53 protein-coding genes and 4 pseudogenes (1 of these 57 cut by a window edge) are annotated in these 56,296 nt (G+C 61.6%); 34 read left to right on the forward strand and 23 right to left on the reverse strand.

Annotated features, from left to right (window positions below; genetic code table 11):
* Positions 1 to 451 precede the first annotated feature (451 nt).
* Both ACRY_RS18640 and ACRY_RS18645 read right to left on the reverse strand, forming a co-directional pair.
* Positions 452 to 877 (reverse strand): c-type cytochrome, encoded by a 426-nt coding sequence (locus ACRY_RS18640; RefSeq protein ID WP_043508963.1) that lies wholly within the window; start codon positions 875 to 877, stop codon positions 452 to 454.
* 503 nt (positions 878 to 1,380) lie between these two features.
* Positions 1,381 to 2,748: a hypothetical protein gene (locus tag ACRY_RS18645; RefSeq protein WP_081432845.1), complete on the reverse strand. Its 1,368-nt coding sequence runs from the start codon at positions 2,746 to 2,748 to the stop codon at positions 1,381 to 1,383.
* A gap of 119 nt (positions 2,749 to 2,867) precedes the next feature.
* On the opposite strand from ACRY_RS18645, the gene ACRY_RS01705 reads away from it, so the two are divergent.
* From ACRY_RS01705 to pdxT, 7 genes are all read left to right on the forward strand, one after another.
* The gene (locus ACRY_RS01705; protein ID WP_231295225.1) at positions 2,868 to 3,359 is read left to right on the forward strand and encodes a transposase; all 492 of its coding nucleotides are present in this window, start codon (positions 2,868 to 2,870) and stop codon (positions 3,357 to 3,359) included.
* 131 nt (positions 3,360 to 3,490) lie between these two features.
* Positions 3,491 to 4,162, forward strand: coding sequence for a ubiquinone anaerobic biosynthesis accessory factor UbiT (gene ubiT / locus ACRY_RS01710; protein WP_011930751.1), 672 nt, complete (start codon positions 3,491 to 3,493; stop codon positions 4,160 to 4,162).
* A complete protein-coding gene (gene ubiU / locus ACRY_RS01715) occupies positions 4,159 to 5,154 on the forward strand; it encodes a ubiquinone anaerobic biosynthesis protein UbiU (RefSeq protein ID WP_011930752.1) in 996 nt (331 codons plus the stop codon). Before ubiT ends, ubiU begins: the two co-directional genes overlap by 4 nt.
* Positions 5,151 to 6,050 (forward strand): ubiquinone anaerobic biosynthesis protein UbiV, encoded by a 900-nt coding sequence (gene ubiV, locus ACRY_RS01720; RefSeq protein WP_011930753.1) that lies wholly within the window; start codon positions 5,151 to 5,153, stop codon positions 6,048 to 6,050. The genes ubiU and ubiV overlap by 4 nt, the downstream gene beginning before the upstream one ends.
* A gap of 111 nt (positions 6,051 to 6,161) precedes the next feature.
* On the forward strand, positions 6,162 to 7,280 hold the full coding sequence (locus ACRY_RS01725) for a Rid family hydrolase (protein ID WP_231295226.1): 1,119 nt from the start codon (positions 6,162 to 6,164) through the stop codon (positions 7,278 to 7,280).
* A 216-nt stretch (positions 7,281 to 7,496) separates the two neighbouring features.
* Positions 7,497 to 8,426, forward strand: a complete 930-nt coding sequence (pdxS, locus tag ACRY_RS01730) for a pyridoxal 5'-phosphate synthase lyase subunit PdxS (RefSeq protein ID WP_011930755.1) — start codon at positions 7,497 to 7,499, stop codon at positions 8,424 to 8,426.
* 26 nt (positions 8,427 to 8,452) lie between these two features.
* Positions 8,453 to 9,040, forward strand: coding sequence for a pyridoxal 5'-phosphate synthase glutaminase subunit PdxT (gene pdxT, locus ACRY_RS01735; RefSeq protein WP_011930756.1), 588 nt, complete (start codon positions 8,453 to 8,455; stop codon positions 9,038 to 9,040).
* Between the two features lie 167 nt (positions 9,041 to 9,207).
* Here the strand turns inward: pdxT and ACRY_RS19485 are convergent.
* Positions 9,208 to 9,390, reverse strand: a pseudogene (locus ACRY_RS19485) (IS1380 family transposase); the annotation flags it as partial.
* Between the two features lie 260 nt (positions 9,391 to 9,650).
* Here ACRY_RS19485 and ACRY_RS01740 point away from each other — a divergent pair.
* The 3 genes from ACRY_RS01740 to ACRY_RS01745 all read left to right on the forward strand — a co-directional run bounded on the left by ACRY_RS01740 (position 9,651) and on the right by ACRY_RS01745 (position 13,633).
* Positions 9,651 to 11,534 carry a ribonucleoside triphosphate reductase gene (locus ACRY_RS01740; protein WP_011930757.1) on the forward strand — a complete coding sequence of 628 codons (1,884 nt, stop codon included), beginning with the start codon at positions 9,651 to 9,653 and terminating at the stop codon, positions 11,532 to 11,534.
* A complete protein-coding gene (locus ACRY_RS18650; RefSeq protein WP_011930758.1) occupies positions 11,521 to 12,228 on the forward strand; it encodes an anaerobic ribonucleoside-triphosphate reductase activating protein in 708 nt (235 codons plus the stop codon). Before ACRY_RS01740 ends, ACRY_RS18650 begins: the two co-directional genes overlap by 14 nt.
* 412 nt (positions 12,229 to 12,640) lie before the next feature.
* A complete protein-coding gene (locus ACRY_RS01745) occupies positions 12,641 to 13,633 on the forward strand; it encodes an ISAs1 family transposase (RefSeq protein WP_231295227.1) in 993 nt (330 codons plus the stop codon).
* Here ACRY_RS01745 and ACRY_RS01750 read toward each other — a convergent pair.
* From ACRY_RS01750 to istA (ACRY_RS01760), 3 genes are all read right to left on the reverse strand, one after another.
* Entirely contained in the window at positions 13,617 to 14,444 is an 828-nt protein-coding gene (locus ACRY_RS01750; RefSeq protein WP_011930760.1) for an IS5 family transposase, read from the reverse strand. The two genes, ACRY_RS01745 and ACRY_RS01750, sit on opposite strands and share 17 nt — an antisense overlap.
* A gap of 221 nt (positions 14,445 to 14,665) precedes the next feature.
* On the reverse strand, positions 14,666 to 15,412 hold the full coding sequence (gene istB / locus ACRY_RS01755) for an IS21-like element helper ATPase IstB (RefSeq protein WP_011930761.1): 747 nt from the start codon (positions 15,410 to 15,412) through the stop codon (positions 14,666 to 14,668).
* A gap of 17 nt (positions 15,413 to 15,429) precedes the next feature.
* A complete protein-coding gene (gene istA, locus ACRY_RS01760; protein WP_081432832.1) occupies positions 15,430 to 16,956 on the reverse strand; it encodes an IS21 family transposase in 1,527 nt (508 codons plus the stop codon).
* Between the two features lie 480 nt (positions 16,957 to 17,436).
* On the opposite strand from istA (ACRY_RS01760), the gene ACRY_RS01765 reads away from it, so the two are divergent.
* The 9 genes from ACRY_RS01765 to ACRY_RS01795 all read left to right on the forward strand — a co-directional run bounded on the left by ACRY_RS01765 (position 17,437) and on the right by ACRY_RS01795 (position 29,381).
* On the forward strand, positions 17,437 to 18,690 hold the full coding sequence (locus ACRY_RS01765; RefSeq protein WP_011930454.1) for an ISL3 family transposase: 1,254 nt from the start codon (positions 17,437 to 17,439) through the stop codon (positions 18,688 to 18,690).
* 655 nt (positions 18,691 to 19,345) lie between these two features.
* Entirely contained in the window at positions 19,346 to 19,432 is an 87-nt protein-coding gene (locus ACRY_RS20545) for a potassium-transporting ATPase subunit F (RefSeq protein WP_225487703.1), read from the forward strand.
* A gap of 5 nt (positions 19,433 to 19,437) precedes the next feature.
* The gene (locus ACRY_RS19490; RefSeq protein ID WP_155856319.1) at positions 19,438 to 19,578 is read left to right on the forward strand and encodes a hypothetical protein; all 141 of its coding nucleotides are present in this window, start codon (positions 19,438 to 19,440) and stop codon (positions 19,576 to 19,578) included.
* 21 nt (positions 19,579 to 19,599) lie between these two features.
* Positions 19,600 to 21,297, forward strand: a complete 1,698-nt coding sequence (kdpA, locus tag ACRY_RS01770) for a potassium-transporting ATPase subunit KdpA (RefSeq protein WP_011930762.1) — start codon at positions 19,600 to 19,602, stop codon at positions 21,295 to 21,297.
* 11 nt (positions 21,298 to 21,308) lie between these two features.
* The gene (gene kdpB, locus ACRY_RS01775; protein WP_011930763.1) at positions 21,309 to 23,345 is read left to right on the forward strand and encodes a potassium-transporting ATPase subunit KdpB; all 2,037 of its coding nucleotides are present in this window, start codon (positions 21,309 to 21,311) and stop codon (positions 23,343 to 23,345) included.
* 15 nt (positions 23,346 to 23,360) lie between these two features.
* Complete coding sequence (gene kdpC, locus ACRY_RS01780) at positions 23,361 to 23,960, forward strand: potassium-transporting ATPase subunit KdpC (RefSeq protein WP_007425088.1); 600 nt, start codon at positions 23,361 to 23,363, stop codon at positions 23,958 to 23,960.
* A 624-nt stretch (positions 23,961 to 24,584) separates the two neighbouring features.
* A complete protein-coding gene (locus ACRY_RS01785) occupies positions 24,585 to 25,796 on the forward strand; it encodes an outer membrane beta-barrel protein (protein WP_011930764.1) in 1,212 nt (403 codons plus the stop codon).
* Positions 25,797 to 26,085: 289 nt separating this feature from the next.
* The gene (locus ACRY_RS01790) at positions 26,086 to 28,689 is read left to right on the forward strand and encodes a sensor histidine kinase (protein ID WP_011930765.1); all 2,604 of its coding nucleotides are present in this window, start codon (positions 26,086 to 26,088) and stop codon (positions 28,687 to 28,689) included.
* A complete protein-coding gene (locus ACRY_RS01795) occupies positions 28,686 to 29,381 on the forward strand; it encodes a response regulator (protein WP_011930766.1) in 696 nt (231 codons plus the stop codon). Before ACRY_RS01790 ends, ACRY_RS01795 begins: the two co-directional genes overlap by 4 nt.
* Positions 29,382 to 29,419: 38 nt before the next feature.
* On the opposite strand, the pseudogene ACRY_RS01800 reads toward ACRY_RS01795, so the two are convergent.
* The 3 genes and pseudogenes from ACRY_RS01800 to ACRY_RS01810 form a co-directional block, all read right to left on the reverse strand.
* Positions 29,420 to 29,746, reverse strand: a pseudogene (locus ACRY_RS01800) (transposase); the annotation flags it as partial.
* A 71-nt stretch (positions 29,747 to 29,817) separates the two neighbouring features.
* Positions 29,818 to 32,808, reverse strand: a complete 2,991-nt coding sequence (locus tag ACRY_RS01805) for a Tn3 family transposase (protein WP_011930768.1) — start codon at positions 32,806 to 32,808, stop codon at positions 29,818 to 29,820.
* Positions 32,747 to 33,406: a recombinase family protein gene (locus ACRY_RS01810; RefSeq protein ID WP_011930769.1), complete on the reverse strand. Its 660-nt coding sequence runs from the start codon at positions 33,404 to 33,406 to the stop codon at positions 32,747 to 32,749. The genes ACRY_RS01805 and ACRY_RS01810 overlap by 62 nt, the downstream gene beginning before the upstream one ends.
* 540 nt (positions 33,407 to 33,946) lie before the next feature.
* Between ACRY_RS01810 and ACRY_RS18670 the strand changes: the two are divergent.
* Positions 33,947 to 34,258, forward strand: a pseudogene (locus tag ACRY_RS18670) (ISKra4 family transposase); the annotation flags it as partial.
* 27 nt (positions 34,259 to 34,285) lie between these two features.
* Here ACRY_RS18670 and ACRY_RS01815 read toward each other — a convergent pair.
* Positions 34,286 to 34,534 (reverse strand): annotated as a pseudogene (locus ACRY_RS01815) (hypothetical protein); the annotation flags it as partial.
* Between the two features lie 422 nt (positions 34,535 to 34,956).
* On the opposite strand from ACRY_RS01815, the gene ACRY_RS01820 reads away from it, so the two are divergent.
* The 3 genes from ACRY_RS01820 to ACRY_RS01830 all read left to right on the forward strand — a co-directional run bounded on the left by ACRY_RS01820 (position 34,957) and on the right by ACRY_RS01830 (position 37,969).
* Positions 34,957 to 35,931, forward strand: coding sequence for a recombinase family protein (locus ACRY_RS01820; RefSeq protein ID WP_011930771.1), 975 nt, complete (start codon positions 34,957 to 34,959; stop codon positions 35,929 to 35,931).
* 338 nt (positions 35,932 to 36,269) lie between these two features.
* Positions 36,270 to 37,616 (forward strand): IS1380-like element ISAcr4 family transposase, encoded by a 1,347-nt coding sequence (locus ACRY_RS01825; RefSeq protein WP_007424223.1) that lies wholly within the window; start codon positions 36,270 to 36,272, stop codon positions 37,614 to 37,616.
* Positions 37,617 to 37,777: 161 nt separating this feature from the next.
* Positions 37,778 to 37,969, forward strand: a complete 192-nt coding sequence (locus ACRY_RS01830; RefSeq protein ID WP_225487692.1) for a WGR domain-containing protein — start codon at positions 37,778 to 37,780, stop codon at positions 37,967 to 37,969.
* 104 nt (positions 37,970 to 38,073) lie between these two features.
* On the opposite strand, the gene ACRY_RS01835 is transcribed toward ACRY_RS01830, so the two are convergent.
* The 7 genes from ACRY_RS01835 to ACRY_RS20315 form a co-directional block, all read right to left on the reverse strand.
* Positions 38,074 to 38,616 (reverse strand): zincin-like metallopeptidase domain-containing protein, encoded by a 543-nt coding sequence (locus ACRY_RS01835; protein WP_011930772.1) that lies wholly within the window; start codon positions 38,614 to 38,616, stop codon positions 38,074 to 38,076.
* 2 nt (positions 38,617 to 38,618) lie between these two features.
* A complete protein-coding gene (locus tag ACRY_RS01840) occupies positions 38,619 to 39,611 on the reverse strand; it encodes a tyrosine-type recombinase/integrase (protein ID WP_011930773.1) in 993 nt (330 codons plus the stop codon).
* Entirely contained in the window at positions 39,608 to 40,549 is a 942-nt protein-coding gene (locus tag ACRY_RS01845; protein WP_011930774.1) for a tyrosine-type recombinase/integrase, read from the reverse strand. The genes ACRY_RS01840 and ACRY_RS01845 overlap by 4 nt, the downstream gene beginning before the upstream one ends.
* Positions 40,546 to 41,757 carry a tyrosine-type recombinase/integrase gene (locus ACRY_RS01850; protein WP_011930775.1) on the reverse strand — a complete coding sequence of 404 codons (1,212 nt, stop codon included), beginning with the start codon at positions 41,755 to 41,757 and terminating at the stop codon, positions 40,546 to 40,548. Before ACRY_RS01850 ends, ACRY_RS01845 begins: the two co-directional genes overlap by 4 nt.
* Before the next feature lie 59 nt (positions 41,758 to 41,816).
* Positions 41,817 to 42,509 carry an ArdC family protein gene (locus tag ACRY_RS01855; protein WP_043508965.1) on the reverse strand — a complete coding sequence of 231 codons (693 nt, stop codon included), beginning with the start codon at positions 42,507 to 42,509 and terminating at the stop codon, positions 41,817 to 41,819.
* Positions 42,499 to 42,687 (reverse strand): hypothetical protein, encoded by a 189-nt coding sequence (locus ACRY_RS01860; protein ID WP_043508966.1) that lies wholly within the window; start codon positions 42,685 to 42,687, stop codon positions 42,499 to 42,501. Before ACRY_RS01860 ends, ACRY_RS01855 begins: the two co-directional genes overlap by 11 nt.
* Before the next feature lie 214 nt (positions 42,688 to 42,901).
* A complete protein-coding gene (locus ACRY_RS20315; RefSeq protein ID WP_196796261.1) occupies positions 42,902 to 43,036 on the reverse strand; it encodes a hypothetical protein in 135 nt (44 codons plus the stop codon).
* A gap of 173 nt (positions 43,037 to 43,209) precedes the next feature.
* Between ACRY_RS20315 and istA (ACRY_RS01865) the strand changes: the two genes are divergently transcribed.
* Positions 43,210 to 44,712, forward strand: coding sequence for an IS21 family transposase (gene istA, locus ACRY_RS01865; RefSeq protein WP_155856320.1), 1,503 nt, complete (start codon positions 43,210 to 43,212; stop codon positions 44,710 to 44,712).
* Positions 44,709 to 45,584 (forward strand): IS21-like element helper ATPase IstB, encoded by an 876-nt coding sequence (gene istB, locus ACRY_RS01870; RefSeq protein ID WP_011930778.1) that lies wholly within the window; start codon positions 44,709 to 44,711, stop codon positions 45,582 to 45,584. The genes istA (ACRY_RS01865) and istB (ACRY_RS01870) overlap by 4 nt, the downstream gene beginning before the upstream one ends.
* A gap of 220 nt (positions 45,585 to 45,804) precedes the next feature.
* Here the strand turns inward: istB (ACRY_RS01870) and ACRY_RS01875 are convergent, their stop codons facing one another.
* From ACRY_RS01875 to ACRY_RS01890, 5 genes are all read right to left on the reverse strand, one after another.
* Complete coding sequence (locus ACRY_RS01875; RefSeq protein WP_011930441.1) at positions 45,805 to 46,215, reverse strand: type II toxin-antitoxin system VapC family toxin; 411 nt, start codon at positions 46,213 to 46,215, stop codon at positions 45,805 to 45,807.
* Positions 46,212 to 46,454 carry a type II toxin-antitoxin system VapB family antitoxin gene (locus tag ACRY_RS01880; RefSeq protein ID WP_011930779.1) on the reverse strand — a complete coding sequence of 81 codons (243 nt, stop codon included), beginning with the start codon at positions 46,452 to 46,454 and terminating at the stop codon, positions 46,212 to 46,214. The genes ACRY_RS01875 and ACRY_RS01880 overlap by 4 nt, the downstream gene beginning before the upstream one ends.
* 66 nt (positions 46,455 to 46,520) lie before the next feature.
* Positions 46,521 to 47,234, reverse strand: coding sequence for a nuclease-related domain-containing protein (locus ACRY_RS01885; protein ID WP_155856321.1), 714 nt, complete (start codon positions 47,232 to 47,234; stop codon positions 46,521 to 46,523).
* Between the two features lie 39 nt (positions 47,235 to 47,273).
* A complete protein-coding gene (locus ACRY_RS20060) occupies positions 47,274 to 47,615 on the reverse strand; it encodes a chromosome partitioning protein ParB (protein ID WP_011930781.1) in 342 nt (113 codons plus the stop codon).
* Positions 47,612 to 48,271, reverse strand: a complete 660-nt coding sequence (locus ACRY_RS01890) for an AAA family ATPase (RefSeq protein ID WP_011930782.1) — start codon at positions 48,269 to 48,271, stop codon at positions 47,612 to 47,614. Before ACRY_RS01890 ends, ACRY_RS20060 begins: the two co-directional genes overlap by 4 nt.
* A 219-nt stretch (positions 48,272 to 48,490) precedes the next feature.
* Here ACRY_RS01890 and ACRY_RS18680 point away from each other — a divergent pair, with 219 nt between their 5' ends.
* Together ACRY_RS18680 and ACRY_RS01895 are read left to right on the forward strand one after the other, a co-directional pair.
* Positions 48,491 to 48,832, forward strand: a complete 342-nt coding sequence (locus ACRY_RS18680) for a type II toxin-antitoxin system RelE/ParE family toxin (RefSeq protein WP_011930783.1) — start codon at positions 48,491 to 48,493, stop codon at positions 48,830 to 48,832.
* Positions 48,829 to 49,110 carry a helix-turn-helix domain-containing protein gene (locus tag ACRY_RS01895; RefSeq protein WP_007425099.1) on the forward strand — a complete coding sequence of 94 codons (282 nt, stop codon included), beginning with the start codon at positions 48,829 to 48,831 and terminating at the stop codon, positions 49,108 to 49,110. Before ACRY_RS18680 ends, ACRY_RS01895 begins: the two co-directional genes overlap by 4 nt.
* Before the next feature lie 87 nt (positions 49,111 to 49,197).
* Here the strand turns inward: ACRY_RS01895 and repC are convergent, their stop codons facing one another.
* Positions 49,198 to 50,505 (reverse strand): plasmid replication protein RepC, encoded by a 1,308-nt coding sequence (gene repC / locus ACRY_RS18685; protein WP_155856322.1) that lies wholly within the window; start codon positions 50,503 to 50,505, stop codon positions 49,198 to 49,200.
* Between the two features lie 487 nt (positions 50,506 to 50,992).
* Between repC and ACRY_RS18690 the strand changes: the two genes are divergently transcribed.
* The 7 genes from ACRY_RS18690 to ACRY_RS01925 form a co-directional block, all read left to right on the forward strand.
* Positions 50,993 to 51,397 (forward strand): helix-turn-helix domain-containing protein, encoded by a 405-nt coding sequence (locus ACRY_RS18690; protein ID WP_081432846.1) that lies wholly within the window; start codon positions 50,993 to 50,995, stop codon positions 51,395 to 51,397.
* A complete protein-coding gene (locus ACRY_RS19500; RefSeq protein ID WP_155856323.1) occupies positions 51,394 to 51,900 on the forward strand; it encodes a hypothetical protein in 507 nt (168 codons plus the stop codon). The genes ACRY_RS18690 and ACRY_RS19500 overlap by 4 nt, the downstream gene beginning before the upstream one ends.
* Positions 51,901 to 51,979: 79 nt before the next feature.
* Positions 51,980 to 52,666, forward strand: coding sequence for a lytic transglycosylase domain-containing protein (locus tag ACRY_RS01905; RefSeq protein WP_011930786.1), 687 nt, complete (start codon positions 51,980 to 51,982; stop codon positions 52,664 to 52,666).
* Entirely contained in the window at positions 52,647 to 53,012 is a 366-nt protein-coding gene (locus ACRY_RS01910) for a TrbC/VirB2 family protein (protein WP_011930787.1), read from the forward strand. Before ACRY_RS01905 ends, ACRY_RS01910 begins: the two co-directional genes overlap by 20 nt.
* 3 nt (positions 53,013 to 53,015) lie before the next feature.
* Positions 53,016 to 53,348 carry a type IV secretion system protein VirB3 gene (locus ACRY_RS01915; RefSeq protein ID WP_011930788.1) on the forward strand — a complete coding sequence of 111 codons (333 nt, stop codon included), beginning with the start codon at positions 53,016 to 53,018 and terminating at the stop codon, positions 53,346 to 53,348.
* A complete protein-coding gene (locus ACRY_RS01920; RefSeq protein ID WP_011930789.1) occupies positions 53,338 to 55,731 on the forward strand; it encodes a VirB4 family type IV secretion/conjugal transfer ATPase in 2,394 nt (797 codons plus the stop codon). Before ACRY_RS01915 ends, ACRY_RS01920 begins: the two co-directional genes overlap by 11 nt.
* Before the next feature lie 9 nt (positions 55,732 to 55,740).
* Positions 55,741 to 56,296, forward strand: partial view of a type IV secretion system protein gene (locus tag ACRY_RS01925; protein ID WP_011930790.1) — the 5' portion only. It continues 203 nt past the right edge of the window; 556 of the gene's 759 nt are visible here — the first part of the coding sequence; the start codon lies at positions 55,741 to 55,743; its stop codon lies off the right edge, out of view.

The following is a 56,296-nucleotide window of genomic DNA, read 5'->3' on the forward strand; positions in this document are numbered from 1 at the left end:
TGGGCCGCACGAAATCGGCGCCGCCAACCATGAGAATCTTACCTAAACTGGGCGCTTCTGAATGATACAAACGCCCAGTTCTTTATCGGTAGAAGCGGTCGTTTCTTGCGCTCGGTCGAGTTAGGATGAGCGCGAGGATATCGGGATACAAGGGGAACTGCACGGGTTGTTGCCTTGCGGTCACTGCGACGATTTGTTCTGGGCGACGGCCAAGTGGGTCAAGAAGCGCTTAACCAGGGCTGTAGTAGAGTGTTCGACTAACGGTTAGGCCGATCTGCTTCGGCTGTCGCCAAGCGGCATGGACTCGCCGTCGAGGTACCGAGTGGTGTGACACGCGCGCGATCAATACCCATGATCGGGCGGCGGTACTCCAGGCATTTGGGATCACGCTATTCTTCCTGTCGAATTGGTCAGGCGTGTCCCACACGGTCAGTTGCCGCCCACACGTTAATTAATTTTGGTCCTTCAAGGTTGCCAGATAGGCGATCACATTCGCGCGCTTCTGTGCATTCGGCATGCCCATGTAAGGCATCTTGGTGCCCGGCACGGCGGCTTGCGGGTTGGTCAAGAATTTGTCCAGTGCGGCCGCGGTCCAAACGATGTGGGCGGATTTCAACGCGGGCGAGAACGGGAATCCGGCCACGCTCGCGGCTGGCTTTCCAAAGACGCCGTAAAGGCTCGGGCCGATGCCGTTTTGCCCGGCGACCACGCTGTGGCATGCGGCGCATTGTGCGCTGAAGATCGACTTGCCCTTGACCGCATTGCCATCGGGCATGCCGCCGGCCAGAGCAGGCGCCGGGAAGACCGGGAGTGCCGCTGTGGCAAAACCAGCCACGAAGACGGCGACGAATGAAACGAGGGCGATACGATTAACCATGGGAAAGCCTCCTGCAGAATGTGCCTCTAGAGTGGCACCAATCGATTCAGAACGCCACCCACATTCCAGCGAACAACGTTTCGTTGCCCCCCTCACCGCGCCCGGCGTCGTCGTAGTTGCGGGCAAGCCAATTGAATGTCGACTATATCGTATCTTCAATGATGAATTTCGCATTTGCCCAAGGGCAACCAAGCGGATCCGCCGTTGTTGAACGGGCAGTAGTCGTTCTTGGCGGTCCAATTGTTAGTATTGGATTTACCGATCGCGTTGGCGTCGATCAAAGATGCGGTGCAGAACACCGGATCGGCTGACGTCGTTGAAAGTCGGCGTCGGAACACTTCCCAGCGCCTCGAAATACCTGTGTCGTATAAGAACTTTCGCCGATTCAGAGCCCCGATGGACCTAACGCTTGAGGAATCCGCACCTAGATGCCGTAATGGGCCGAGTGCCTGGCGCTAGGCATATTTCGGCATCTAGGTCAGTAGGGGAGACACTCATTCCATCTAAAATGCCACCCACATTCCAGCGAACAACGTGTCATTGGCACCGGCACTACGACCGAAGCCGTCGTAGTTGTGGGCCAATCCATTAAACGTGGGATAAACCGTATCGGTCACAAATAATTTGGCGTTCAACCATGGCAGCCACTTGGGTCCGCCATTATTGAACGGGTAGTAGTCAAGCTCTGTTGTCCAGCTATTCGTGTCTGGCTTTCCATTTGCGCTTCCACCAATTGGTGATGGTGCGTACAGCAGCGGATCAGCGTTACCATAAACTGTGCGGAAAGATTCAATAACACCGTATTTTTGAAATAGAAGCTCAGAGACACTAAATGTTAGTATATCTAGAGTATCGGAAGGATTTGCAGTAATTCCGAGCGGATAGCTTGCCCTCCAATCCTGCGTCTCGTGAACAAAATTTGCTTGGATCGAAAGTGCCTGCTTCGCTGTGATGTACTGGAATTGGGAGTCAGCGGCGACGTCGAGGATTCGATCGGTAGGTCCGTTGAGCCTGCCCGATGGGTAGGGGCGGTCAAATAATGCGTATGACCCGACCTCGAACGAGTTGTTTGCCCAAGTGTGCTGGAACGCAAGCCTGACATATGGAATGACGCCATTAACGCGCGGCGCTGGACCAACCCCCAGTGCGTAGCTGAGGTGGTTAGGAAGCGACTTGTAAAGGTCGGCTTCAGTGTAAAGCATATCTGATGGCGTGATGTTCAAGGCGCCGTACGCACCAATGCCGTAGACTTCGCCGCCTAAGGCATCTATCTGATCATCAGCAACGGGTCCGGGTTGCACGTTTGAGTGGATATACGGGAAGCCCCAAGCAGGTATTGTGTTCCACAGGTCCGTGATGGTCGGGGCATTGTTGAACGTAAGGCCATAAAACAACGGCTTCCCGAACAGCGTAGCGGGATGTGCAAACCGGATATCCATACCATCCCAGTGAACACTCTTTGATACTCCAGAATAGGTTGCCTGAATGAATGCGCCTAGCCCAAGTTGTGCATCGAGAGCACCACCATAGAATAGGCTTGTTTGCTGCGGCACCACAACGTCGTTAGATTTGAAGCTCGGACGTAGTCCTCCCGGTATTTTGTCGTGCAACTGGGTAAAACCTATTTGAGCAGCGATGGCAACGTTTTTCCATGTCGGAAATGTTCCGCCGGCAATATATCCCTCAAGTTTGAAATCACGACCGTACGGAGTGAGTTGAGGAAAGCCGATATGACAGGCCGAGCAGGGTTCGCCAGTCTGCGCCGCAAAGGCGGGAATCGCGTAGGCAGCGCGAGGTACCGCAAGCCAGGATGCGGCAACCATGCCTGCGGCCGCAAGCCGCCAGGAATAGCGATGTGACCAAGTCTTCATTTACAGTCCCCCGTGATTTCAAACAGGCGGCCCTTCCTCACGTGTGCCAAGATGGTCGAGACGCTGGCAGGCCGCGCCATGCCAGCGACGGGGAAGGGCCGGAGCATCTCTGCCTGACCATGATAGAGGCGCGCGAGATCGACGGGAATGGCGAATGCGCGTCGCTTTTGTGGCGCCCGCTTACCACGATCGAGGCCAACGACGCTGCCGGTGCCGCCGAAATCGTACGGCTCTACCGGCTCTACCGGTTGAGGTGGAGAATCGAGGAAGTTTTCCGGTCTTTGAAAAGTGAAGCCCTCAGGCTCAAAGAAACCCGGCTGCAGGACGCCAGACACCTGTTCAAGCTGGCCCTGATCGGTCTTGCCGCAAACTCCCGCACCGTCCAGCTCGTCGATGCACGCAACGGCAGCGATAGACCGGCAACCGACATCATCGATCCCGGACTGCTCACAGCAGCGGATGCCATCGGCCCGCCGCTCGACGGCAAAACTCCAAGACAGAAAAACTTTCATCCACCCCGATCCCTCGCGTGGCTCGCCTGGATTGTCGCCCGCCTCGGTGGCTGGAACTCCTACTACAAGTCGCCAGGTCTCAAAACCATGCGCGCGTAACCTGGGTAGTTACAATATGTGAGAATGCGTCGACGCGCCTTGATCTAAATCAAGGCGCGTTCGTCTTCTGCATGTTGACAAGATGCGGTTGTCGCTGCGGTGCGGCATGGAAATCGCAGGAGTGATGGCTCATGGCGGAGACGGAATTCCCGGTTCTGCTCGCGACCAATGTGTTGGGATTGCTTCCCGCGCCGGCTCTGATGCGTGCTACGATTTTGCTGATGCGCCGGCTTGGCCGAACACATCCGCGGTTGTTCCGCGCCCTCGCAGCCCATAAGCCCTGCACGATCGGTATCGAGCCGACCGATCTGCGGCATCGATTCGTGCTCCGCTTCGGGGGAGGGCCAGCATCACTGGTGCCGACATCGACCTTGGAGCAGTCCTTGAATGCCTGCGTGAGGGGCCGGTTAGCGACATTGGTGGGGCTGCTCGAAGGCCGACTCGACAGCGATGCGCTGTTCTTTTCCAGAGAGGTTGTCATTACAGGAGACATTGAGGCGATCGTCAGCTTGCGCAACGCACTCGATCGCGAAACCGTCAATGTATTCAAAGCGGCAACCACACTGTTCGGACCGGGAGAACGTGCCGCCCGGCGGGTGGCACTCATGCTCGAGCGGCGGCTCACCGCTGCGCATCAGCGCCTAACCATGGGGCACGAAGCGCTGCATACGGCAAGACGAGAAGAACATCCCGTCACCGCGTATTGCGAACGGGTAGAGGCAGAGTTGCAGGCATTGAGAACGCGCATGGCCAAGATTGAAGCGCAAACGAGGCGTCGGAATCCCATCGGTGCGGTGACATGACACGCTATCTCGAACTGGTCTGTCCGGCGGGCACTCTTGCTGCCTTGCGCGTCGCGGTCGACGCTGGAGCCGACACCGTCTATTGCGGTTTCCAGGACTGCACAAATGCCCGCAACTATCCTGGCCTGAATTTTACCCGCGAAGATTTACACACGGGCATCAGCTACGCCCATGCCCGCGGTTGCCGCGTCTTCGTCGCTGTCAACACGTTTCCCCGAGCCGGCGACCTTGGACCATGGCAGCGCGCGATCGATGATGCTGCTTCATGCGGCGCAGATGCGGTTATTCTTGCCGATCTCGGCGTGCTCGATTATGCGTCGCGCCGCCATCCAAACTTACGACGGCACCTCTCGGTGCAGGCGGCCGCAGCGAGTCCGCTCGGGATCCGATTCTACCGGGACATCTTTGGGATCAGCCGTGTCGTGCTACCACGCGTGCTTTCGGTCGAAGAAGTCACGTCGTTGATCGGACAAACAGGCATCGAGGCCGAGGCGTTTGCCTTTGGCAGCCTTGGCACGATGGTGGAGGGCCGCTGCTTTCTCTCCTCTTATATGACCGGCCGGTCGCCGAGTAGCGACGGTGTCTGCGCTCCGGCCGAGTGTGCTTCCTACCATGAGGACGGGGATCGCTTGGTCTCCCGTCTCGGCGAAGTCATGATTAACCGATTCGCGCACAATGAGCCGGCAGCCTACCCGACCCCCTGCAAGGGTCGCTTCCTAGTACACGGCCGTCCGAGTTATCTGTTTGAGGAGCCGACCGGTCTCAACGTTATCCCGCTCCTCGCGGAACTCAAGGCGGCCGGGGTAACTGCCTTGAAGATCGAGGGCCGCCAGCGCAGTCGCACCTATGTGGCCACCGTCGTCACCGCTTTCCGCCACGTCCTCGACGCGCTTGCCGAGGGCGCGCCGACGGCACCGATTCCCGCCGTGCTGCGTGAGGTCGCCGAAGGAGGACGCGAGACATTCGGCGCCTATGCGAAAGGCTGGCGATGAGCTGTTTAACCTTGGGGCCGTTGCAGTTCCACTGGCCCGCGGCGCGTAGGCGGGATTTCTACGCTCGTATCGCCGACGAGGCGCCTGTCGAGTGCGTCTATCTCGGCGAGGTGGTTTGTAGCAAGCGTCTGCCTTGGTTCGAGAAAGACCTACCGAAGATCGCCGAGCGTCTGCGTCGAGCAGGAAAGCAGGTCGTGTTCTCGACACCGGCGTTGATCATCACCGATCATGAGGTCGCGATGATCCGCGCGCTCTGCGAGACAGGTGATCTGATCGAGATCAACGATCTCGCATGCCTGCAACTGCTAAATGGGCAGGCATTCGTCTCCGGTCCTCTGGTGAACGTTTTCAATGAAGGTGCACTCGATGTCCTTCTCCGTCTGGGTGCCATGCGGGTGAACGCGCCAATGGAGCTATCCATTGGCGCGATTGCCACGTTGGCGGCACGGAACCAATCGAGTGAGGTTGAAGTGTTCGTTTTCGGCCGCCAACCGCTGGCCATCTCACAACGCTGCTATCACGCGCGCGCACATGATCTGCATAAGGATAATTGCCAGTTCGTCTGTGGCCAGGATGCGGATGGTTTGGAGATCGCACAGCTTGACGGGCGTCCACTGCTGGCAATCAACGGCACGCAGACCCTTTCGCACGGCCATGTCGCTCTGCTCGAAGAACTCACCGATCTCCAGGCAGCAGGCGTCACCCATTTCCGTCTTTCGCCACACGCACTCGACATGGTCGAAATCTCCACACTTTACCGCGCCGTGCTCGACGGCATTTATGACGCGAAGGAGGGGCTCACGCGCCTGCGCGAACTCACCGCGCAGCTGCCGTTTGTCAATGGTTATCTGCATGGGCGCGCCGGGATGGACTGGCAGCCTAGCCGGGCAGGATAGAGGCAATAGCAGCAGCCTTCCGGACACCACATTTTTGGGATCTACCAAACCACGGGAAGCATTCTGAGTATGGACTGTAGTGGCAGAGTTATCAGTAAAAGCTTCGGGCGGATGACCGGCGGAAGCGAACATTACATTGTCATCGAACCACCCGCTGATCTCGACCTCACCGAGCAGCTCGCCTGTCTTGAGCAACGTTATGATGAAACACGGCAGGAGCTCGGTCTGCCGGCCGGCGGTTCCGTGTTCCGGCGATTGTTCGTCAGCGATGCGATGAACCAGGCACCTTTGCTGCGGCGCAGCCGTTTGGCAGAGGATGAAGATGGCTCTCCTGTGGCACTGTCTATCATCCAGCAGCCGCCTCTCTCAGGAACCAAGCTGTCCCTTCTTGCCTATCATGTCAGCGGAGCTCTCGATCTCTCCAAGCGCCGGCTTACGCCGCGGCATGTCGTGGTCGAAAAAAATGGTCTTGCCCATCTCTGGACAACAGGTCTTTGCCCGGGATCGGACGATAGGCTGGTTCCTGTGACACAACAGACACGGCGGATGTTCGACACTCTTATCGATGGGCTCGATGGTCTCGGGGGCACCCTACACAATAATTGCGTCCGCACCTGGATTTACGTCAAGGGCATCGACGTATTCTATAAGGATATGGTGACAAGCAGGAGTGAGATGTTTCTTGAACAGGGTCTGTCGGCAGAGACGCATTTCATTGCCAGCACCGGCATTGAGGGTGCGTGCGCACACAGATTCGATATAGTAACGATGGATGCCTACTCGATCCTCGGGCTTGCACCACAACAGGTGTCCTATCTCAATGATTTCGATCGTCTTTGCCCGACGAGGGACTACAACGTAACCTTCGAGCGTGGCACCCGCATTGCATATGCCGATCGCGCCCATCTCTTTATCTCGGGAACGGCCAGCATTGATCGCTCCGGGCAGGTAGTTCATCCCGGAAATGTGATGCGCCAATTCGACCACGCGCTCGACAATGTGGAGGCGCTTTTGCGCGCCGGCTCGGCGGGACTCAGTGAGCTGATGCACCTCATCGTCTATCTGCGTGATCCAACCGACCATCCACGTATCAAAACGGCATTGTCGGAGCGCTTGCCCGGCGTCCCGGCGATCATTGTACAGGGTCCGGTTTGCCGGCCGGAATGGCTGGTAGAGGTCGAGGGCATAGCCATCGCCGATAATGAAGATCTGACCCTTCCAAGTTTCTGATCTTCCGAGTCTTCGCAATGTTCGGCCGTGGAGTGTCGTCATAAGCGACCGCACAAGAAGCCGCATAGAAAGCCGTTGATATTAGGCTGAAGTCAAAGGAATGTATGAGCGGGCAGAAGCGGGATAATTTTCAACTCTACTGTCTATACGCGGAAATTCGCAGCCGCGAAGCGCGTGTCGGCTTGCTAGACGGACGCTTACACAGGAGGTCTATATATGAGCGATATGCCGACTAATCTTACCGAAACATCACCGTTACGACTTAAGACGGGACTAGCCGAAATGCTCATGGGTGGGGTCATCATGGATGTCACTACCGCAGAGCAGGCGAAGATCGCAGAGAATGCCGGTGCAGTGGCAGTGATGGCACTCGAGCGGGTCCCCGCACAGATACGAGCCGAGGGTGGCGTCGCTAGAATGGCTTCCCCGAAAAAAATCAAGGAGATCATGACTGCCGTTTCGATCCCCGTGATGGCAAAATGCCGGATCGGCCATTTCGCCGAAGCGCAGGTGCTTCAGGCTCTCGGCGTAGATTTCATCGATGAGTCGGAAGTTCTGAGCCCGGCTGATGAAATGCATCATATCAACAAGCACGCTTTCGTATCTCCTTTCGTCTGTGGGGCACGTAACCTGGGCGAGGCACTGCGGCGGATTGCCGAAGGAGCCGCAATGATAAGGACAAAAGGGGAGGCCGGTACCGGCGATGTGATGCACGCAGTCCGGCACGTCCGACAAATCACCAAGGATATTCACGCCTTAACGATTCTACGCGAGGATGAACTGTATGCCGCCGCAAAGGAATTGGCGGCTCCCTACGAGTTGGTAAGAATCGTCGCCAGTATCGGCCGACTGCCCGTGCCAAACTTCGCGGCCGGCGGCATTGCAACCCCTGCTGACGCGGCGCTCGTCCGTCATCTAGGGGCAGAAGCAGTTTTCGTAGGCTCTGGTATCTTCATGAGAGACTCACAGAATTTTGTCGATCCTAGCGAGGCACAATCACGCGCAGAAGCAATAGTCCAGGCAACAACGCATTACGACAACCCCCAGATCCTTGCCGAGATCAGCGAATCATGCCTCGGAGCCATACACGGCCTTGCTGCGGCTAGTTTGAAAGAAGAAGTGTTGCTCCAGACTCGAGGCTGGTAGGTGCTGCCGATAAGGGATTGACAGACTTGCCGCTGAAAATCGGTGTTGTGGCTTTGCAGGGCGATTACGCGGCACATGCGGAGGCTTTGCGCAGTAGTGATACCGAGATTGTGTTGGTCCGCGCGACAAAAGAATTGGCTGATCTTAACGGCTTGGTGATTCCGGGCGGCGAATCGACGGCGCTCCTCAAGCTGCTCACACGCGAAAATATGTTCGAAGCCGTGCGTGAGTTTTCTATAGCCAAGCCAGTGTTCGGTACCTGTGCCGGCTGCATTATCCTCGCCAAAAAGGTTCTGCCGTCGCAGCAGCAAAGCCTTGCGGTTTTGGACATAGTCGTGCAGCGCAACGCTTATGGACGACAGAACGAATCCCGTGTTGCTATGGGAAATTGCGCCCTCTCCGGTGGGGGGCTCGAAATGGTCTTCATCCGCGCGCCGTGTATCGTGAGGGCAGGCTCCCGCGTGGAAATTCTGGCACGATATGGAGGTTTTCCTACCTTGGTTCGTCAGGGCAACATACTCGCAGCCACCTTCCACCCTGAATTGTCTACGGACCGACGGATCCACCGCTTTTTTTGCGCCATGATCCGCAGCGGAGAGCCTTGTCTAACCTGAAAATTCTTGAAGCGGTATTCGGCTTTGGACGTCATGCGGGCCTTACGACAGGACATTGGGCAGGCGCGGAGCAGCGCAGGCGTGTGGGTCCGGGGCTGGCGGGCTTGGTGATGGCGAGACGCCGGGATTGGAGGGATGCGGGCTCGGCGGGGCACATGCCCCTGGGCTTATGTGATCAGCCCGGGCAGCCTGGCGAGAGCATAAGCGAGGATCGCCTGATTGGGCGAACTGCGTGACAGATGCAAGCGGATCGACTTACTGAGGGTCTCGATGTGGACGGCGAGCTTGATAAGTCGCAGGCGATTTGTGTCGAACTAGCAACAGCGCCAGAGTGACCGGCGCGGCATCAGGACGCCGAATGCCACCTTCACCACCCTGGCAAAGCCCACACCACTGCAAGCCGCCGCCTTCGACCTGTTCGGGATCGAACTCATGCGTGTCCAGTAAACGTCAATACCAGGTCAGAAACTTCATCGATAAATACATGGATTTTTGTACCAATCAGAAAACCCACGGCTTACTCGGCGCGCATTCCTCTGATGAAAATACTATATATTGCGTTTGTTATCGATTCATGCCACTAGATATTGACCGTAACGGAGGATTTCTGATGTGCGATACAGCGGTTGTAGGGCGCGGATTTGCCCAGCGGGTAACCGAGGGTTTTGCTTCGCAAAACCTCGTCGATCCCATTGCCACACTTGAGGAATACCTCAATCGTGAAGACTGGCGGGTTAAGGCCAATGCCAACCAGAGCTACTCGCTTGGCGGATTGATTCTTCACGGCGCGGCAAAGCTCGTTGCCAATTACTGGCTCGATCATATTTATCCACCTGAGGTCGGCCGCGCCCATCGGGAGGCTGACCTCCATATCCACGATCTGGACATGCTTGCTGGCTATTGCGCCGGCTGGTCCCTACGCACATTGCTCGTGGAAGGCTTCAACGGCGTCGCGGATCGTGTCGAGGCGTCGCCGCCGAGACACCTTTCAAGCGCGGTCGGCCAAATGGTGAATTTCCTGGGCACAATGCAGAATGAGTGGGCCGGAGCACAGGCATTCAGTTCTTTTGACACCTATCTCGCGCCGTTCGTGCGCAAGGATGGTCTTTCCTATGCCGAGGTTCGGCAGAATATCCAGGAATTCATCTACAACCTCAACGTTCCATCCCGCTGGGGAAGCCAGACGCCATTCACCAATATTACGTTTGACTGGGTATGTCCCAAGGATCTCCGTGATCAGATACCCCTGATTGGGGGCAATGAAATGCCCTTCCGCTACGGCGATCTGCAGGCGGAAATGGACATGATAAACCACGCCTATATCGAGGTGATGAGTGCCGGTGATGCCAACGGCCGCGTCTTCACCTTCCCAATCCCGACCTATAATATCACGCCAGATTTTGATTGGGATTCGGAGAACGCCGAACGTCTTTTCGCAATGACCGCGAAATATGGATTGCCCTATTTTCAGAATTTTCTGAACTCCGATCTCGAGCCCCATATGGTGCGCTCGATGTGCTGCCGACTGCAGCTCGACCTGCGCGAATTGCTCAAGCGCGGTAACGGCCTGTTCGGATCAGCCGAACAGACCGGATCGATCGGGGTCGTGACGATCAACTGTGCACGGCTCGGCTTTCAACACAGGGGTAATCGTTCAAGTCTCTTTGAGAGGCTCGATGCGTTGCTTGCGCATGCATGCGACAGCCTGGAGATCAAGCGGCAAGTGATCGGGCAATATCTCGATGCCGGTCTGTTTCCCTATTCTAAACGCTATCTCGGAACCCTGCGCAATCATTTTTCGACGATCGGCGTCAATGGAATCAACGAAATGATCCGCAATTTTACGGCGGATACAGACGACATAACGACGCCGGCGGGACATCGGATGGCCTGTGACCTGCTTGACCATATTCGGGCCAAGATCATCGGCTTCCAGGAACAGACCGGCCATCTCTACAATCTTGAAGCAACGCCAGCTGAAGGAACCACCTATCGCTTTGCGAAAGAAGACCTGCGCCGATATCCGGAAATTCTTCAGGCAGGTACGCCGGACAAGCCCTATTACACAAATTCATCACAGTTGCCTGTCGGGTTTACCGAAGATCCTTTCGAGGCGCTTACCCGTCAGGATGAACTGCAGGGTAAATATACCGGCGGCACGGTTCTGCATCTCTATCTCGGCGAACAGATCTCTTCCTCTGCGGCCTGCCGAGACCTGGTGCGGCGGGCACTGACGCGCTTCCGGCTACCCTACCTCACCGTAACCCCGACCTTTTCTGTTTGTCCGGTGCACGGCTATCTTCCAGGCGCACATCATCACTGTCCGCGCTGCGCCGCTGAAGAGCCAGCCACAATCCCACGCGTGTGTGAGGTCTGGACGCGTGTGATGGGTTATCATCGTCCGGTATCCTCGTTTAATATCGGCAAACAGAGCGAATTCATCGAACGGCGGTTTTTCGTCGAACCCAGAGCCATGTGCCATGCCACAGCCTGATGAGCCGCTGGTCAGTGGCTGGGCGCCGTTCACCACCCTTGATTTTCCCGGACGCCTTGCTGCGACGTTCTTTCTCCGTGGCTGCCCACTCCGTTGCCGCTATTGCCACAATGTGGATTTGCAGGCACGCCGAGGGACTTCTCCCTTACGATGGCTGGAAGCGCTGACTTGGCTTGATCAGCGACGTGGTCTGCTTGATAGTGTTGTCTTTAGTGGCGGCGAACCAACAATGGATCGGTGCCTGGAACAGATGATACGTGACGTTCGCTCATTGGGGTTTGAGGTCGCTCTGCATACGGCCGGCGTTTCGCCGAAACGTCTTGAGCGGGTACTGCCTATGCTCCAGTGGGTTGGTTTGGACATCAAGGCTCCGTTCGGCGACTATGCTCGGATCACTGGCTCCGAGGCGAGCGGTGCCCGAGCGCGAGTCGCCCTTGCGATGCTCCGTGAAAGTGGCGTGCCGTACGAAGTGCGGACCACCGTGCACCCAGCATTGCTGGATGCACAAGTGCTTCAGACTCTGGCGCTCGATCTCCGAGCGAGTGGCATCGGACGGTGGGTGCTTCAGCCGTTTTGTGGCCGTGGCTGCGTGGAGCCAGCGCTAAGCGCAGAAAACATCAGCATTGAGACATCTCTTGTTACACACTTGCGACGGATTATTCCAGAAATCGTCGTTCGTTCGAATGGTTGTTGATCGAGGACCATTTTCTGGATGGGTAATCTTACACAGTTCGTGCTTTCGCTGAACAAGAGAGGCACGAGAAATGGTCCGCATCTGTCCCAGCCGCTGTTCCAGGCGTCGCTCCGTCAGCTGGGCTGTTCAACGCTTTGGGATATTGATGAGAGCAAGGATGTGGTTGAGGCCAGCAAGCGCGGTGCGGTAGCCGTCTTGGCTAAGCCCCCTAACGGTCGTCCTGGGGCCGTGGGCAGGGGCTACGCATGAAAATTTGGGGCATAATTGACGGCACGGAATCGAGTGTGATTCGGGGAGTCTCCTTGAGATTGGGAGACGTGCATGTCGGTGAGGCGGCTTGTGGAGGAATTTTCGGCCCTGACAGACCCCCCACTGAGGCGGCAAGGTCGAGCACCGGCTGATTGATATTCTGGTGATTGCGGTGTGCGCGGTGATCTCCGGGGCGGAAAGCTGGGAGGATATGGCGCTATATGGCCGCAGCAAGCAGGATTGGCTGGGCACGTTTCTGGCGCTGCCGAACGGCATTCCATCCCACGACACCTTCCGACGTGTGTTCATGCTGATCGATACCGGGCGTTTCGAGGCCTGTTTCGAAGCGTGGGCGCGCTCATTCGGGACGACTTTGGACCGGGAAGTGGTGGCGATTGACGGGAAAGCGAGCCGCGGTTCGTTTGATCGCAGCCGGGACCAGGCGGCGTTTCACGTTGTGAGTGCATGGGCAAGTGATCGGGGACTGGTGCTCGGCCAGCGTCAGGTCGGCGACAAATCGAACGAGATCACCGCGATCCCGGAATTGCTGGATGTGCTGGACATCAAGGGCGCCATTGTCACGCTGGACGCGATGGGGTGCCAGCGAGCCATCGCTGCCAATATCCTTGAGGGGGGCGCCGATTATTTCGTCACTCTGAAAGCCAACCAGGGGAAAAAACACAGCGCCGTGGCGGAGCTTTGCGCAACCACCTGCTTCAGCCGCTCACCCACTCATCGGCCGGTCCACGACGAATTCGATGATGGTCATGGCCGTCTTGTTCGGTGCCGGGTATTCGTCTGTCCGGACGCCGTAGCGCTGGAACCGCTGCGCGACTGGCCGGGGTTGAAGAGCGTTCTGGCCGTGGAAACCATCTGCGGTGTCAACGGATCCGGCAAGATCGAAGCCGAAATCCGCTACTTCCTGTCCAGCAGCGACGATCAACCCGAAATCCTGGCAAGAGCGATCCGTCAACATTGGCAGATCGAGAACAGCCTACACTGGGTACTCGACGTCACCTTCAACGAAGATCACTGCCGGATCCGGGATCGCAACGCCGTCCAGAACTTCTCCCTGCTTCGCAAGATCGCAATCAACCTCGTACGCCGCCATCAGAGCCCGAATCTGAATGGTAGTGCGTCTATCGGTTGCGTGTGATTTTCCTTGTGAGCAGGCGGATATGGGCAAGGAAGAGCCATGCGGTGGCGCTGGTAACGGTGGCCTCGAAATCCTTTGCAAGACGTCGGCATCTGCCGAGCCAGGCGAAGGTTCTCTCCACGACCCAGCGTCGCGGCAGGAGTTCGAACCCGCTGGCGGTGTCGGAGCGCTTGACGATCTGTATGGTCCATTTGCCGATTTTTGCGAGGCGTCCATTGAGTTTGGGACCGGCATAGCCGCCGTCGGCGAACACGTGCCGCAACCAAGGATACAGGGATTTGACGGATTTGAGCACGTCGGGCGCCCCATCCCGATCCTGAATACCGGCATGATGAACGACGGCGCCGACGAGGTGGCCAACTGTATCGGTGACGATGTGGCGCTTGCGGCCCTTGATCTTCTTTCCGGCATCGAACCCGCGCGGCCCGCCGGCTTCGGTGGTCTTGACCGACTGGCTGTCGATCACGCCGGCTGTGGGTGACGCCTCTCGTCCGGCTATTTCCCGCGCCTGCATGACCAGGACGTGATTGATGCGATCAAATGTGCCGTCGCGACAGAAGCGGTAAAAATACCCCTGCACAGTGGTGAACGGCGCGAATTCCTTCGGGATCTGCCGCCACTGGCAACCGGTCGACAGCATGTAGAAGATGGCCTCCACAATCCTTCGCAGCACCACCGTCCGGGGCCGGCCTCGATGCAGCGGCAAGGGCATGAATGGTTCGATCAAGGCCCATTCGGCGTCGGTGAGGTCGCTTGCGTAGCGCAATCCGGCCCGGCAATATCGTTGCCGGGCGATTTCAGTCCAGGCCATCATGTCTCCGTTCGTCTTCGCAAACGAACTGAATCACAACCCGCTGAAATCGCTCAACTATCTTTTGCGGTCAGGTGCGGATTCCGGAGAATTCGCCCATGGATTCCGATTTTAATTCGCCCACGATTCCGACGTTTATTCGCCCGGGGATTCCGAGATTTATTCGCCCGGGTAGCGGTCTCTGTGGCTGTTGATTTCGTTGCTCTCCTGTTCTTGTTGGGTCAAGCGGTTTTTGGGGTTTGCTTGCGGGTCTTGCGCAGGCTTTCACCGGTGAGTTCGATGCGGTGGGCATTGTGGAGCAGACGGTCGAGAATGGCGTCGGCGTAGGTCGGATCGCCGATCAGCTCATGCCAATGCGCCGGAGGGATCTGGCTGGTGATGATGGTGGCGCGACGGCCGTAGCGATCCTCGACGATCTCGAGCAGGTCGTGACGGGCGCTGGCGTCAAGCGGTGCAAGGCCGAAGTCGTCGAGGATCAGCAGATTGACGGTGCCGAGAGTGCGGATCATCCGGCCGTGCCGCCCTTCGGCGCGGGCGAGTGCGAGTTCGGTGAAGAGTTTCGGCGCGCGCTGATAGAGCACGCTCCTGTCATCACGACATGCCTTGTGACCGAGGGCGCAGGCCAGCCAGGATTTTCCGACCCCTGTCGGCCCGCTCAGGACGAGATTGTCGTGCGCGTCGATCCACTCACCCTGGATCAGCTTCTGGAACAGAGCCCGATCGAGGCCGCGGGCACTCCGGTAATCGACATCCTCGATTGCAGCGTCATGGCGCAGCTTGGCATGGCGCAGCCTTGTGCTCAACCGCTTGTCACGTCGGACGGTGATCTCGCGGTCGAGCAGAAGGCCGAGCCATTCGGCGTGACTGAGGCTGGGGGTTTCGGGATTGGCGTGCAGCTCGGTGAACGCGCGGGCCATGCCTGCAAGACCGAGCTGGTGGATCTGATCGAGGGTCGGATGGTTCAGCATGAGGCTTCTCCTTGTCATCAGTGGAAATATCCGCCGCCCCTGATGTTGGGGTGGCGGATCGGGGTGGGATCGGGACTGGCGGTGCCGGCGGCTCGCTCCAGCCGGTGATCGAGGATGGATTTGACCGAGCCGTAGGTCAGGGTGCCGATGGTGAGCGCGCGCTCGGCTGCGGCGTCGAGCCGGTCGGCGCCAACACTGCGGGCCAGGCGAAGGATGCCGATGCAGGCGCGGAACCCCTGCTCCGGATGAGGCCGGCGTTCGAGGATCAGGGTGCAGAGTGTCGCGACCGACGGGCCGAGCCGTGCGGCTTCCTGATGGATCCGCGCGATGGTCCAGTCGCCGTAACGCCGGTGGCTCGAGGGCATGTGCTCGGCGATCGTCGTGTGCTTGCCGTTGCCCGACCCGCGCGCATGCACGGCGATCCGCTCGCCACGGAGAAAGATCTCGACCGTGCGCACGGTGAACCGGGCCTCGACCTCGGCGCGGGCGTGCCGGTAGGGGACGGAGTAAAAATGCTTCTCGATCTCGACGTGATAATCGATGCCGACCCGCCGGCGCCGCCATTGCGCCAGCACATAGGGTTCGGCCGGCAGTTCCTTCAGCGCGGGACGATCGAGTGTTTCCAGCAGATGCCGTCTTGTCGCCCCCAGGCGACGGACGACCCGCTCCTCGTTCAGCCAGCGGCAGAATTCAGCGATCGCGGCATTCAGTTCGGCGAGGCTGTAAAATGCCCGGTTGCGCAGCTTGCCCAGCAGCCACCGCTCCGCCAGCAAAACCGCCACCTCGACCTTCGCCTTGTCACGCGGCCGCCGCGGCCGCGCCGGGAGAATGGCCGTGCCGTAATGGCGCGCCATATCGGTGTAGGTCCGGTTGACCTGTGGATCGTAGAGGCAGGCGCGGATGATCGCGACCCTGGCGTTGTCGGGCACCAGCAGCGCCGGCACGCCGCCAATTGCTGCCAGAGTGCGATTATGCGCCTCGATCCAGTCCGGCAGGGTCTGGGTCCAGGTCGCCTCAGCATAGGTGAAGCTCGATGCGCCGAGAACGGCGACGAAGATCTGGGCCGCACGCGTCTCGCCGGTGAGTCGGTCGATCACCACCGGCACCGTGTCGCCGGCATAATCGACGAACAGCTTCTCGCCCGATGCGTGGGTCTGGCGCATCGTCACCGGTAGCCGGGCTTCCCAGCTCCGGTAGAGCTCGCAGAACCGGCTGTAGCGATATCCGTCCGGGTGCTCGGCGATATACTCGTCCCACAGGATCGACAGCGTCACGTGCTTGCGCTGCAACTCGCGGCGGATACGCCCCCAGTCCGGCTCATCCACACGTCGATGCCCCGGCCGCTTGCCCGCCGAGCCTTCGAACAAGCGCCTTTCCAAGGCCGCTTCGGACAGCGCCAGAGCCCCTGGCCCATCGAGCCCGGCCGCCTCCAGTCGCCGCAGCGTCAAGCGCACCGTCGATGCCGCAACCCCGACCCGGATCCCTACCTGGCGGGTCGAAAGCCCCGCCATCCTCAATCTGACAATCTCGCGCACATCGCGCATCGCAATCCGCTCCACTGGCATTCATCCACTCCCTCGATCAGACAAAGGGAGGGAACCTGAACCAGCCAGCAGAGACCTCAATCCGACCCGGCCAACCCCGCCCGCCTGGGCGAATAAAAGTCGGAACAGGTGGGCGAATTAAGCCTCCTCGACGCCGCGAGTGGAACTTCGGCGGTTCCTGAAAGTGGCGTGACCACCACCGCAGGTAGCAGCCCTGCCACGCTGGGGCCAGTTTCTTGGTTCGGCTGGAGTGCCGTTTCTTCGTCCCGGCCTGATCGTGCGCGGGGCGTCGTGCACAGCCGCGGTCAAGAATGGCCGCAGGCCATCGCGTAGCGACGCGCAGCGTTCTTGACGGCGGCGAGCACGGCGCCAGTCTTGAGGCAGACGGGCCGAGCAGCCGCATCCCGCAGTCCGATCGCGCATTGGCGCGGCATGCGGTGCCAGCCCGCACGGGACACTCTGATTGCGCGGAGCACCGCCATGGCAAGCAGCGACATCTTCACCCTCGGCCTCGGACTGACCCCACCCTGGCGCGTGGTCGACCAGCGGTTGGAAACCGACTACCAGCCGCATGAGTTGCATCTGGCCGTCGCCGCCGACCCAGGCGCCCGCTTCCCCTGCCCAACCTGCGGCCGGCTGTGCAAACCGCACGACTGGAAGGAACTGAGCTGGCGGCACCTCAACTTCTTTCAGCACGCCTGCATCATCGAGGCCCGTGTGCCACGCACCGACTGTCCGGAGCACGGCGTACTCCGCATTGCTGTGCCTTGGGCACGTCCCGACAGCGGCTTCACGCTGTTGTTCGAGCAGGCCGCGCTGGCTCTGATGCGCGAGATGCCGGTTGCCGCTGCCGCGCGCATCATCGGCGTCACCGACCAGCGGCTGTGGCGCATTCTGCGGTACTATGTCGGCCGGGCGATCGAGCGGCTCGATCTCAGCGGGGTCGAGGCGATCGCACTCGACGAAACCGCGGCCAAGCGAGGCCACAGCTACGTCACCGTGTTCATTGACCTCGATGCGGCCGAGCGCCCGGTGCTGTTCGTCACCCCCGGAAAGGGTAAGGAATGCATGACCGCCTTCCGGGCCTTCCTGGCGGAGCACGGCGGCGAGGCCCGCCGCATCGCCGAGGTGGTGTGTGACATGTCGGCGGCCTTCCTTGCTGCTGCGGCGGAGAGCTTCCCGCAGGCCTCGGTCACCGTGGACTGGTTCCACGTCGTGCAGATCTTCACCACCGCGGTCGAGCAGGTGCGGCGCGCCGAGGCGCATCAGCACAACCTGCCCAAGGGGGTACGCTGGGCCACGTTGAAGCGACCGGAAAACCTGACCATGGCCCAGCGGCAGGCGCTCGACCAGTTGGAGAACAGCGGCTTCGCCACAGCCGAAGCCTATCGCGCCAAGGAGATGCTGCGCTGGGTTCGCCTGGCCGCAACGCCACAGGCCGCGCGCTGGCGGCTGACCAACTTCCTCAACCACGTCACCGCCCGGCTGGACGATCCCGACCACCTGCTCGATCCTGTTCGACAGGCCGTCGATACCGTACGGCGCAATGCCAAGCGGATCATTCGACGCTGGAAGTCAGGCCATTCCAATGCCCGCCTCGAAGCGCTCAATGGGCTGTTCCAGGCAGCCCGCGCTCGCGCCCGAGGCTATCGCAACACCGCTACCTTCGCGTGCATCATCTACCTGCTCGGCGCGCCCATCAACGCCATGCTCGACGTCTTCCATTCCACTTGAGACGTCGAAGAGCCCGAATTAATCTCGGAATAGGTGGGCGAATAAGTCCCGGAATCCCGGGCGAGTTAATATCGGAATCCCGGGCGAATTGAGCCCGGAATCAGCAGTCAGGCTCTCAGGCATCAAAGGCCAGTCTCAAGGGGCGACGCAAAATGGCCGCCTGGGATAACCGTTACATGGAGCAAGTGCTCACCGGCATCTTTCATGCGTAACCCCTGGGGCCGTGGGTCGGTCAGGTAATCGGCCACGCGCTGCACGCGGGTGGCGGCGCTGAAGATCGCGCGATGACAAGACAGCCAGGAGCATCCTGGCCGGCATACACTTCGCAGCCACCGCCATCTGACTCAAATGACCGCCGAGCTTAGAATTTTAATATTTTTTTTACAAAAAACTCCAAATTTTGACTCGAATTTATACGGCGTAAACCGGCATGATCTTGCGGTCCGGCAAGGTAACCTCGGTGGCCTTTGCTGCCATTTCGAACTTGTCGCAAGTGTTGGTTGAAGGGAATTATTAATGAATGACTTGTTGACAGTTCTTCTAGGCGTTGTGGTGTTTGGATTGTTCTTTCTTTACGTCCATGCATGCGAAAGAATATAAATGATGTATATCAGGTCGGTTTTGAGTAATATTTCCACGGTCTGGAGATCATATAGTGTTTGATTTCTTGATCGGTGGAACCGTTGCTGGATTAATTCTGATCTATCTCGTCTGGGCCCTTCTGCGCCCCGAGGATTTCTGAACACCATGCATCTGGCGGCGCACATCACTGGCCTGATCGCCGATGCCCTGATCTGCATCGGCAGTGCTTTCGCCATCGTCCTCGTCATCCTGTGGATGTGGCAGGTGGCACGCCAGGTTCTTCACCGGCATCCCCCCGAACAATAGCGTCTCCGAACGGAAACCCCCATGACCTTGCACGGAATAGGGTTCATCGCCCTCGCGCTCGCCCTCGTCTTCGGCGCGGCCTTTCCGCTGGGCGCCTATCTCGCCCGACTTTATCGCGGCGATCTGCGATTCCTCGCGGCGATCGAAGCGCCGATCTATCGCCTTTGCGGCATTGATCCCCAGCGCCAGATGGCCTGGGGCGCCTATGCGGTGGGCCTGCTGTTGCTCAGCCTGATCCACTTCCTGCTGCTCTACGCGATTCTCCGGCTCCAGTATTTCCTGCCCTTCAACCCCGAACACATCAGGGGCATGAGTCCGAAGCTCGCCTTCAACACGGCAGTCTCCTTCACCACCAATACCAACTGGCAGGCCTACGCGCCCGAGAGCCAGATTTCCTATGGCGCGCAGATGTTCGGCCTCGTCGTACATATGTTTATCTCCGCGGCAGCCGGGCTTGCCGCAGCGGGGGCGCTCATGCGCGCCTTCGCGAGCGGCGGCATTCGCACGCTCGGCAATTTCTACGTCGATCTCGTCCGGATCACCCTGTATCTCCTGGTGCCGATCGCCATAGTCGCCGCACTGTTCCTGATCGGCTCCGGCGTGCCGATGACGCTTGCTCCCTATGCCCATGTGCATGCCCTCGCGGGCGGGATGCAGACCATCGCCCGCGGGCCGGTGGCGTTGCAGGAGGCGATCAAGGAACTGGGCACCAACGGCGGCGGGTTCTTCAACGCCAACTCGGCGCATCCGTTCGAAAATCCGACGGCCTGGACGAACCTTCTGGAAATCTTTCTTCTTCTGGTCATCGGCTTCGCGTTGCCGATCGCCTTCGGCCATGTGGCGGGGCGGCGGCGCGACGGGCGGGCGCTGTTCGCCGTGATGGCGGTGATCCTCGCGTGCGGCATGGTGGGCGCCTATGCGGCGGAGGCGGCGAACAATCCGATCCTCGTCCATGCCGGCCTCGCGGCGCATCCCGGCAACATGGTGGGCAAGGAGGTGCGCTTCGGCGTGGCGCAGTCGACCACGTTCAATGTCGCGGCGACCGGGACCTCAACCGGCGCGGTCAATTCGTTCACCGACAGCTATCTCCCGCTGGGTGGCCTGGTTCCGCTGTTCATGATGCAACTGGGCGAGATCGCTCCCGGCGGCGTCGGCTCGGGGCTTTACGGCATCGTTCTCTTCGCGCTGCTCGCGGTGTTCGTCGCGGGGCTGATGGTCGGCCGGACGCCGGAATATCTCGGCAAGAAGATCGAGGCGCGGGAGATGAAGCTCGCGATGCTGGCAATTCTGGTGCAGACCCTGTTCATCCTGGCCGGAGCGGGTTTCTCGCTGCTGACCAAATCGGGGCTGGCATCGCTTGCCAATGCGGGGCCGCACGGTCTCTCCGAAATGCTCTATGGCTGGACTTCGGCCACCGAAAATAACGGCAGCGCCTTTGCGGGCCTTTCGGCCAACACGATGCTGCTCGATTACGGGCTGGGCCTGGCCATGCTGTTCGGCCGGTTCGCGGTGATGATCCCGGTGCTCGCGATCGCCGGATCGCTCGGCGCCAAGCCGAGGCTGCCGCATTCGGAGGGCACGTTTCCGACCGATGGGCCTCTGTTCATCGGCCTGCTGATCGGCGTCATCGTCATCCTGGTCGGGTTGCAGTTCATGCCGGCCGACCTGCTCGGCCCGATCGTCGAACATTACCTGCTGCTCGCCGGCAAGACCTTCTGAGGAGCGCTGACATGTCCCGCAAAGCCGAGACGATCGGGCTGTTCGATCGCGATATCCTGATCCGCGCGATACGCGATGCCTTCGCCAAGATGAACCCGCGGACGCTGATCCGCAATCCGGTGATCTTCGTGACCGAGATCATCGCCCTGCTGACGACGTTCGTCGGCATTCGCGAAATGGTTTCAGGCCAAGCCTGGGCTTTCTCGATCGTCATCGCGATCTGGCTGTGGATCACGGTGCTGTTCGCGACCTTCGCCGAGGCCGTCGCGGAAGGGCGCGGACGGGTGCGGGCCGAGAGCCTGCGGCGGGCGCGCAGCGACACGATGGCGAAGCGGCTGGATGATCCGGCGGATCGCGCCGCGTTCACCCTGGTGCCGGCGCCGCAGTTGCGGCGGGAGGATCTCGTGCTCGTCGAGGCCGGGGACCTGGTTCCCGCCGATGGGGAAATCGTCGAGGGTATCGCGAGCGTCAACGAAAGTGCGGTGACCGGCGAGTCCGCTCCCGTCATCCGCGAGGCGGGCGGCGACCGCTCGGCGGTGACGGGCGGCACCGAGCTCGTGTCGGACTGGCTGGTCGTCCGCGTCACGTCCGAGCCGGGCTCGAGCTTTCTCGACCGGATGATCGCCCTGGTCGAGGGGGCGGCGCGGCGGAAGACGCCCAACGAGATCGCGCTCGACATCCTGCTCGCCGGCTTGACCATCGTGTTCGTGATCGTGGTCGTCACGCTGCCCGGCTTCGCAGCCTATTCGCACACGCGGCTCGGCATCGCCGAACTCGCGGCGCTGTTCGTCTGCCTGATCCCGACCACGATCGGCGGGCTGCTCTCGGCGATCGGCATCGCCGGGATGGACCGGCTGGTGCGCTTCAACGTGATCGCGACCTCGGGCCGCGCCGTCGAGGCGGCCGGCGATGTCGACACGCTGCTGCTCGACAAGACCGGGACCGTCACCTTCGGCAACCGCATGGCCTCTGCGTTCCATCCGGTGCCGGGTGTGGATGTGCGGCGCATGGCCGAGGCCGCCGCCTGCGCCTCGCTCGGCGACGAGACGCCGGAGGGGCGGTCGATCGTGCGGCTGGCGCGGGAGGAATTCGGCGTCGATCCGGTGCTGCCGGACGGGGCGGAAATCGTGAAGTTCAGCGCGAACACAAGGCTTTCGGGCATCGATGCCGGCGAGCGGCACTGGCGCAAGGGGGCCGTGGACTCGATCCTCGACCTCGTGGGCGGCGCCGCGCCGGACGCCTTCGGCGCGGCGGTGGACCGCATCGCGCGCGCCGGCGGCACGCCGCTCGGCCTGATGGCGGAGGGCGCGCTGCTCGGCGTCATCGAGCTGAAGGACATCGTCAAGCCGGGGATCCGGGAGCGGTTCGAGGCGCTGCGGCGGATCGGCATCCGCACCGTCATGGTCACCGGCGATAACAGGGTGACAGCGAGCGTGATCGCCGCCGAGGCCGGTGTGGACGACGTGATCGCGCAGGCGACGCCGGAGGACAAGCTCGGCTATATCCGCAAGGCGCAGGCCGAGGGACGGCTGGTCGCGATGTGCGGCGACGGCACCAACGACGCGCCGGCGCTGGCGCAGGCTGATGTCGGTGTCGCGATGCAGACCGGCACGCAGGCGGCGCGCGAGGCGGGCAACATGGTCGATCTCGACAGCGATCCGACCAAGCTGATCGAGATCGTGCAGATCGGCAAGCAACTGCTGATCACCCGTGGCGCGCTGACGACGTTCTCGATCGCCAACGACATCGCGAAATACTTCGCGATCCTGCCGGCGATCTTCGCAGCGAGCTACCCGCAGCTCGGCGCCCTCAACATCATGGCCCTGGCCTCGCCGGAAAGCGCCATTCTCTCGGCGGTGATCTTCAATGCGCTGGTCATCGTCGTGCTGGTGCCGCTGGCGTTGCGCGGCGTTGCCTTCCGGCCGATGGGGGCGGCGGCGCTGCTGCGGCGCAACCTGCTGATCTACGGGCTTGGCGGCATCGTCACGCCGTTCGTCGGGATCAAGGTGATCGACCTGATCCTGAACAGTTTCCACATCTTCAGCTGATCGAGCGAGACCGTCATGTTGCGCGAACTCCGCCCCGCGTTTTCCCTTGTCGTCCTCTTCACCCTGCTGCTCGGACTGGCAGCACCGCTGGCCGTGACCGGGCTGGCGCAGCTCGTCTTTCCCTTCGAGGCGAATGGCAGCCTGATCCGGGTTCATGGACAGGCGGTCGGCTCGGCGCTGATCGGGCAGGATTTCCGGGGGGCGCAATGGTTCCATTCCCGTCCCTCGGCGCTGACGGGGACGAATGCGAAAGGCCAGACCATACCCACGCCCTATGACGCCTCGGAATCCGGCGCGTCCAATCTCGGGCCGACCAGCAAGGCGCTCGTCGCCCATGTCACCGCGCGGATCGCCGCCTATCGCAAGGCCTATGGTCCGGGGCCGGTGCCGGATGATGCGGCGACCTCGTCGGGGTCGGGGCTCGATCCGGACATTTCGCTGGCGAACGCGCTGCGGCAGGCGCCCGCGGTGGCGCGGGCGCGGGGAATGCCGGCGGCGACGGTCGAGCGCCTGGTGCGCCGCCTCGCGGTGCGGCCGGCGTTCGGCGTGATCGGCACCGCGCATGTCGACGTGCTGCGGCTGAACCTCGCTTTGGCCAGAAACAGCCAGAAATGACGGATTTCATGCTGCGATGCCGGATAAACGGAAAGCCGCCGTGGGCAAGAAAAGACATCAGATGCCGCACGTTCATTCGCTGGAAGTTGTGCCACGTATAACGATGCGGCTTTTCACGGTCTGGGCCATCATGTGGTTGATGGTATTTTCGATAGTCATATTTTATTTGATGAATAGGAAAATTGGCATAGGAGAAAAAAATTTACTGGAGTCAAGCATTTTGCCATGGATTGTTGTTTCATCGTCGATATTGATGAGATTGCTTTCGTTGAAAAGGCATATCAACACAAAATTTTTTTCTGATTATCTTTTCAGGATCGTTCAGCCATTTATTTCCATTATGGTTATCGAATATTCAATTTTATTTTTGACAAAATATAAGCCGATTTTTGTTGAAATATTTATTTGTTCGACGGTGTCCATCCTGACAATCATAATAAGTCTTGTTTCTTTAATACTGTTATCATTTTTTTCTTTCAAATTATACGGCGCCGAGCTTCCCAATCCATGGGAGTGACAAATCGAGATCAAATCGTATCGTTCTGGTTGTCGATCAAGGGCTGAATTTTGTTCCTTGGTAAAGCTTGCAAGGCAGCCGCGAAGCAAGAGCCTGAAGGAGGCATCATGAGTTTAGACCATTCCAGAACGCCCGGCCGGCGGAACCGCACGCGGCTGATCGCCGCCTCGTTTGGCGCGGCGATTTCGCTCTGCGCCCTGCAATCGGCGCAGGCATTCAATGGCCCCTCGGCGATCAAGATCGACGGCGGCCCGCTCGGCCCGCTCCAACTCAGCGGCGGCGCCGATGGCTACATGTACGCGCTCTCCGGCACCGGCAACAGCACGAACAGCGGTCTTCTGACCACCGACAAGAGTACCGGCGCCGAGTTCATGAACGGGCAGATCGAGGTCCAGAAGACCAGCGGCCTCGTGCAGTTCACCATCCAGGTCGGCTCGAACAACTCGCTGACCCTGGGCACCAAGCCCACGGCGACCTCGGTGCAGACCTTCTCCACCGGCCCGCTCTACGCCGGATATATCACGCTCGCGCCGACCAAGAACTTCTCGATCTCGGTCGGCCAGATCGGTTCGCTCGAAGGTTACGAGTCCGGCATCGACTGGAACAACGCCAACGTGCTGACGACCGACCTCTTCTATGTCGAAAATTCGCAGAGCCGCGGCGTTTCGGCGACCTACACGATGGGACCGGTCAGCGCCAGCGTGACCTTCGGCGACGGGTTCGACACCGGGGTGTTCAACTTCCTGCAGGGATTGGTCACCTACAGCTTCAACGACAACAACGCGCTTTCGGTGTTCGGCGCGACCAATCTGGGTCATACCGGCCTGCTCGCGAATACCTATGGCAGCGCCACAACGCCCTACAACCAGTCGACCGTCGGCTCCAATGGCGCCAACTATATCAACTCCACGATGATCGGCGGCTATTACAGCTACACGCATGGCAACCTCAACCTCGTGCCGGAGGTTCAGTATGTGTATGCGAAGCCTGACCAGAAGGTTGGCATCAGCAAGTTCACGAGCAATTTCGGCGCGGCGCTCTTCGCCGATTACGCGTTCGGCAAAAGCCCCTATTCGCTGGGCGGCTGGGTCGAGTATTTCAGCTCGAACGGCCCCGGCTTCTGGTTCCTCAACCCCGGAGCGCAGGGCTACGGCCTGTCGGTCACGCCGACCTGGCAGAACAAGAACCTGTTCGTCCGCGGCGATCTCGGCCTGCTGCATCTGACCAAGGTCGGCTATGCTGGCAGCACCGGCTACGGTGCGAACGGCACCGGGCGCAACCAGGCCACCTTCGTGGTCGAGGCCGGCGTGCTGTTCTGATTCCACCCTCGGCGCAATCGCGGAAAAATGGTGATCAGCAAATCACGTGTCCGGCGGCTATTATCCAGGCTCTGGAACATCATTGTTTCGGCTTGGAGAGAATCGCGCCATCCGCTTTAACCGAGCTCCGTAGATTTACCGGCGGCGCGTGGAAACAGGACGTTTGAGCATTTTTGTGAGTATCGATACTCAGGTTGAACCTCACCCTGGCGGGGCGCCGGAAGGCGTCAGGCGGCAGGGACCGGCGCCGGGACTTGCGCGCCTGCCGGAGATGGCGTGATCATCCCGCATGGGATCCGCATCGCCAGAGAACCGGCCCGACCCGGACGCGCTGCTCGCCCGCGCGAACAGTGACGGGCGCGGGCAGCTCAAGATTTTCCTCGGCGCGGCCCCAGGGGTCGGCAAGACGTGGGAAATGCTGGCCGCGGCGCGGCGGCGCTTCGAGACGGGAACGGATGTCGTCGCCGGCCTGGTCGAGACGCACGGGCGCGCCGAAACGGCGGAACAGCTCGCCGACCTGCCGGTGCTGCCGCGGCGGATCGTGCCCTATCGCGGCCGGCTGCTGGAGGAATTCGATCTCGATTCCGCGCTGAAGCGGCGGCCGGCGCTGCTGCTGGTCGACGAGCTTGCGCATGCCAACGCGCCGGGCCTGCGCCATGCCAAGCGCTGGCAGGACGTCGCGGCGCTGCTGGAGGCGGGGATCAATGTCTGGACCACGCTGAACGTCCAGCATCTCGAAAGCCTGAACGACCAGGTGGCGCGGATTACCGGCATCCGGGTGGCGGAAACGCTGCCCGACACGGTGCTCGGCCTTGCCGACGACATCGAGCTGATCGACCTGCCGCCGGAGGAATTGCGGACGCGGCTGAAGCAGGGGCTGGTCTACCGGCCGGATGTCGCGCGGCGGGCGCTGGGCGGCTTCTTCCGGCCGGGGAATCTCGCCGCGCTGCGCGAGATGGCGCTGCGGCGGGTGGCGCAGCATGTCGATCGCGACATCGCCGCCTATATGCGCGCGCAGGCGATCGCAGGGCCCTGGCCTGCGGCGGAGCGGGTGATGGCGGTGGTCGAGGCCGGCGAGGCGGCGGAGCAGGTGGTGCGGCACGCGTCCCGGCTGGCCGAGGCGCTGCGCGCGCCGTTCTTCGCCTTCCATGCCGAGCGGGCGGCGACCGGCATGGCCGTGCAACCGGCGCTCGATCTCGCGATCCAGCTTGGCGGCACCGTCGAGACGACGACGAACGCGGATGTGTTCGCCGCCCTGCTCGATGCGGCGGCGCGGCAGAACGTCGCGCATATCGTGATCGCGCGCGGCCGTGGTCGGTGGCGGTGGCGGCGCGGCCTTGCCTCGCGGCTTGCGCGGGGCGCGCGGGCCTATGCGCTGCATGTGGTTCCCGATCCCGCGGCGAGCCGGCCGGCGCCGCCGCATCGCGCGCCGCCGCCGAAGCTGATGCCTTTCGGTATCAGCCTCGGCATCATGATCGTCACGACGATCGGCGGGTTCGCCTTGCGCGGCGTGCTGCCGGCCGAGGCGATGGGGTATGTTTTCACTGCGATCGTCGTCGGCATGGCGAGCCTGTATGGCCGCAGCGTCGGCATCTTCGCGGCGCTGACCGGCTTCGTGCTGTGGAATTTCTTCTTTCTCCCGCCGATCTACACGCTTTCGGTGACCAACCCGCGGGATGTGACCGCGCTGTTCGCGTTTCTCGTCGTCGGCGTGCTGACCGGCTCGCTGGCAGGGCGGGTGCGGGCGGAGGCGGAGACCGCGCGCACGCGGATCGAGGCGCTGCGGCGGATCACGCTGTTCGGCCGCGCGCTGGCGCAGGTTTCGGACGAGGCGGGGCTGGCCGCGGTGGTGGAAGCGGAGGCGCGGGCGCTGGCCGGCGAGGCGGTGCTGCTCCTCGCACGGGGCGACGGGCTGCCCCGCGCCGGCGGGTTCGACGAGGCGGCGGTGGCGGCGGCGGAATTCGCCTGGCGCAATCGCGTGGCCACCGGCATGGGCACGACGACGCTGCCCGCATCGGCCTGGCGGTTCCAGCCGCTGGCGACCGAGGCAGGGGCGATCGGCGTGCTCGGCGTGCGGCCCGAGACCCCCCCGGCCGAGCCGGTGATCCAGACGCTCAGCGCGCTCGCCGACCAGGCCGCGCTGGCCGCCGAACGGCTGCGGCTGGCCACCAGCGCGGCGGAGGCGCGGGCGCATGAGTCGACGCAGCGCCTGCGCACGGCGCTGCTCTCCTCGCTCTCGCACGACCTGCGCACGCCGCTGACCGCGATCCGCGGCGCGGCCGAGACGCTGGCGGAAGCGGATGGCGAGCTGCCGGAAGCGACGCGGCGCGACCTGCTGGCCAGCATCGTCGAGGATGTTGGGCGGATGACGCGGTTTCTCGCCAACATCACCGGGATGGCGCGGATCGAGACGGGCGAGATCGTTGCCCGGCACGAGAAGGTGGATCTTGCGCCGGTGGTGGAACACGCGGTGGCGCGGGTGAAGGAGGCGTTCCACACCGCGGTCAACATTCCCGAAGACGCGGCCACGGTGCGCGCCGATCCGGCGCTGCTGGAACAGGTGCTGGTCAATCTGCTGGAGAACGCGGTGAAATACGGGCCCGAGGGCGGGGCGATCTCGGTGTTCGCGCGGCGCGCGGGGGACAGCGTCGTGCTGTCGGTCGCCGATGAGGGGGTGGGAATTCCGCCCGAGGATCTGCCCCATGTGTTCGACAGTTTCTTCCGGGTGGTGCGGGGCGACCGCGTGGCGCCCGGCACGGGGCTGGGGCTGGCGATCGCGCGGGCCTTCGTCGAGGCGATGGGCGGGACGATCGCCGCCGAGAGCCCGCGGCGCGACCTGCCGGCGGACGGACTGCCGGGAACGATCATCCGCGTGGAGCTGCCGGTGCCATGACCGAGGCGAAGCGGATCGAGACCGGCCGCGTGCTGGTGGTGGATGACGAGCCGCAGATCCACCGCTTCCTCAAGCCGGCGCTGGAGGCGGCGGGATATGTCGTGCTGCGGGCGGAGCGGGGGGCGGAGGCGTTGCGGCTGGCGGCGACGATGGTGCCGGACGTGATCCTGCTCGATCTCGGCCTGCCCGATCTCGACGGCCAGGACGTGATCGTGAAGCTGCGGGAATTCTCGGATGTGCCGGTGATCGTGCTTTCGGCGCGGGACCAGGAGGCGCAGAAGATCGCGGCGTTCGACGCGGGAGCGAACGACTATGTCGAGAAGCCCTTCGGCCTCGGCGAGCTGCTCGCGCGCATCCGCAACGCCTTCCGCCTGATCGCGACCGGGCAGGGGGTGCCGACCGAGGCGATCGAGATCGACGGGCTGCGGATCGACGAGGCGGCCCGCAGCGTCAGCCTCGACGGCGCCGAGATCCATTTCACCAAGACCGAATTCCGGATCCTGGCGGCGCTTGCGCGGCATCGCGGCAAGCTGGTGACGCATGACGACATCCTGCAAGCTGGCTGGGGCGATCTTCAAGAGTATGATCGTGCATATGTTAGAATATACATAAGATCAATCCGCCAAAAATTAGGTAAATTTGCTGATAATCACTTGAAAACAAAATCAGGTCTAGGATATATTTTGATATAGATATAATCTATATGAATTTTTTTCAGAAAAATACCTGCTTACCCAGCATTTTCAGCCAATTTCAGCAGCCGGTATGGCATGGGCGGTGTGTGAGCGGCGGCCCATCCGAGGCGTGGGATCATGCTGGCGAGGTCGTAACGGCGATTGAAGCGGTATTCGAACTCGGCAAGGTATCGGGGCACGTGCTTGCTGCTGATCGCCCGGTAGGTGCCGACGATGGCGGATTTGATATTGCCCAGTGCCGTGTTGACCCATTTGAACGTCGGACTTCGAGCGGCGGCCGGCCCACTGCCGGTACGGATCACGTCATGCGCGCATCCAGCATCGCTGACGTGGCCGAAATAGGCGAGGCCATCGCTGACCACGGCGTCGAAGCCGAGGGGCCCGAAGTAACGGAACGCTCCGCGGTGTAGCATAAGCGGACAAAGTGGGAACATCAGGCTGCGTGGGTGGTCGTGTCGTGGATTGGCCGGAGCGGCCGCAATCCGGCATGGTTTTCCGACGATTTCTGTTTGGCGCTCCAGATGTAGTCGCCGGTCAGGTTCACATGCTCCCAGCCGATCGGCGAGAGATGCCTGAGGAGGGTTCCGGGCACATCCTCGACCTGGCGTAGGGCCTGTATGGCTTGCGCGAGATAGCGTGTGTTCCAGAGGATGATAGCGGTGACCAGGAGGTTCAGGCCAGATGCTCGATGTGTCTGGTTCTCGAAGGTCCGGTCACGGATTTCGCCGAGCCGGTGAATGAAGACGGCGCGGGCCAGGCTGTTGCGGGCCTCGCCCTTGTTGAGTTCATGACTGCTTTCACGGCGCAGGCCCGGATCTTCCAGCCAGTCGAGGGTGAACAGCGTCCGCTCGAGACGGCCGAGTTCGCGCAGTGCCGCGGCGACGGCGTTCTGTCGTGGGTAGGCGGCGAGTTGCCGCAGGATCACCGACGCGGACACCGTGCCGGTGCGGATCGAGGTGGCGATCTTCAGGAGATCGGGCCAATGGGTGCGGATGAGATCGACGTTGATGCGGCCGGCGATCATCGGCGCGAGCGTCGGATAGGCTGCCGGTCTGGCAAAACTGTAGAGACGCCGGTCTTTCAGATCGGGAATTCTCGGCGCAAACACGTATCCAAGTAGGGCGCACAGGGCAAAGACATGATCCGACACCCCGCCGCCATCGGTATGGTGCCGGTGCTGACGTGGCGGCGCATCGCCGTGATGATCGAGCAGGCCGTCGAGGACATGCAGGGCTTCGCTGGCGGTTGCGGCGATCACCCTGGTATGGAACGGCGCGTAGCGATCGGAGAGATGGGTGTAGAATTTCAGACCCGGTTCGGGGCCATAGTGCGCATTGATCCGGCTCGCATCACGGCCAGAACCGCCGGCGCGGAAGAACTGCCCGTCCGAGGATGAGGCGGTTCCCGACCCGAAGAGAGCGGCGAGCGGCTCGCGGCTCTGGTGTTCGACCAGGCGGCGCAGCGCCAGGGCGTAGGTCTCGTCGCGGATGTGCCAGTCAGCGGTCCAGGCGAGCTGGCCCAGACTGGCGATGCTGCAAGCTTCGGCCATCCGGGTCAGGCCGAGATTGAGGCCATCGGCCAGCAGCCCCGCCATCAGAACCCGGGGGTCAGCGGCGGCTTCGCCGGTGCGCAGATGGGTGAAGCAATCCGGGAAGCCGGTCCAGCCGGCCACTTCCGTCAGCAGGTCAGTGATCCGGATGCGGGGCAGCGCGGCATAGAGCTTTGCTGCCAGCGCTTCGGCCTCGGGCGGAGTCGATTTTTCGATCGGTGTGATTCTCAGCACGCCCTTCTCGATCGTCACATCGGGAAGCAGCCCGCCCCGGGCACGGATGTCGATCTCGGCCAGCCGCGCATCCAGCCAGGTCCGCCTGGTCGCGATGAAGCGCTCGAAGTCGGTCTCGACAGCGACCGGAATGCTGGACTCTTTTTGCAGGACCTGAAATGTTTCCCTGGAGATCAGCCGCTCCTCGAAGGCCCGATATTGCCGGCTGCCGGCAACCCAGACATCGCCGGCAGCAAGGCGCTGACGCAATTCCGCCAGGACGCAGAGTTCGTAATAACGCCGGTCGATGCCGTGTGCCGTGAGGACATGACGCGCCCAGCGCGGCCGGACAAAGGCGGTCGGCGCTGACTTGGGCAGCGTCGAGGCTCCCGCGCTGTTCATGGCGCGCAGCATGGCGATCGCGCGCATCAACGACGCCGCGGCGGGAACACCCTGAAACTCGAAAGTGGCCAGAAACGCCGGCGCCCAGCGCCGAATGCCGGCATAATGTTCGCTCAGCACCTCGTAGGGATCGAAATCTTCCGAACGAACCAGAGTTTCCGCTTCCATAACGGTCGAGCAGAACCGGTCCCAGGGTATCACCTTGTCAATCGCCGCGAAGGGATCGCCCTGGCCGGCGCGCGCGGCCATCAGGGCGGCGCCGATCCTCGCATAAAGCCGGACCTTCTCGTTGATCGCCCGGCCTTCGGCCTGGAACGCCCGGGCATGTCGGCCTTCCGCCTTGCGGAACATCGCGCCGATCAGCCGTTCGAACAGAGTGATCGCCTGATCCGTCAGGCGGGCCGACAGATCGAGATCGATCGCGGTGAGCACGGCATGCCGGCGCCGGCGCTCGTAGCCAGCAACATGCTGCACCGTGGTCCGGCCGGCCTCGCGAACGAGCTGGGCGAGCCGGGATTGATTGATCCGGCGACCGCGCGCCGGATCAATGCCGATTGCCCGGATGTGCTCCAACCGCTCGATCACCCCGAGCATGGATGCCGGCTTTGCCGATTCCGGGATCTGGCGCAGCCAGGCCAGCCAGCTCTGGCTGGTGTCCAGACGCCGCTCCGTCAACGCATCCAGCCGACGCCGCTGATCGGCGGACAGACCCTCGGTCAGCAGACGCTCGATTTCCCGGCGCGCGCGGTATCGAACCTCGATGCAGAGCCGCTCGAGCTGCGCCGGGCGAGGTAGAAGAACCCCGCGACCGCGGCACTCTTCCAGCACCAAAGCCGCCAGATCGACCAGCCGGTCGGTTTCCAGTGCATGCGCCAGCAGCCAGTCGGCAAGGTCTGCCGCCACGCGCGGCCCCCATGGCCGCAACCCGAGGCGATCCTGCAAAGCCGCTGAATGCCGGCGTCGATTTTGATCCACCCTCAGATAAGCACCGAGGGAATCCGGCAAGACGTCGATCTGTGTGGCGACGAACGAGACCAGGGCAGGATCGGGTATCTCGCCGGCATGGAGCGGCCGGCCGGGATACCGCAGGTAACAGAGCATGAGAGCCAGACCGAGACGATGGTGATCGCCCCGACCGCGCCGGATCATTGCAAGATCAGTAACAGACAGCGTGTAGTGACGAATTATGCCGCGTCGATCAGTCGGCGGGTCGAACAGCTGTGCGATCTGTTCCCCGGTCAATATCCGTCGATGACCCACTGGTCCCTCCCTCCTGCCTGTTGAGGATAGGAGACCAGCCGATCCGTGCCAGAGAGTCGACCAGCGTACTCCGCGAAATGCCGAAAGTGCGGCAGACCGACGCTTTCGTGGCACCAGCGTCCAGCGCCGCGATCACCGCCGCCAGCTTCTCGGCATCGATCGCCACCGGTCGGCCACCACGCCTGCCGCGCCGACGGGCGGCCGCCAGACCTGCCTGCACACGCTCCTGGATCAGCGAACGCTCGAACTGCGCCAGAGCGCCAAAAACATGAAACAGGAATTCCCCCTGCGGCGTCGTGGTGTCCATCTGCTCGGTCAGCGACCGGAAGCCAACGCCACGAGCCCTGAGGCTGTTCACCGTCTCCAGAAGATGCGGCAGCGACCGGCCGAGCCGGTCCAGCTTCCAGACCACAAGGCAATCGCCGGATTTCAGATAGGCCAGTGCCGCAGCGAGACCCGGCCGATCGCGCCGGCTGCCCCCGGCACGATCCTCGAACAGATGCCGCTCATCGACCCCGGCACCGAGCAGGGCATCGCGTTGCAGGTCGAGCACCTGTCGGTCATTGTCGGTCGAGACGCGCATGTAGCCGATCAGCATGTACGGAAATCCCCTTCGAGACGGTTTCCGTATACCATACCATTCCGACGGTGTTTTCCGTACATGATTCGGCAGGAAATCCGGGATTTTTCGGCGGGTCTCGGACCACCGACGGAAAACATGTGTTTTCCGTCATCGCGCGATCCCGGCCTCAGAACCGCGCTCTCCGCTCAAACCCACAGAAAACCTCGATCCCAACCAGTCAACGTTCCCACTTTGTCCGCTTATGCTACAGCCTAGGGCGTTTCGTTACTTCAGGCCCGAGGGCAGAAAGATCCATCTCCCGTCAGAAACGCGGCATTACCCCTACCATCCGCCGCGAATTGGGGTCGCCGCACGATTGGTTCAAAATTGCACGTTAAGGGAAAAGCTAACAAAATCAGGGGCTTTCAAAAACGCCCGTTTGTGCATGAAAATGCCGAACACGGCGAAATCTGGTTTTTTCCTTTTCATAACCCTCTTTCAAAATCGGGTCGAAAGGTAAGCGCCATACGAAATGGCGCTTACCGTGCAGTTTCTGACAAATCGTGCGACGACCCCAAGTTCAAACGCGCCGCACATGAGTTCGCTGGCTATATCGCCAGCAACGCCGGCAGCCTGATCAACTATGGCGAGCGGTTCCGTTCGGGCGAGCGCATCTCCTCCAGCTTGGCCGAGAGCACAGTCAATGCCGTCATCAGCAAGCGCTTCGCCAAGCGTCAGCAGATGCAATGGACCAAGCGCGGTGCCCACCTGCTTCTGCAGGCTCGGACCCGAACGCTCGACGGCACCCTACGGCCTCTGTTCGAGCGCTGGTACCCAGGGCTCGCTAACGACAACGGAAATGGCGCAACTCACCCCGCCGCGGCCTGATCACCCCACACTTCCTGATGGTCTCCTGAGATAGGGGTCCATCCGCAACCGCACACCTTCCAGCAGCGCTGCGAGATGCCATGGTTCGATTAGCTGACCATCTGCCCCGGCCTGCCGGCGCACGGCGTCGAGCCGGAACCGGAAAAGGAACGCACTGCTCAAAGGGTGCATTGTCAGGGCTTGGTCCAGCCGGGCGAAGCTCGCCGAGGCCCGTTCCAGGGCGGCGAATAGCCGTCGGGGCGGTTCAGTGAGCTCCGGCCTATCGAAGATATCCATTTCTTCGCACCTTTCCTCATCTCGTTTGTGGCGATTTTTTTATGGCTTTAAATCAATTATATAGAGCGTTTTTACCGAAAAATTTGATCATAGAACTTGATAACCATTTTTTTTCATGTGCCAGGCGTCGCCATCACCGCCCGGCTCGCCGCTTATCCGATGACCAGCCCAACGCGCCCCCGAGATTCCGTGGTTCCGGGTGTTTGAAATAGCGGCGCTGAGGCGTCTGCCACGGCGCTTTGGGCCCGCAATCCTCGCCAGGCCAGCTTTGCATCCAGCCGCAACCTGTTCTGGCTGATTGGGAGGGATCGGCCTGTGGTTGTTGCCATCTGCTGGCCGGCGATCTGGCAACCTTTACAAACGACCGTTTATCGATCTCATATTCAATTGTAAAAATAGCATCCGACAGGAGTGTGACCGCCGTGAAGCCGCCAAAGCGTCGAAATGTCCCCGCGACAGGCCGGCTGATCGGCTACGCCCGCGTGTCAACCGATACCCAAGGTGCCGATCCGCAACTCGATGAGCTGCGCGCCGCCGGATGCACCATTATCCACGAAGAGCACGCCTCCGGCGCTGATCGCGGCCGGCCGGTATTAATGCGCCTGCTGAAGGAAATCCGCCCCGGAGAAACTCTGGTGGTGGTGCGGCTTGATCGTCTCGCCCGCTCTGTCAGCCACTTGCTTGCCGTCATCGAGCAGCTGGAAACCGCAGGGGCGCATTTCAGGAGCCTGCGCGATCCGATCGATACCACAACACCGCAAGGCATGTTTTCCCTGCAGGTGCTCGGCGCCGTCGCGCAGCTCGAGCGGGCACTCATCGCCGAGCGCACTAGGGCCGGCCTGCTTGCTGCCCGCAGCCGCGGACGTATCGGCGGCAATCCGGGCCTGCGCGCGCGTGACCCGGAAGCCATCCGCAAGATCAAAAAGAGTCGCGATGCAGGGTATCTCAACACAGTGCTCGCCCAGGTCGACGCCTGGCTACCGACCGTCCGCAGGATGCGGCCCGACCAGCCCTGGGGGGATGTTGTCCGGGTTCTCAACCGCGGCCAGGCCACACCAGCACATCACGCTTCCGGCAGAATCTGGACCGTCGAGCGACTGCGCCGCACCGTTCATCGGCTCGTTGCAGAAGGTTTGGCTGACCGCACCCTACTGGGTCGTGCTCCTCCACAGCGGAGTGATGACCGACTGGTACGCCTGGTTGCTGGCATCAAGACGGCGGCACCTGGCCATACCCTGCAGCAGATCGCCACTCAGCTCGAGGCCATGCGTGAGCGCACCCCTCGGGGTGGCACACGCTGGCATCCATCTTCGGTCAGGCACTTGCTCATCAGGGCCGAGCGCCTCGGCTTACTCGCCACACCTATCGACCACACCGCCACTACGCTCCAGTCTTGAGCCTCCCGATTTAGCTGGCAGGGGCACAATCTCCTTGTTACACTTAGTTAGCTATGACCTCCTCTCCGCCAAATATCGAGACAACCAGCGCGAGTCAGATCTATCAACATGCCTCGCTCCAACCGAGCCATCCGCAATATTCCGCTTCTGACGCGTGGCTCGAACCGGTGCAGTTGGCTCTGTTCCCAGAGCAGGTCAGCCTCACCCGGATCCGCCCCGAACATAACGAAAAGCGGTACTATCCGGAATTATGCATGAAGGTTGGCGAGCATAGCGTAGTCCATTGATTCGATGTAAGAATTTGTTGTCGAGACAAATCTTCACCACGACGGAACGCGATGCTCGCCTCGGTTGCAAATACCCCAATTCTCCCTGGTCTGTCACCTGTCGCCGGCAAATCGATCGAGGCCCGCTTCGACGGCGAGATGCTGTCCTCTGACGGCGGTCTGCTGGCATTGCGCGAGGTCGAGAAGCGGCTGGGGATTGCCGCGCAGTTGGCAGCCTGCATCGATGATCCGCGCACGCCGGAGCGCGTCCAGCATGGGCTCGACGAGATCATTCGGTTTCGCATGTTGATGATCGCGGCCGGTTACGAGGATGGCAACGACGCCGACCGGTTGCGCAACGACCCGATGTTCAAACTCGCGATGGAGCGTCTGCCCGAGGCGGGCGATCTGTGCTCGCAAGCGACGATTTCACGCACCGAGAATTTGCCCGGTCCTCGCGCGCTGCTGCGCATGGGCCTGGCGATGGTCGAGCATTATTGTGCGAGTTTCCGCACCATACCCAACCGGGTCGTGCTCGATATCGACGATACCTTCGATGCCGCTCACGGCGCGCAGCAACTCTGCTTGTTCAACGCACACCACGATGAGTACGGTTTCCAGCCGATTGTGGTATTCGACGGCGACGGCCGGATGCTCGCCGCGGTGCTGCGTCCGGCGTGCCGGCCAAAAGGTAGCCAGATCGTCAAATGGTTGCGCCGGCTGATCGACGCCATCCGCAGCCACTGGCCCCGCACCGCGATCATGCTGCGCGGTGATTCGCACTACTGCACGCCGGAGGTGCTGCGGTTCTGTCGGGCGCGTCGCCTCGATTACATCTTCGGCGTCGCACCGACCACGACGCTGCGCAAGCACGTCATCGCGCTGGAGGCCAGCACCACGGCGCGCGCGCAACAAGCTCCGGGAGAGAAAATCCGGCGGTTCAAAGAGTTCAATGATGGCGCAGCAAGCTGGGACCGCGTCGAGCGGATCATCGCCCGCGTCGAGGCCGGGCCGATGGGGGTCGATACCCGCTTCATCGTTACCAGCCTGAAGGCAGGTTCCCCGCGCACCCTGTATCAAGAGATCTACTGCGCGCGTGGCCAGGCCGAGAACCATATCAAGGCGTGGAAGACCCATCTTGCCGCCGACCGGACCTCGTGCTCGCGGGCCAGCGCCAACCAGATGCGCCTGTTTCTGCATATCGGCGCCTACTGGCTGATGTGGAGTTTGCGCTCCCTGATGCCGCGCCGGTCGCGCTGGCGTGGTATCCAGTTCGATACCCTGCGCCTGCGCCTGATCAAACTCGCCGTCCGCCTCGAAACCCTGAAACGCTCGATCCGTCTGCATCTGCCGCGCTCAATGCCAGACCAGGCGATCCTCGGCTATGCCCTGGCCAGACTGCCCAGGCTGGTCATCTGATCACAGGGGCGTTTGCCCCGTCCGGTCCCGATCTCTGCCACATCCAACGCCAACACATCATAGAGCCCACCAAAACCAGCCAAGTTCGGCCGGTAAGCCATCACGCCCGCACGACGTCAGGTTGAACAGACCGCCTGAGAAAAATCAGAGGAAATGCGCTCGTGAATAATCCCGGCTATCATATCGAGATCGTTACAGACCTGTTCGGCGCCGTAGGCCTCGCACGAACCTGGGGGCGGATCGGACGTTCCGCACGCTCCCGGTTTGACCCCCTGCCCGACCTCGGCACCGCCATCGATGCACTCCGCCATCTGGCTCGCACCAAACGCCGTCGCGGCTATCAGAACCGCTAATCTGTCAAAGTCAGGTTCAGGCGCAATCGAAACGCAAATCTTGCCGAGACGCTTCTCGGCTACACCGCGCAGCCCAGATACCTTAGTTGGCAGAGCCTCATGATTTACCGCCCCGCCGTTGCACGTCGTGTCTGCCGCTCCTGCTCGGGCTGCTCGGCTCGTTCCGCCCGCCGGATTTCAGCACCACTCTCGGCCGCGCGTTGCCAATAGCCGCGCGCCTGGTCGCCCGCCTGGGCGTCATCAGACCGCCCTGCGGCCTGCCCTGCCTTCTGCTCGGCTCGCAGCGCCATCAAATACCCGGAAATCTTCTCGGCATCGGCAGCCGCCCGGAAGATCTCTCGCGCGTCTTGCTGCAAGGCTTTGATCCAGCTTCCGACATAGGCCGCATGCTGGCCCGGATCATGTCCGACCCCCAGCTTGTCCGCGATCATCAGCGAGGCGATCTCCGCCCTTAGCTCCTCCCGCGCATAGGCTTCCGATCCGAACGGAGTGCCAAGGTCCGGCCGGTTCAGCCGCGAGGGATGCCCTGTGGCGTGGCCGTTATGCCGATATCGGCATAAGGGGCATAATGCCGTGATTCGGATTATGCCGCATGACCTCCGCTGGAGGTCGGTTTGCCCGGCATTGGCCATGCGGCTGTTCGGCATAATCAGAGCCCTTCCAGGAACGCGAGGAGTTGGTCGTCGGGCCGGAACCGGCTCGACGGGGTGTCTGGGGCGGCGACGCGAGCGAGCGCTTTTTCCTTCAGCCGCATGTCTGCGTGGATATAGATCTGGGTGGTCTCGACGTTCTCGTGACCAAGCCAGAGCGCGATCACCGCTGGATCGACGCCGTGGTGGAGCAGGTCCATCGCAGTGCTGTGGCGAAGCGTATGCGGCGTGACCCGCTTGGAGCCGATGCTCGGGCACGTGAGCGATGCCGTCAGGCAATGCTTGCGGACCAGATGTTCAAGGGCATCGCGGCTGAGCCGTTCGCCCCGGATCGACGGGAACAGCGGTTTGCTCTTGTTCTTGTCGTCGCCGATCCACGCCGCCAGAAGTTTGACCGTCTCGCGCCGAAGCGGTGTGGCGCGTTCCTTCCGACCCTTGCCCATGCAGCGGATGTGCGCACCGCTCTCGAGCACAACGTCGCCACACTGAAGGCCGACCAGTTCGGAAGCCCGGAGACCGGTCTGCACCGCGAGCAGCAGCAGCGCGTGGTCCCGCCGTCCCGCCCATGTCGTGCGGTCCGGCGCTGCCAGCAACGCCGCGATCTCGTCGCTATCGAGGAACGTCACCGTCCGCTTCACATAGCGCTTGTTCGGCATGGCGAGGATGCGTTGGCATTGCAGCAGCCAGGTCGGATCGCTCATCGCGACGTAGCGGAAGAACGATCGGATCGCGGCGAGCCGGGTGTTGCGGCTGCGCGCGCTGTTGCCCCGCGCCGTCTCGGTGTGGACGAGGAAGTCGGCGATCAGATCAGCGTCGATGTCTTCGATCGTCAGCTTGACCGGCGGCTTGACGTGTCGGGCACTCGCATACCGCAACAGCAGCCGGAACGTGTCGCGATAACCCGCGACCGTATTTCGGCTCGCTTCCATCTGGACGCACAGTCGATCTGTGAAGAAGCGCTGGATCAGCGCGGGCAAGGCGGCGGCGCTCATTGGACTGCCTCCCGGCCATCGGCGGTCGCTCGCGCCATCGCCAGATCGAGCAGCTCCGGAACCGCTTCCAGATACCAGTATGTGTTGGAGGGATCGCTATGGCCCAGATAGGTCGTCAACCGGATCATCTCGCGCGCCGGGTCTTTGCCGGTGCGGTACCAGTCGATCATCGTCTTCACCGCGAAGCTGTGGCGAAGATCGTGGATGCGCGGTCCCCGGCCATGCTTGCAGTATGGCTGATGGGTCCGGAGTCCGATCTGCTGGCAGGCCCGCGCGAAGTTGTATCGGGCAGCACAGTCGGTGAGGCGTGTGGCCTTGTCGGTGACGAACAGCGGCTTGGCCGGATGGCCGATCAGCCGATCGCGTTCGGCAAGATAGTCGATCAGCTGCGTGACGACGCTCGGGTCGAGCGGCAGCAACCGCTCTTTGCCGAGCTTACCTTGTCTGACGCGCAGCACGCCATGCTCGGCGTCGAGGTCGTCACGATCGAGGGCCAGTGCCTCGCTGATCCTGAGCCCGGTGACTGCGATAAGCCCGAACAGCGTCGAGCAGGTCAGCCCACGCAGACCGTAGATGGATGGCAACTCCTTCGCCGCCACGATGATCGATCCGATCTCGGTCTCGCTGTAGATATGCGGACGCGACCGCTGGACGGAACCCGGCAGCAGGCCTCGCGGCGGCACTTCATGCGCCGGATCGAAGCTGCTCAGCCATTGCGCGAACAGGCGCACGACGCTGAGCCTTGCCGCTCGGGTCGAGGTGCAGGCCTCAGCCAACGTGGCGTGCCAGCGAAGGAACAGCGCCGTATCGATGTAAGCGGCGCCTTCGCGATCGGCGAACCGGGTGAAGCGGCGAAGGATGCGCTCAGAGGTACCAAGATCGTAGCCGAGGCTGCGCCGGACGTTCAGATAGCGGTCGAGCTGGATGGTGAGGCTCATTGCGCGCCTCCCGCCGCCGGCCAGGGCTGGGCGATCGACCGCAGCCCGTCGATGTCGAGCCGCGCATATATCATCGTCGACGAACGCGAGCGGTGCCGCAACACATCGCCGACCTCGTCGAGCGATGCGCCCGTGTTCACCAGCCGGGTCGCAAGGCTATGACGCAGCAGGTGCGATCCCACATAAGGCGTCACCGGCTTCTGGCCGGTCGCCTTCAAGGCATCCTTGAGGATGGCGTTGACGATCTGCCCGTCCTTGAACGGTCGATGCGGCGCGCGATGGGTGACGAACATCGTGCGGCAGGTCGCCGGCCCTCGTTCCTCACGAAGATAGCGGCTCAACGCGTCGCCGACCTCCACGGTGATCGGCAGGCGGTCGTGCAGCTTGCCCTTGCCGCGCACCAGCAGTTCGCCCGCACGCCAGTCGATATCGTCGAGCTGGATCGCGATGACCTCGGCCGCGCGCAGGCCGAGCCGGGCCATGAGCAGCAGCATCGCATAGTCCCGCGCACCGTGCCGTTGATTGTCGCGGACAGACGCGAGCACGGCCTCGACGCCATTGGGCGACAGGTGGCGCGGCAGTCTCGCGCCCCAACGCCTGGCCGTCTTCGGCACGCTCAGCGCCAGATTGGTCGCCGTAGCCCCGCATCCGAACAGATACTGAAGGAAGATGCGAACATGGGTCGCAATCGTCTTGTCGCGACGTGCGCCCGCCAGCACATGCTCGATGAAGCCGATTGCATCGGCGGGACGCAAGCGGCCCGGATCGACCATCGTCTCGCCGAAGCGATGGTCAAGGAACCGGTCGGCGAAGCGCAGCGTGTGGTAGATCGTACGCTGGCTGAGGCCCCGTTGCTTAACGAGATAGGTCTCGAAGTTAGCCAACAATGCGGCACGCGCGATCCGCGCTTCGGTCAGCGGCACCGGCTGCGCCACGCCGATATCGATCAGATGCCCGGCGAACCGGCGCGCAAGATTATGCGGGCAGACGGTCTGGCCATGCTTTCGCGGCACCATCCGTCCCAGTCGTTCGGCCTGATTGAGCGTCAAAGCGGAAGGCTCGATCCCTTCCGCGTCCATCACTTGCCCGAGCTTCCTGATGATCGACCGGTAACTCTTGATGGTGGCCGCTTTGTAATTGGCCACGGCGAAGCTTTCACCGAACGAGGCCAGGTACGGATCGACGCAGGTTTCCAGATTTTCAGACATGATCTTCGTGCTCCATGTTGTCGGAGCGACGAAGATTATGCCGAATGGACGCAGCACGATCATGCTGCCAGCCGTGCCTTCTCGACGGCGCGCGGCATAATTCGGATTACGGCATTATGCCCCAGCTCATGCAGCGCCGTGCTGTAAAACCGATCCGCCGCCTTGAATTGGTCGCGCTCGGGCATCGTGACCCGATCTTGCGCCAGGGTGTAAAAGGCCCGGTCGCCCGGCCGGTAGATGATCGGCACCCCGGAATTGCTCATGATGTGCTCGGCCGCCGCGTGCCGTTCCCATTCCGCCAGGGCGGGCCGGGCCTCGATCTTCGGCATGCCGGCGATCTGTTCGGCATTGAACACAACGGCCGAAAACACCCGCGGCCGTTCCAGCTCGACGCTGCGGTAAACCTGATTGCCTTCGGCATCCTTCACCGGCCGTCCCTGCTCGTCCTTCACCGGCACCCGGTCAAACTTCTTGAAATACTGGATCAGCGTGCCCTTTTCGCCCTTCATCACCTGGGCATCGAGGCTCTGCGCCTGCTTGTAGGTGGTCCAGCGCGGATCGCTGTAGCCCTTCATCTCGGCCACTGCCATCAGCCAGATTGCGTTGCCGCCCTGGTAATCCTTGCCGGTGATCGCGTTGTAGGGAATGAACCGGAGGCCGCTGGGCTCCCACGGCTTCACCCAGGGTGCGGTGCCATCCTCCAACTGCTTGACGATCGAGGCGGCAACCGTCTGGGCATAATCACCAGCCATTGGTGGCCTCGTTGGTATTCTCCACGTCCGCATTGGACTCCCAGGCATTCGCCTCATCGAGTGCCGTTTCCTCAACCAGTCCCAGCTGCTCGACCTCAGCCGGGTCGATCTCCACCATGACGCCCGGCCGCATCAGATCGGCCAGATCGCGCGAGATGATTGGTTGCTTCGGGTCCATCGCTGTCCTCCTTCTCAACGTGCTCTGTATCGTCCAGCGCAATCGGACGGCCCTACCTCGGCCCCCTACCCTTCCCCGGCACGCGCGGGAGGGCTGCGCAAGCCAACCTTGTTGCACAAGCCATCGGTCGGATCGGACTCATAGGATATGGTCGGAGCAGTGTTGCGGTGCGGCTCGGGATCTTCTGCCATGCCCGCAAACCGAACCGGGGGCATTAGCGCTTGCCCCGGATCGCGGCGATCATCCGGCGATCCAGGCCCGCCATGTCGATCTCCCCCCGAATACACCGCTCATTCACGGCCTCAAGCTCCGGGTGATGAACATAACCCTGGCGGCTATCGCGCGACAATCAACGTGAGAATCCAGCGTCAATCAGGATGAGAATGCGGCTGGAGAGGCACCGGCGGAGGGCGTAGCCCGGAGCCGGTGCCTCCCCAGCCGGGCGGCGTCCTTGCCAGGGCGCCGCCGTGGTCGCGGCCGTCTGGGCCGCGGAGGATACCCCCTCACAACGGGGAGACCTTCGTGCCCGGCCGCCACATCAACGACCACCAGAAGAGGCTTTTCATGAGATATCGACAGACAGACGGCGTTGCCCTGGCAGCCGCCAGGGCCGGCTTCAGCACGGCCGCGGGCTACCGGCTCGAGCAGGAGCGGCACTTACCGTCATCGCCGAAGCCGCCGCGCGGCCGGCGCCGCCCGGATCCGCTGGCGACGATCTTCGACGCTGAGGTGGTGCCGCTGCTGGAAGCCGCGCCCGGCCTCAGGGCCGTGGCGATCTTCGAGGAGATGTGCCGGCGGCATCCCGATCTCGCCCCGGGTGTCCGGCGGACGCTCGAGCGGCGTATCCGCACCTGGCGCGCGCTGCACGGGCCGGAGCAGGAGGTCATCTTTCGCCAGACCCATGAGCCAGGCGCGATGGGCCTGTCCGACTTCACCGATATGAACGAGCTCGGCATCATCGTCGCCGGCGCCCCGCTCAACCACCGGCTCTATCACTTCCGCCTGGTCTGGTCCGGCTTCGAGCACGCCCATGTCATCCTGGGCGGCGAGAGCTACGTCGCTCTCGCCGAGGGGCTGCAGAACGCCCTCTGGCTTCTGGGCGGCGCCCCGCGCGAACATCGCAGCGACAGCCTCTCCGCCGCCTTCCGCAACCTCACCGCCGAGAACGTCGCCGACCTGACCCGCCGATATGACGCGCTCTGCGCCCATTACGGCATGACCCCGTCGCGCAACAATCGCGGTGTCGCTCATGAGAACGGCGCCATCGAAAGCCCCCACGGCCATCTCAAGCGCGCGGTCCGCGACGCCCTTCTCCTGCGTGGCAGCACAGTCTTCGTCGATCTCGAAGCCTACCGTCGCTTCATCGCCGAGATCGTCGGCCGCCAGAACCGGCACCACGCCGAGCGCATCGACGCCGAGCGCGCCGCCCTGCAGAAACTCCCCGATCAGCGCACCGCCGATTACGAGGAGACCGTCGTCACCGTCACCTCCTCCGGCGGCTTCACCCTCAGGAAGGTCTTCTACACCGTCCCCTCCCGCCTGATCGGCCAGCGGCTCCGCGCCCGCCTCTATGACAACCGGCTCGAGCTGTTCCTCGCCGCCACCCCGCTGATGACACTCCCCCGCGGCCGGCCACAACCGGATGGCAGGCACGGCCACGTCGTCGACTACCGCCACGTCATCCACAGCCTGCGCCGCAAGCCGATGGCGCTGCTCAACCTCGTCTATCGCCACCAGCTCTTCCCGCGCGATGCCTATCGCCGGACCTTCGAGCATCTGCTCGAGCAGACACCGCCCAGGGACGCGTGCAGGATCATGGTCGAACTCCTCGCCATCGCCCATGAGCGCGCCTGCGAGGCTGAACTCGCCAGCGTCCTCGCCGCCGATATCAAAGCCGGCCGTCAGCCCGACCTCAAGGCCATCCGCCAGCGCTTCGCACCCGATCCCGCCAGCCTGCCCGCACTCACCATCCCGACCATGCCGCTCGCCAGCTATGACATCCTGCTCCAGGGAGCCGCCGCATGAGCGAGACCGCACGCACCGTCGACGCCCAGCGCCTTACCCTGCTGCTCAACGAGCTCAGGCTCCCCGCCATCAAGCAGGTCTGGTCCGACTTCGCCGCCCGCGCCGACAAGGAAGCATGGCCCGCCGCACGCCTCCTCGCCACGCTCGCCGAGCACGAGGTCGCCGAGCGCGACCGCAGGCGCATCGAGCGCCACCTCCTCGAAGCCAGGCTGCCGCCCGGAAAGACCATCGCCACCTTCGCCTTCGAGGCCGTGCCGATGATCTCCAAGGCCCAGATCCTCGCCCTCTGCTCCGGCGACGGATGGCTCGAGACCGGCGCCAATCTCCTCGCCTTCGGCCCACCCGGCGGAGGAAAGTCCCATCTCGCCGCAGCCATCGGCCTCGCCCTCGTCGAGAATGGCTGGCGCGTGCTGTTCACCCGCACCTCCGACCTCGTCCAGAAGCTCCAGATCGCACGTCGTGAACTCGCACTCGAGGCCACCATCGCCAAGCTCGACAAATTCCACCTGCTGATCCTCGACGACCTCGCTTACGTCACCAAGGATCAGGCCGAAACCTCGGTTCTCTTCGAACTCATCAGCGCACGCTACGAGCGCCGCTCCCTGATGATCACCGCCAACCAGCCCTTCGGCGAGTGGGGAAAGGTCTTCCCAGATCCCGCCATGACACTCGCCGCCGTCGACCGCCTCGTCCACCACGCAACCATCTTCGAGATGAACGTCGAAAGCTATCGCCGCAAAACCGCCATCCAACGACGAGCCGGACCAGGACGCCCACCCACACGCGCGACAATCAACGAAAACATCAGATTGTCGCTCCACGACAATCAAGTCGCCGAAACACGCTTGCCAGCATCAAACCAATCCGATTAACGTTCCGAGGTCGCGATCACTTTCTCATCCTGATCGCCGCGCTTCTCATCCTGATTGTCGCGCTACAGGCGGCTATTCGCTGCACGGGCCTGCTCGATCGCGCGCCAGCGCTGCATCATCTCGGATTCCGAAATTTTGCTGACCAGCCGGTCCATCCCGCGGCGCCTCTTTACGACCGGAAGTAGAGGTTAAGAAGAAGCGCAGCGAAGTTCAAGGAACCTCAAAGGTTCATCTCGGCTCTGCGGATGTCTGTCTTGGAAAAATCATCACCTTTGAACAGCAGCGCCGCCCGATAAGATTTGGCAGCGCCATAGGCAAAGCAATCGCCCATATTCAAGGCGGCCGGATGCCGCCCCTTCCCGAAATCGGCATAAGCCTGGATCGCCAGATCATACTCTCGCTCGCCAAGAGAAATGACCTCGATCCCGAGTGCGCTCATAAAGCTCTTCACCTTTTGCCGGGCGCCGTCCATCGAAAGGCCGAAGCTGCGGCAGAGCCCGGCCGTCGCCTCCCACATGGCAACCGGCGAGACGAGACGGGTGCGTTCCTGGGCCAGAAGATCCGCCAGCATGTCGGCATCCTCCTCGCCGGCGATCATCGCGATCAGGGCCGAGGCATCGATGAAGATCATTCCCCCTCCCCCGACAGATCATCGAAAAATGCCTTGTCTGCCTTCAACCCTGTGGGCGGCGGCAGCGGATTGGCTTCGCGCCACTCACGCAGGCGCTCGCGCAAGGGCTTGGCTTCGCGGGTTCGGTCAAGCTCGGCCTGCACCGCAAGCCGCACGGCATCCTGTTTGGTTAAACCCCGCTCTTTCGCCAGTTTGGCGACAAGCTCGGCGGTCGCATTATCGCGGATATAAAGGGGCATGGGCGCCTCAAGATATTCAAATATTTAATTTTAGATATATGAATATCTGCACTGACACAAGGACATTCACCACAAAATCGCCTGCTCGCCCGCCAACACAAAGAACACGAGGGCCGCCCCTACGGCCAAAATCCAAAGCTGACGTGTGCAGGCAGGCTTGTGCCGCCTCATGCGCCGCCTGTGCGCGGCAGACAGGACAGCCTGCCGCGATTGCCCCCGGAACCTTTCCAGGGCCTCCAAGGCCGCCAGAGCGCGGCCAGAGGCGGCCCCTGCCCTCGTCATCTCCATGATCGCACTCGTGAGCGAAATCATGCCCGGCACTGGCTCGCCGGCAAGCTGCACATGTCCCGCCAGGATTACCAATGGGCGGACGGGCACTTGCGTCACCCGGCGGATCACGTCGCGATGGGTCTCGTTCTGCAGAAGCGGGTTATAGACCCTCTGCGCGGCGCCATCCGGCTTTTTCAGGGTCCATTGCTGGGCATGGGCGTGCCCCATCAACTCCCCGCGCCAAGTCTTTGTTTCGAGGCAATAGAGGCAGTCGCCGGCCGCCGCGACATGATCGATCTGATGCGTCCCGCGCCGATCTTGCAAGGTGATATCGTGGATCGCAGGCACCCCTGCCCTCTCCAACGCACGCGCGACGCGCTTTTCGCCGGCCGCGCCGGCGCGCTGTGCATGGGTCTCTGTGGCCTGGTCGGTAGGACGCGTGATGATCGCGGCAGCTGCCGCGCCGGTCGCCACCATGCCACTCACCAACTCGACCAGCAAGACAATCATAATTACATGTTTACATGATGACGTGTTTTCATAATTGCATTATTCATCGCGTACCTGCGGGTAATTGTATTTCACGAAAAGCAGATTCAACGCTTCCGCCACCAAACGCTCTTGCGGCACCCGCTTGCCCTTCTCGTCACGGGTGCGGAAGCTGATTTCTTCCAACGTCTCCCAATAGGCGGGTGGGAGATGATGCGTCTTGGCGGTCTTGTTTGCCCTGGACGGTGGCACATAGGAACCGCCTTGCGGCTCTACCTTCTGCGGTAGGGGAGGTGAAACAACCGCGGCCTTTGGCTCCGCCGAGGGCTGGCGGGGTGCCGGTAAGGTTTCCGGCTCGCTTGATTTAAGCGCTGATGCAAGGAGAGAAGGCTTCCGGCTCATAATTTCATGCTTTCATGCTTACCTGTAATCATGCTTCCTTGTTCAGTTAAGAACGCGAAAAGCTCTGCGATTTCGCGGGCCGCCCTGCCCTTCGGCTCGTATTCCTGGGGGGATTGCCCCAAGGCTGGAGCATCTTCGTAAGCTTTCAACCGCGACATATGGATTGGGGCAACGGGCACCTTGAACCGCTCGGCGATGGCGGCGGCATCTTCTCCTGCACGCCCTGCCGCGTTGGGATGCACTTGGTTGAGCACCACAAAAGCCGGCGGATTGCCCGCCATCACAAGCAGCCGTTTCAGCGGTTCCAAAGTATCGATCGCGAAGATCTGGGCCTGGGTCGGAATCAACACGAGATCGGCATGCTTAGCAGCCTCTGTTGAGGCGCTATCCATTTTGCCGGGGGTGTCAATAAAGACCCACTCCATCCCGAGTTTGCGGTAAGCATCAAGCGAGCGGCGGATTGCACCAGGCTGGATCGAGGCCACATCCGGCCCGTCACCCTGGCGCCGGTCAAACCAATCTACTGCGTTGGTTTGCGGATCGAGGTCCAGCAAGGCGGATTTCTTTCCGGCGCGATGCGCCGCGACCGCAAGGGCGGTAGCAATCGTCGTCTTTCCGGTCCCGCCCTTCTGGGTGCAGAAAGCAACTGCAAGCATGTTTACATCCCTTCATGAAACCCTGCTTTCATGCTGACAACTAAGCATGTTCGCATTTCATTATTCCCACGCTATCGCTGATTATGCAAGCATGGTTTCATGGTGTCATGGAACTATTATTCCATGATTACATGTAGGCATGTATAATGATTAGGCGACGGGTTAAACGCTGCTATCGAGCCTATTGCAGATATATACAATTTTTTGTATAAACCTCCTATGCCTGAGCGTTCAAAGCTAATCGAATTCAGGGGCGGTGCCCTCGATGATCTAAGGGACTTTCCGATATCCGCCCGCCGTGAAGCCGGCCACCAACTGGACCAGGTCCAACAAGGTCATGATCCTGACGATTGGAAGCCGATGCGAACGATCGGGCAAGGTGTGCGCGAAATTAGGATTCGGGATGAGGCAGGAGCATTCCGTGTGATTTATGTCACAAAGTTCGCAGACACAATTTATGTCCTGCACTGCTTTCAGAAGAAGACCCAGGCAACCAGTAAACCGGACTTGGAATTGGCAACAAAGCGATACCGGGATCTAGTGAAGGAGCTAAGCTCATGAGCAACGAACGATTTACAAGCGTATGGGACGCGATCGAGGACACACCGGCCGAAGCCGAAAATATGAAGCTTCGTTCAGCGCTGATCATGGCGTTGAAAGAGCGGATCACCCGCGAAGGCTTGAGCCAGAGCCAAGCGGCCAAGCTTTTCGGCGTCACGCAACCTCGCATTTCCGATCTGCTGCGCGGCAAGATAAACCTCTTTGGCCTGGATACCTTGGTCAACATGGCGGTCGCAGCCGGTTTGCATGTTGAGTTGAGGGTGCTGGAAGCGGCGTGAGGCGACAGACGCTCGCAGAACGCCAAAACGCCATCACGCTTACATGTAAACATGTCACTATATTTTCATGAAACATGACGGAAAAGCCTATTTTTTATGGGCGCTGGCACCACGTAGCCCCCAGATCGTACGGTCTAAATGCAAGCCACCGTCACGCGCCCGCTCGACCATTCCATGAAAATATCCGCCGGGGCTCGACCGGAAATGGCCCGGCGGCTTGGCAGAAACCAAGGCGAGAGCGATTGCGGCTTGTTCTCGCCCCATTGCCAGGCATGCCTCGCCCCAAAGCGGTTTAGACACGCCGAGGTCATGCCGGAGCCAATCAGCGGCATCCACGATTTCCGGCCAAGAAGGGGAGGGGTGTCGTAGATAAGGCACCAATCGGGGGGCCAAACGAACCAACTCGTCCGGGGTCAATTTCAGTGAGGAACCCCGATCCTGCCTTTCCTGCCTTTCCTGCCTAGCTGGCGGCTTCGTCTGTGCCGTTCTACCCGGCAGGTCGCCGCGACTACATTCCTTCAATGCGATTACTGTATCCTTATTAGGATAAAGGATTTGGTTTGTAGTTGTAATGTGGGGCACATCAGCGTGCCCCTTGGGGCACATTTCCACAGATTCAGAAATGCTTGTTTGCTCCCGAGAAGCGCCAGCAAGCGCCATCTCTAGCGCCCGGCGCGCATCAACCGCGATCGCTTCCAGAGCCTCCACGGCAGGCTTGAGCCTCTGGCTGCTATCCAAAGCTTTGAGCCCACGGCTTGCGGCCTGAGCGGCCGTTCTAAGGGGCGCGGGCAGATCAATTTCCTGCTCCCGAAATGTCTCCCACGTCTGCCGCAAGCTCGCACGGGCGATCGAAGCGCGCCGGCGCAACTTGGCTACAGCAGCGCGTTCCTCGCGGCCGGCTTCTGCCAAAGCGCGAAACTCCTCGATACGCTGTGCGATAGGGGAGAGGTCAAAGCCATACGCCTCGATAATCCGGCCAGACCGATCTCTATGGCCGTAGCGTTTGCCGTTGGGGCTATCTCGCATGGTGACAACCCCCAGCTCGGCCAGATGGCGGTTGAGGCGTTTTGTCTGGGTCTCCGTGATCCCCAGTTCAGCCGCCATCATGGCCGCGCTCGGCCAAACAATGGGCCGCGCTCCAGGTTGCCAATCCTGGGGCTGTGTGAACCTGAAAAGCCAATCGATCGCCTGCGCCGCGCGTGGCCCGATGCCGAGGAACGGAGCTGCTGCTTTGAACGCAGCCAGCGCCTGACCGGGGGTGACATCACCCCCGGCAAACTCATCGGCAAGGCGGCCGGTGGGCAGCATAGCAGGGGTTAAACGGCGCAAGCCGGTTGGACGTGCGGGAAGGGAAGGGGGCACGTGCCCCCGCTCCGCCTGGTGGGGCAGTTGCATGGAAACTCCTACGGGTATGGGTGAAACCCGCCCGGTAGGGGCTGAAACCGGCACGCGACTCCCCCTTGCAAGCTAGGGCTTGCATTTTTGAGGGCTCTGAGGCATTTTGGCTGAGCGTTATTCGATTTCGTGACCACAGTTTGCCGCTGTCGGACACGGTTACAGCCAAAAACCTATGTCGTTTGCAGATCCCGTCCCTTGTGGGCGGGATTTTGCTTTTCTAGGTGTGTTTCGCGGTCATTCCTCCTGTGTCAAAGAAAAGCATAGCCCGCGACTCGCGCTGGCTAATCCGGGCACCTGCGATGATGGCTGCCGTGCTTGAATAGAGCAACGTCATCACGCGGTAAGCTTGGGTTTCGAGGAAGCGTCCTATGCGATGAGACAAGTTTACCCACTGTTTTGAATCGCAGGACATTGGTCGAGTCATGTGCGCGAATCGGGAAAACCGATGCGAACAGCAGATGTCAGGCATAAGGATCGGATGTGCATGGGCAAGCTGGAGGAGTCGGCAAAGATGCCGATACAGAGCCCTAAAAGGAGAACTGGCGAACTGTCGGCCATCGATGGCCGCTTGTTGAAAGCCCCTGAGCGATCCGTATTCGGGGACAATGTGAGAGCCGGCCGAAATGCGCTCGGTCTTTCGCTGACCGACATGGCGCATCTCATCGAGGCGGATCGCGCCTATATCGGTAAGGTTGAGCATGGAAAGATCAACGTTTCCATTGATCGCATGTCCTCGATCGCCGCTCTCTTTAACGTGCATCTCCATGAACTGTTGCAACCCGAATTTGCATTGAGCTATAAAAACATACGATCTGAGTCTTCGCAAACACATCCGAGCAAGCAGCTTACGGCTCCCGCTAAAGGACGGCGACGATCTAAAGACGAATGAATTATCATCCCGGCCATTTTGCGCTGCGCGGCAAAGGCGGGGGAAAATCCAACAAGAAACATGACGAGGATGTAATTGCGTCCTCATGTTTAAGCCCATGTCTATCTCGACGTCCCGCTAGGCCCGGACACCTGGCTAGGAGATTCGAGTTCATCCTCTGCGATGTTCTCCTTAAGCATTTTGATACGCCGCTGGGCAGCTTGACGAACTGCCCGCGCGCAGAACTCAGCCAGAGATTCATTCGCCGTCAGATACCCGAGAAGTTCGGGATATACGTCCAACGAACGGATCGCGATCTCAAGCTCGACTGCTTCCCGCAAAAACTCCGATCGATCTTCTCGCTCTCGGAGCAGGTCCGAGATAGCCGCCAACGCGACCGTTGGCAGCAAAACGTTGATCGCCCGCGCATCCATTTTCCGACGTCCCATACGCCGATTGTAAGTATGCCGCGCCGATTCCTGCAAAAACATATCCTTTATGTGATATTTAATATGATTAATTGACTAATATAGGTCGGTTTGGCAATATACAATTTATGAAAAATTACAGCATGGTAGCCAGATCGAGCCGGAAGGACGGGAAATGCTGATCACCCCGGCCCATTTCCTCGCTCTCGCGAATCGCTGCGCCCCCGAGGTCGCACCGGGCACGCTGGCGGCGGTTGCCAGCACCGAGTCGGGGTTCAACACTTTGGCGATTCAGGACAACACCACGCGCCAGAGCATGCGGCCATCGGATGTGCGTAGCGCGATAGCCGTAGCCAGACGGCTGATTGCTGACGGGCATTCAGTTGATCTCGGCCTCATGCAGATCGATAGCGCGAACCTCCCCCGCTTGGGCCTGACTGTCACCACGGCCTTTGATGCCTGTGCATCGGTACGGGCGGGCGGCAAGCTACTGACGCAGGACTACAAGCGGCCGGACGGGCAGGGCCGCCAGGCGGCGCTCCTAGCTGCGCTATCACGCTACAACACGGGATCAGCCTGGCAGGGGTTCCAGAACGGCTACGTCAGCCGCGTGGTTTCAACCGCCAAATATGTTGTGCCCGAAATCGACCCCGCCGATAGCGTGCAAGCCCCCAAGGCCAGCCCGTCATCAGCCTCCTCTTCTCCGCACCCGCCTGCCTGGGATGTGTTCCCGAACTCGATCGGTCCGGCTGGCTTCGCGTCGGCGCATGCGGTGACGCTCCAAGCGTCCCGCGCTTCTGGCCCCAGCGGCCTCGCTCAACCCTCAAAACAGGAAACTCGCGGTGAAACAAAGGCTCACTAAGCTGCGCGATCGCGTGGCAAATTTCGCGGCTGGGACGGTTTCAAAAATAGATCGAGGGGCATGGATCCAGCCAGCCGTCCTTGTGACGGTCGGCTTCCTCCTGCCCGCCGTGGCCCATGCGCAGGTCGTTTCTGGCGGCACCAGCCCGACAACCATCATCGACAACATCGCGACATTCATCCTCGGCCCATTCGGCGAGGGGGTTGCCGTGCTCGCCGTGGCCGCAGTCGGCTTCATGTGCTGGACCGGCCGCATGGGCTTCCATGCGATCGGCTGGCTCGCGGCCGGCCTGGTGCTGGTGTTTGGCAGCTCCTACCTCGTGACAACCTTCGTGGGCGGCGGCTGAGCCATGACCGAGCGGCAGCGCGATCCGCTATTTGTCGCCGCGACAAGGCCCGCGCTGTTTCTCGGGCTGCCGATCGAGATGGCCGTGGTGATCATCATGATCGCCGCCATGATCGTCATCTTTGGACACAACCCCTTTTATCTGACGCTGGTGCTGCCGCTCTGGTTCGGGGCGCGCTGTCTCGTTCGATACGACTACAACGCTCCCCGTGTGGCCTGGCTGTGGTTCCGCACCAAGGCCACCGGCGCCGGTGAAAATCAGGCTTGGGGCGGGGCGTCCCCCGCGCCGTTCCCGATGAAGGTCCAGCAGGGCAGGGGGATGCGCGATGCCGGTTAATCGAATCAGGGCGGAACGCAGCGCTGAACGCTATTTGCCGTATCTCGGACATGTTCGGCCGGACATCCTGCTCATGGATGACGGCAGCGTTCTTGCCATGGCTGAAATCCCCGGCGCTCCCTATGAGCTGGCAGCCGATGCAGATCGCGCCGCGAGCCTGGTCACGGTCAATGCGCTCTGCAAGAACGTCGCAGATGACAATGTGACACTGCACTCGGCCTTTGTCCGCGGACCTGGGGCGGGGCAACTCGCACATGCGGTTATGCCCAATGAGTTCGCGGCTTCGCTCGATCGCGCCTATCGCGAGCGCGTCCTTGCTGGGCGCCTCTATCAAAACACCTGGTATCTGACGGTGATTGTCTCCCCCCGCAATCCGCTGGGCGGCAAGGCGGGCGGCGCCACGGCCTCCCTATTCGGTGGCAAACGGGAACGCCAGAAGCCGCACGCGACCGCCGAGGGCATCCGCCAGCTAGAGGAGGTTTGGCAAACCATCAGCCAAACCCTTGCCCCCTATGATGTTCGCCGGCTGGGCCTGCGGCCAGCCGCCAATGGCCAGTTCTATTTCAGCGAAATCGCCGAGGCGCTGCGCCTGATCCTGACGGGCACGGCGGCGCCGGTGCCCCTGGTCAGCGGCCCGCTCGGTGCCGCCCTCTACACCGATCGCGCGATCTTCGGCCGCCGCGTCTTTGAACTGCGCGGGCCGGGAGTGTCTCGGTTCGGCGCGATATTCGGTTATCGCGAATATCCGTCTGAGACCTATGCCGGCATGTATGATGGGGTCTTTTCCCTGCCGTGCCCGGTGGTGATGGTCCATACTTTCGACTTTCACGCACGGCATACCTCTGAAAAGCGGCTTGGCCTGAAAGCCGCCCAGATGACGGCCGCGAATGACAAAGCCAGGTCGCAGATCAGCGACCTTGCGGACGCACAGGATCACCTCGCCTCCGGCAAGATCGCCATGGGCGAGCACCACTTCTCGCTGACGGTCTATGCGGACACGATCGAGGAGCTGGATCGGCTGTCCGGCTTAACCCGCACGGTGATCGCCAATAGTGGCGGCGTCGTCGCGCAAGAGAGTGCCGGGCTGGAAGCGGCCTATTTCGCGCAACTACCGGGCAACAGAAAATGGCGCACCCGGCCGGGGACCATCACCACACGGAATTTCGCGGCCTTCTCTGGCTTCGAGGCTTTTCCGCGCGGCCAACGTGCCGGCAAGTGGGGGCCGGCCATGGCGCGCTTCCGCACCACGGCGGGCACGGCCTATGATTACGTGCCCCATGTCGAGGATGTCGGCATGACGGCGATCTTCGGTAAGATCGGCCAGGGCAAAACCACGTTCATGCTGTTCCTGCTGGCGCTGTTCCCGCAATATTTCGCGGCGCGCAACGGCGCGGTGGTGTTCTTCGACAAGGACCGGGGCGGCGAGTTGCTGTGCCGTGCTGTCGGCGGCCGCTATCTGGTGGTGAGGGCAGGGCGGGATAGCGGCCTGGCGCCCCTCAAGGCGCTCGACAACACCCCTGAATCGGTCGCCTTCCTGGTTCAGTGGCTCACCGCCCTGATCCAGCAAGACGGGCACGGCCCGCTCCCGCCCGAGGATGACGCTCGCCTGACCCGAGGCGTTCAAGCCCTGCTGCGCCTGGCCCCGGACATGCGCTCGCTGGCCGGGCTGCGTCAGTTCCTCGACTGGCGCAATCCGATGGGGGCAGGCGCGCGCCTCGAACGCTGGTGCAAGGGCGGGTCGCTCGGCTGGGCCTTTGATGGCGAACGTGATGACGTGTCGCTTGAGGCAACCACGGTCGGGTTTGATCTGACGGCCATCCTCGACAATGGGACCGTCTGTGCTCCGGCCGCGAATTACCTGCTCTATCGCATCAGCCAGGCGCTCGATGGCCGCCGCTTTGTGTTGTCCTGTGACGAGTTCAATTTCTATCTGCTCAATCCGCTGTTCGCCAAAATCTGGGCGGATTTCATGCTCACCGTCCGCAAGAGCAACGCCGTGGTGCTTCTGGCGACGCAGGAGCCCGCGCCGGTGCTCGATTCACCGCAGGGCGATAGCATCTTGCGCCAGTGCCAAACGCTCGTGTTCTGCCCAACGCCTGGCGCGGAAGAACATCTCTACCGCAAACGGCTCAACTTCACCGCCGGCGAGTTCCGCGCCATCGCCGAGGACATGCTGCCCAACTCACGGCAACTGCTCATCAAGCGGCATGGCGGCTCCGCGATCATCGATTTCGACCTGTCCGCACTGCCTGAGTTCGTCGCGATCCTGTCGAGCCGCAAATCCTCGGTTGGGTTTGTCGAACAGCTACGCGCCACCCACGGCGACGATCCGGCGGCCTGGCTGCCGGCGTTCATGGCGCGGTTCCACGAGGAAGTTGAATAGGAGGACCAAATGCTCAAGCCCTCTCGCCGGCTCGGAATCGCCAGCGCGATCGCCATCCTCGGCTTTGCTTCACCCACCTTGGCGCAAGTCCCGGTGATCGATAGCGCCTCATTGGCGCAAATTGTCAACCAGCTAAATGAAGCCAAGCAGCAATATTCTGAACTCGTCAGCCAATATAATGAGCTGAAATCGACCTATAACGCACTCTCGCAGAACGTGAATCCGAACCAATGGGCGCAACAGCTCGATCAATCGGCCATGCAGGACACGGTGCCCAACACCAGCATCTTGCCAAACATGCTCGACGGGATCAGTCCGCCCTCCTCGCTGAGCGGCAATGTCGGCTCGCTCGCGCAACAATATTACAATATGAACAAGGTCTATATCCCGGCCGGCTCGGATTTCGGTTCAAAGCAGATCCAACAGGGCGCGAATGAGACCGCGAATTTCGAGGCGATCGCCACGCAAAATCTGCAATCGCTGGAAGCCCGCGAGCAAGAGCTGCCGCAGATTCAGAGCCAGCTGAACAGTGCCACGACGATTCAGCAGGTCGCCTCAATCCAGG

Source organism: Acidiphilium cryptum JF-5, assembly GCF_000016725.1.
In the GTDB taxonomy this organism is placed as follows: Bacteria; Pseudomonadota; Alphaproteobacteria; order Acetobacterales; family Acetobacteraceae; genus Acidiphilium; species Acidiphilium multivorum.

Bases quoted from the DNA above. Each gene is read 5' to 3' on its own strand.
- ACRY_RS18640 (WP_043508963.1), bottom strand. From the start codon at position 877: ATGGTTAATCGTATCGCCCTCGTTTCATTCGTCGCCGTCTTCGTGGCT.
- ACRY_RS18645 (WP_081432845.1), bottom strand. From the start codon at position 2,748: ATGAAGACTTGGTCACATCGCTATTCCTGGCGGCTTGCGGCCGCAGGC.
- ACRY_RS01705 (WP_231295225.1), top strand. From the start codon at position 2,868: ATGATAGAGGCGCGCGAGATCGACGGGAATGGCGAATGCGCGTCGCTT.
- ubiT (WP_011930751.1), top strand. From the start codon at position 3,491: ATGGCGGAGACGGAATTCCCGGTTCTGCTCGCGACCAATGTGTTGGGA.
- ubiU (WP_011930752.1), top strand. From the start codon at position 4,159: ATGACACGCTATCTCGAACTGGTCTGTCCGGCGGGCACTCTTGCTGCC.
- ubiV (WP_011930753.1), top strand. From the start codon at position 5,151: ATGAGCTGTTTAACCTTGGGGCCGTTGCAGTTCCACTGGCCCGCGGCG.
- ACRY_RS01725 (WP_231295226.1), top strand. From the start codon at position 6,162: ATGACCGGCGGAAGCGAACATTACATTGTCATCGAACCACCCGCTGAT.
- pdxS (WP_011930755.1), top strand. From the start codon at position 7,497: ATGAGCGATATGCCGACTAATCTTACCGAAACATCACCGTTACGACTT.
- ACRY_RS01740 (WP_011930757.1), top strand. From the start codon at position 9,651: ATGTGCGATACAGCGGTTGTAGGGCGCGGATTTGCCCAGCGGGTAACC.
- ACRY_RS18650 (WP_011930758.1), top strand. From the start codon at position 11,521: ATGCCACAGCCTGATGAGCCGCTGGTCAGTGGCTGGGCGCCGTTCACC.
- ACRY_RS01750 (WP_011930760.1), bottom strand. From the start codon at position 14,444: ATGGCCTGGACTGAAATCGCCCGGCAACGATATTGCCGGGCCGGATTG.
- istB (WP_011930761.1), bottom strand. From the start codon at position 15,412: ATGCTGAACCATCCGACCCTCGATCAGATCCACCAGCTCGGTCTTGCA.
- istA (WP_081432832.1), bottom strand. From the start codon at position 16,956: ATGCGCGATGTGCGCGAGATTGTCAGATTGAGGATGGCGGGGCTTTCG.
- ACRY_RS01765 (WP_011930454.1), top strand. From the start codon at position 17,437: ATGGCAAGCAGCGACATCTTCACCCTCGGCCTCGGACTGACCCCACCC.
- ACRY_RS19490 (WP_155856319.1), top strand. From the start codon at position 19,438: ATGCATCTGGCGGCGCACATCACTGGCCTGATCGCCGATGCCCTGATC.
- kdpA (WP_011930762.1), top strand. From the start codon at position 19,600: ATGACCTTGCACGGAATAGGGTTCATCGCCCTCGCGCTCGCCCTCGTC.
- kdpB (WP_011930763.1), top strand. From the start codon at position 21,309: ATGTCCCGCAAAGCCGAGACGATCGGGCTGTTCGATCGCGATATCCTG.
- kdpC (WP_007425088.1), top strand. From the start codon at position 23,361: ATGTTGCGCGAACTCCGCCCCGCGTTTTCCCTTGTCGTCCTCTTCACC.
- ACRY_RS01785 (WP_011930764.1), top strand. From the start codon at position 24,585: ATGAGTTTAGACCATTCCAGAACGCCCGGCCGGCGGAACCGCACGCGG.
- ACRY_RS01790 (WP_011930765.1), top strand. From the start codon at position 26,086: ATGGGATCCGCATCGCCAGAGAACCGGCCCGACCCGGACGCGCTGCTC.
- ACRY_RS01795 (WP_011930766.1), top strand. From the start codon at position 28,686: ATGACCGAGGCGAAGCGGATCGAGACCGGCCGCGTGCTGGTGGTGGAT.
- ACRY_RS01810 (WP_011930769.1), bottom strand. From the start codon at position 33,406: ATGCTGATCGGCTACATGCGCGTCTCGACCGACAATGACCGACAGGTG.
- ACRY_RS01825 (WP_007424223.1), top strand. From the start codon at position 36,270: ATGCTCGCCTCGGTTGCAAATACCCCAATTCTCCCTGGTCTGTCACCT.
- ACRY_RS01835 (WP_011930772.1), bottom strand. From the start codon at position 38,616: ATGCCGAACAGCCGCATGGCCAATGCCGGGCAAACCGACCTCCAGCGG.
- ACRY_RS01840 (WP_011930773.1), bottom strand. From the start codon at position 39,611: ATGAGCGCCGCCGCCTTGCCCGCGCTGATCCAGCGCTTCTTCACAGAT.
- ACRY_RS01845 (WP_011930774.1), bottom strand. From the start codon at position 40,549: ATGAGCCTCACCATCCAGCTCGACCGCTATCTGAACGTCCGGCGCAGC.
- ACRY_RS01850 (WP_011930775.1), bottom strand. From the start codon at position 41,757: ATGTCTGAAAATCTGGAAACCTGCGTCGATCCGTACCTGGCCTCGTTC.
- ACRY_RS01855 (WP_043508965.1), bottom strand. From the start codon at position 42,509: ATGGCTGGTGATTATGCCCAGACGGTTGCCGCCTCGATCGTCAAGCAG.
- ACRY_RS01860 (WP_043508966.1), bottom strand. From the start codon at position 42,687: ATGGACCCGAAGCAACCAATCATCTCGCGCGATCTGGCCGATCTGATG.
- istB (WP_011930778.1), top strand. From the start codon at position 44,709: ATGAGCGAGACCGCACGCACCGTCGACGCCCAGCGCCTTACCCTGCTG.
- ACRY_RS01875 (WP_011930441.1), bottom strand. From the start codon at position 46,215: ATGATCTTCATCGATGCCTCGGCCCTGATCGCGATGATCGCCGGCGAG.
- ACRY_RS01880 (WP_011930779.1), bottom strand. From the start codon at position 46,454: ATGCCCCTTTATATCCGCGATAATGCGACCGCCGAGCTTGTCGCCAAA.
- ACRY_RS01885 (WP_155856321.1), bottom strand. From the start codon at position 47,234: ATGATTGTCTTGCTGGTCGAGTTGGTGAGTGGCATGGTGGCGACCGGC.
- ACRY_RS20060 (WP_011930781.1), bottom strand. From the start codon at position 47,615: ATGAGCCGGAAGCCTTCTCTCCTTGCATCAGCGCTTAAATCAAGCGAG.
- ACRY_RS01890 (WP_011930782.1), bottom strand. From the start codon at position 48,271: ATGCTTGCAGTTGCTTTCTGCACCCAGAAGGGCGGGACCGGAAAGACG.
- ACRY_RS18680 (WP_011930783.1), top strand. From the start codon at position 48,491: ATGCCTGAGCGTTCAAAGCTAATCGAATTCAGGGGCGGTGCCCTCGAT.
- ACRY_RS01895 (WP_007425099.1), top strand. From the start codon at position 48,829: ATGAGCAACGAACGATTTACAAGCGTATGGGACGCGATCGAGGACACA.
- repC (WP_155856322.1), bottom strand. From the start codon at position 50,505: ATGCAACTGCCCCACCAGGCGGAGCGGGGGCACGTGCCCCCTTCCCTT.
- ACRY_RS18690 (WP_081432846.1), top strand. From the start codon at position 50,993: ATGGGCAAGCTGGAGGAGTCGGCAAAGATGCCGATACAGAGCCCTAAA.
- ACRY_RS19500 (WP_155856323.1), top strand. From the start codon at position 51,394: ATGAATTATCATCCCGGCCATTTTGCGCTGCGCGGCAAAGGCGGGGGA.
- ACRY_RS01905 (WP_011930786.1), top strand. From the start codon at position 51,980: ATGCTGATCACCCCGGCCCATTTCCTCGCTCTCGCGAATCGCTGCGCC.
- ACRY_RS01915 (WP_011930788.1), top strand. From the start codon at position 53,016: ATGACCGAGCGGCAGCGCGATCCGCTATTTGTCGCCGCGACAAGGCCC.
- ACRY_RS01920 (WP_011930789.1), top strand. From the start codon at position 53,338: ATGCCGGTTAATCGAATCAGGGCGGAACGCAGCGCTGAACGCTATTTG.